Source organism: Actinophytocola oryzae (assembly GCF_004364325.1).
GTDB classification, from domain to species: Bacteria; Actinomycetota; Actinomycetes; order Mycobacteriales; family Pseudonocardiaceae; genus Actinophytocola; species Actinophytocola oryzae.
This window is the reverse complement of record NZ_SOCP01000008.1, coordinates 346,029-402,335: the sequence shown is the minus strand read 5'-3', so window position 1 is coordinate 402,335 and position 56,307 is coordinate 346,029. Positions and strand designations below refer to the sequence as shown.

The following is a 56,307-nucleotide window of genomic DNA, read 5'->3' as shown; positions in this document are numbered from 1 at the left end:
GTGCACACCATCCTTTGTGGACGGATGCGCCACGGGAGAGGCGTGTCAGTAGGAGTTGGCCACACGTACCTGTTGTGGCGCCTGCGCTTGCGAGGAGGAGTGAGGTGTTCATGGGTCAAGGATCGGGTGGGGAGACCGGGAGGGGCAAGGCGGAGGGCGAGCGAATGGGACTCTCGTACGGGAAAGTCAGGGAAGGGCACGTGTCAGGATGTCCGTGACCACCGTGGTCGCGTCGCCGTAGTCCTGCACGTGGCGCCATTCCTTCTTGGACAGTTCGCGTTTCACCGCCGCGTAACGGTTCCGGTCCGCCTCGTTGGTGCGCAGCCGGTCACGAAGTCCCAGCATGCAGTGCTCGTACCAGTCCGGCTCACGTCAACCAGACTGGAGCGGCAGCGGCAGGAGTCCACCCGTGTTCGTCCGCAGCGCCTCACGCATGGCCTCACGTGGGGGTTCGCGGCCGGTGAACTGTGCGACCTGGCCGAATGCCTGGTGCAGCAACATGTCCAGGCCTGTCGCCAGCACCCCGCCTCGGTCGGCCACCGACGCCGCCAGTGGGGTCGGCCACGGGTGGTAGATCACGTCCAGCACGCACGGGGCCAGTGACAGCGCGGGTACCAGCTCCTGGACGGCCGCGGGCGGGGTCGTGTTCACCAGCACCGACGTCGAGGACGCCAGCCCCGTGAAGTCCGCAGACGCCCACGCCAGGACCTCGACCGCCAGCCCGACCGCCGAGGCGCACGCCACCGCCTCCGACGCCCTCGTCATGTCACGCACGACCACCGTGGCCGAGGACACGCCCAGCGCCGCCAGCCCGGCCAGCGCCGCACACGCCGTGCCACCAGCGCCCAACACGACGCCCTCCGGGCCGGGGACGTACCCGACGGCCCGCAGCGCACCGGTCACGCCGTCGACGTCCGTGCAGTCCGCCGCCCAGCCGTCCGCAGTCCTGACCAGCGTGTTCGCCGCGCCGACCGCCCTGGCGCGAGGGGTGGTCGTCGTCGCCACCTCCAGGGCCGCGCGTTTGCCGGGCATCGTCACCGACAGGCCGACCCACGACTCGTCGAGGTTCGCCACCAGCGCCGGAAGCTCGGCCTCCGACGCCTCCAACCGCGTGTACGTCCAGTTCAGGCCCAGGGCCTCGTAGGCGGCCGTGTGCAGTACCGGGGACAGCGAGTGTGCCACCGGCTTGCCCACTACGGCAGCGTGGCGAGGCTCAGTAGGCACCGTTCTCCTGGGCCCTCGCCCTGTTCGCCAGGTGCTCTTCGTGCGTGGTCGCGAAGCAGGACGTGCCGTTCTTCTCGCACTTCACGAAGTACAGCCACGTACCGGGCTCCGGAGCGGCGGCCGCCTTCAGTGCCTCCCCGCTCGGGGACCCGATCGGCGTCGGCGGCAGGCCCGTGTTGTCATAGGTGTTGTACGGTCCGACCTTCTCGCGGTCCGACTCGTTCGTGGTGATCTCGGGACGGTCGAGCACGTAGTTGATCGTCGAGTCGTACTCGAGCCGCATGCCTTCGTGCAGGCGGTTGTAGGTCACCCTGGAGACCTTGCCGAAGTCGTTCGTGATCGCTTCCTTCTCCACCAGGGAAGCCATCACGAGAACCTCGTAGGGGGTGTAGCCGGTGTCGTCGGCGATAGTCGGCATGTTCCACGCCTGGAGCTGCTCCGCCGACTCGGTTAACAACTGCTTCCACAAATCCTCGGGGGGCGAGCCGGGCTTCACGTCGTAGACGCCCGGCACGATCAGGCCCTCCAGCCGCCGCTGCGGCTCGGCCTTGGCCGCACTCGGGACCGCCCACTCCGGCACGCCCAGCTTGGCCAGGTCCGCGGTGTTGGCGACCTCGGCCAGCTGCTCGGGGGCCACGCACGTGCTCTTGCCGTTGATCTCGGCACACGACGCCTTGGCGAGCTTCGCGATGATGCCGTCGACCACCCCGTTCCCCTGGGCGATGTTCTGCAGCTGCGCACCACCCCGGACCTCCAGCTGCCCGACCCGCGCCTTGGGGTCGACGATCTGGTCGACCGCCTTCGCGCCGGAGGACTTCTTCTTCATCACGTAGTAGCCCGGCTGCACGCCGCGCACCTTGGCGTTGGACTCGGAGGCCGTGATGAACGCCCTGGTGCTCGCCACCACGCCCGCGTCGGTCAGGGTGGTCGCGATGTCGCCGGTCGACTCGCCGCCCTTGACCTGGATGACGACGTCCTCGGTGCCCTGACCGGTGTAGTCGTCGTAGTCGCCGATGCCGGTGAGCTGCTTGTAGCCGTAGTACCCGCCACCCGCGATCAGGGCGAGCACCACGACCATGCCCAGCCACAGGCCGACGCGGCGCTTCTTCTTGCGGGGCGGCGGTGCGTGTCGCTTGGCCTCGGTTCGCCGCACGGGACGCACACGTTCGGTGCGGGCCTCGTCGGCGAACAGGTCGAGGTCGTCGTCGTGATAGGTCATGACTGCGGTGCCTCCGGTGGGGTCAGGTGTTCCCGCGTCTCCCGCAGACCCTGCCGCGCGTCCAGCCAGGCCTGCAGGATCTCGACGGCGGCGGCCTGGTCGACCACCGTCCGTCGTTTCTCCCCCCGCATACCGCGTTCCATGAGCATTCTGTTGGCGGCGACCGTCGTGAACCGCTCGTCCGACAGCCGTACCGGAACCGGGCGCACGCGCCGCGCCAGCTTCCGTGCGTAGGACGAGGCGATGGACGCGGCCTTGCCGTGCTGTCCCGACAACGTCCTCGGTAAACCAACCACCACTTCGACCACCTCGTACTCGGTGACGAGCTCGGTCAGCCGATCGAGGTCGCTGTCCCAGCTTTCGTCGCGGGACAGCGTAACCAAAGGCGTCGCGAGGAAGGGAGCCGGATCACTCACTGCGACCCCAACCCGTACGGATCCAACATCAACGCCCAGCCTGCGGCCGGGCCCCGGATCACCGGTGCCCGGCCTGTCAGGCTCTCTCATGTGGCCGCCTGGTCGATGGCCTTGCGCAGCGCGATCACCGCGTTCGGCACGCCCGCCGCGTCGCTTCCCCCACCCTGCGCGAGGTCGGGCTTGCCGCCGCCACGACCGCCGATCGCCTGCGCGAACGCGGGCACGAGCTTGCCTGCCGCGAGACCAGCATCACGTGCCGCCGAGGTGGTCGCCACCACGAAGCTGACCTTCGGACCGTCCGCGGAGAACAACGCGACGACACCGGGGCGGGTGCCGAGCCGGTTGCGCACCTCGGCCGCGAGCTGACGCAGGTCGTTGCCGCCGATGCCGTCCGGCGTCGCCAGCGCGACCAGCGCGGTGCCACGCACGTCCTCCGCCTGGTCGGCGAGGGTGCCCGCCGAGGACAGCAGCTGCGCGCCACGCAGGCGCTCCAGCTCCTTCTCCGCCGTGCGCAGCCGCTCGACGGTCTGGCCGATGCGCTCCGGCAGCTCCTCGGGACGCACCTTGAACTGCTCGGCGAGCTGGCCGACCAGCACGTGCTCACGCGCGAGGAAGCGGAAGGCGTCAAGACCGACCAGCGCCTCGACGCGGCGCACGCCCGCGCCGATCGACGCCTCGGACAGCAGCTTCACGACGCCGATCTCGCCGGAGCGGTGCACGTGGGTGCCACCGCACAGCTCCTTGGAGTAGTCGCCGATGGTGATGACGCGGACCTTGTCGCCGTACTTCTCGCCGAAGAAGGCGATCGCACCCTGCTTGCGCGCCTCGTCGAGCGTGGTGACCTCGGCACGCACGTCGTAGTCGTTGAGCAGGACGTCGTTGACCTCGTCCTCCACGTCCGCGAGGACGCTCGGCGGCACCGCGCCGCCGGGTGAGGTGAAGTCGAACCGGAGCCTGCCCGGCGCGTTGAGCGAACCCGCCTGCGCCGCCTGCGTGCCCAGCGCGCGCCGAACACCCGCGTGGACCAGGTGAGTTGCCGAATGAGACCGAGAGACCGCGCGGCGACGCGACGGGTCGACCTCCGCGTGGACCTCGGAGTCGAGCAACAGCTCGCCGGAGACGACCTTGCCCCGGTGCACGTTCAGGCCCGCGACCGGCGACTGCACGTCGTGGACCTCGACCACGACACCGTCACCGATGATCTTGCCGCTGTCCGCGAGCTGCCCGCCGCCCTCCGCGTAGAACGGGGTGCGGTCGAGGACGACCTCGACCTCCTCGCCCTGGCCCGCCGACATCGCCGGCCTGCCGCCCGCGATCAGGCCGACGACGCGCGACTCGGTCGTCAGGTCCTGGTAGCCGAGGAAGTCCGTCTTGCCGTGGTTGTCCAGGATCGACCGGTACGCGCCGCCGTCGGCGTGCCCGACCTTGCGCGACGCCGCGTCCTGCTTCGAGCGCTGGCGCTGCTCGGTCATGAGGCGGCGGAAGCCCTCCTCGTCGACCTTCAGGCCCTGCTCGGACGCCATCTCCAGCGTCAGGTCGATCGGGAAGCCGTAGGTGTCGTGCAGCTGGAACGCCTGGTCGCCGGGCAGGACGGAGCTGCCGGACTGCTTGGTCTCCGCCGCCGCGAGGTCGAAGATCTTCGAGCCGCTCGACAGCGTCTGGAGGAACGTGTCCTCCTCCTGACGCACCACACCGTCAATACGGTCGAACTGTTCGACCAGTTCAGGGTAGGCGGGACCCATCGTGTCCCGGACGACCTTCGCGAACTCGCCGAGCACCGGCTCGTTGACGCCGAGCAACCGGACGGACCGGACGATCCGGCGCAGCAGGCGGCGCAGCACGTAGCCCCGCGCCTCGTTGCCGGGAGTGACGCCGTCACCGATCAGCATGACGCCCGACCGCGCGTGGTCCGCGATGACGCGGAACCGAACGTCGTCGACCGGGTCGGCGCCGTAGCGGTGGCCCGACATCTCCTCCGCCTTGGTGATCACCGGGCGGACCAGGTCGGTCTCGTAGACGTTCTCGACATCCTGGAGCAGGAACGCGACGCGCTCGATGCCCATGCCGGTGTCGATGTTCTTCGCCGGCAGCACCCCGATCGGCGGGTGGTCCTCCTTGGGGGACAGCTCACCGCGCTCGTCCTGCATGAAGACGAGGTTCCAGATCTCGAGGTAGCGGTCCTCGTCGGCCTCGGGGCCGCCCTCACGGCCGAAGGACGGGCCCCGGTCGAAGTAGATCTCCGAGCAGGGGCCGCCAGGGCCGGGCACGCCCATGTCCCAGTAGTTGTCCTTGCCGCCGCGCCGCTGGATGCGCTCGTCGGGCAGGCCCGCGACCTTGCGCCACAGCTCGATCGCCTCGTCGTCGGTCTTGTAGACCGTCACCCAGATGCGCTCCGGGTCGAAGCCGTAGCCGCCCTCGGACTGGCTCGACGTGACCAGCTTCCAGGCGTGCTCGATCGCACCTTCCTTGAAGTAGTCGCCGAAGGAGAAGTTGCCCGCCATCTGGAAGAACGTGTTGTGACGGGTGGTCTTGCCGACCTCGTCGATGTCGCCGGTGCGCACGCACTTCTGCACGCTGGTCGCGCGCGGGTACGGCGGCGGCTCCTCACCGAGGAAGAACGGCTTGAACTGCACCATTCCCGCGTTGACGAACAGCAGGTTCGGGTCGTCGAGGATCAGTGAGGCACTGGGCACCGGCGTGTGCCCGTTGCTGGTGAAGTGGTCGGTGAATCGCTTGGAGATCTCGTGTGTCTGCACGGTCGGGTCCTTGGTGTCGAGAAGGTGCGAGGGTCCGGCACGGCGGACAGGGCGGCGCCACGGACGCTGCTCAGCTGCCCGCCCTGCGAGCTCGCGCGTCGGCGGGCCGGCTCGCACGCCGGCCACGGCCCTCGTCACTGGCGCCGAGGGCACGCCGCGCCACGGGGCTGACCCCGGACCGCTGCTCCACAACCTCGGACAACTCGTCTTCCCGTTCCTCCATGCCCGCGCGGACGTCGGCACCGAACGAGCCGATCGCACCCGCGAGCTCACTGATCGCGTCACCCAGGTTACCCGCGATGCCCGCGGGGGTGGCCTGATGAGCCGTCTGCCTGGCTTTCCGTGACAACGCTACGCCAGCGGCCACGCCGACCCCAAGCCAAAAAATGCGCCTCATGACTTGGCTCCGGCACGTCGGCCGCGCCGGGCGTGCTTGCCCTCGGCCTCCGCCTTGGCCTTGCGACGGGCCTTGAGCGCCTTGTTGACGCCGTAGGAGAAGGCAGCGGCCTTGACGAGCGGGCCGCCGAGCGTGGCGGTGAACACCGAGGTCAGGGCCGAGACGTTGCCGGTCACCGCCTGGGTGTTGGCCGTGATGCCGTCGACCCGCTCCAGCTGGGTGTTCACCCGCGTGAGCGTGGTGTTGGCCTCGCTGAAGATCGGGTCGGTGTTGGTGTGCGCCTTGCGGAGCGCGACGGTCGCCTCGTCGAGCGTGCGCCCGAGCTTGAGCAACGGGATCGCCAGCAGCAGCACGAGCAGCACGAACGCGCCTGCAACGATCAGGAGCGCGATCTCCCAGGGCGACACGTGCCCTCCATGGTTTTCGGGGGTTGGAATTCGCGGGTCAGATTACCGCGCACGCCACGCGGCGGCCCGTTCGGCTCAGGGCAGTTGCCCCGACGTCACCGGCTTGCCGACCGGGCCGGGTCCACGCGTCCGAACGGCGCCAAAGGGATCAACACCGTGACCACCCGGACGGCCCCTGGGGCCGCCGGAGAAGGTGTCGAGAGTGGCGACGGGTTTGGCCGGCGACGACCGGCTCGTGCTGGGCCGCGAGCAGGACCGACGTGCAGAGATAGGAGGCGTTCGCTGGCGCCCGCGACCACGGCGAGCGTGACCAGGCGGTCGGTGCTCCTCGGGTGGGTGCGTGCCTGGTCCGGATGCCGTCGTCGGTGAACCGGAATCCGAGCTTCACCTGTTGCCCCTGATCGCCCTGCGCAGCTTCGGCACCCGTTCGGACAGGGCACGCTCGGCGCCCCGCTGGGTCGGGTTGTAGTAGTCCTTGCCCACCAACTCGTCCGGCGGGTACTGCTGCTCCAGGACGCCCTCCGGGACGTCGTGGGGGTAGCGGTAGCCGGTGGCGTTGCCGAGCTTCTTGGCGCCCGCGTAGTGGCCGTCACGCAGGTGGGTGGGCACCGGGCCGATCGCGCCGGCCCGGACGTCGGCCATGGCGGCGCCGATCGCGGTGGTGACGGCGTTGGACTTGGGGGCCGTCGCGAGGTGGACCGTGGCGTGGGCGAGGTTGAGCGCGCACTCGGGCAGGCCGATCAGCTGGACGGCCTGGGCGGCGGCGGTCGCGGTCTGCAGGGCGGTCGGGTCGGCCATGCCGACGTCCTCGCTGGCGTGGATGACCAGGCGGCGGGCGATGAACCGGGGGTCCTCGCCTGCCTCGATCATGCGGGCGAGGTAGTGGAGTGACGCGTCGACGTCGGAGCCGCGGATGGACTTGATGAACGCGCTGATGACGTCGTAGTGCTGGTCGCCCTGGCGGTCGTAGCGGACCGCGGCCTTGTCTACGGTGGCCTCGACCGTCGCCAGGTCGATCGTGCCGTCGTTGGCCGCGACCGCCGAGTCGGCCGCCGCCTCGAGGGCGGTCAGTGCGCGGCGGGCGTCGCCGCCCGCGAGCCGGACGACGTGGTCCTCGGCGTCCTTCTCGAGGGTGACGGTGCCGTTCAGGCCGCGCTCGTCGGTGATGGCGCGGTTGACCAGGGCGCGGACGTCGTCGTCGGTGAGTGAACGCAGCTGCAGGACGAGTGACCTGGAGAGCAGCGGGGAGACGACCGAGAAGTACGGGTTCTCGGTGGTGGCCGCGACCAGCAGGACGATCCGGTCCTCGACGGCGCCGAGCAGGGCGTCCTGCTGGGTGCGGGAGAAGCGGTGGACCTCGTCGATGAACAGGACCGTGGACTCGCCCGAGTGGGTGAGGCGGCGGCGGGCGTCCTCGATGACCCCCCGGACCTCCTTGACGCCGGCGGACAGCGCCGAGAGCGCGACGAACCGCCTGCCGATCGCGCTGGAGACCAGCATGGCGAGAGTGGTCTTGCCGGTGCCAGGAGGTCCGTAGAGCAGCAGTGACGCAGGTGCCGCGCCTTCGACGAGCCGCCGGAGCGGGGCGCCGGGTCCGAGCAGGTGGTCCTGGCCGACCACCTCGTCGAGGGTGGCCGGACGCATGCGGACGGCGAGCGGCGCGTTCGCGCTCACCCGCTCCTTCGCGCCGGGGTGGTGCCGCTCCTTCGGGGGGCTGTCGAACAGTTCGAGGTCGAGCCCATCATCCACGGTAGTGACGCTACCCGTCGGCACCGACAGTGCTTACGATCGGTGTCGATGAGCTGGCAGACCTTTCGCACAGAGCCCTCGTACTACGAGGGGCGCGCCACCGGCCTCCTGGCCTCCGCCACGGACGGCACTGCCACTGCGGTCGCCGAGTTCACCCGTTGGGCGGTCGCCCCGTCGGCGGACGGTGCTCGGGAGGTCGTGGCTCGGAGTCATGGGTTCACGTCGTGGACAGAGCTGCTGGCCGAGGCCGGGCGAGGACCGTTCGCCGACGCGTACCGGCTCGTCGAGGCTCGGGATCTCCCCGGGCTGAGTGCCCTGCTGGACGAGCGCCCGTCGCTGGTGGACGAGGTCGGCACGAACGGCAACGACCTGCTCGGCCTCGCGGCGTCGACACACGACGAGCGGTTGGTGTCGTTGCTGGTGGCGCGTGGGGCGGACGTGCGGCGGGGGAACGTGCACGGGTGGACGGCGTTGCACCAGGCCGGGTACGCGAACCTGCCTGCCATGGCGCGGGTGCTGGTCGAGGCGGGTGCGCCCGTCGACGTGTCGGCGCGCGGTGATGGTGGGACTCCCCTGGCGGCGGCGTTGTTCTGGGGCAACGTCGAGGTGGCTCGGGTGCTGGCTGATGTCGAGGTGACGCCCCGGAACCTGCGGACAGCGGCGGGTCTGGACGATGTGGTGTTGCTGGAGTCGTTGTGGGGGCGGCCTTCCGCTGGGGCGCATCGTGGGTTTTACCGGCCGCACAGTGGGTTTCCGTCGTGGCAGCCGGGGTCGTCGGTGGCCGAGGTCCGGGACGAGGCGGTGAGCTGGGCGGCCCGGTCGGATGCGGTGGAGGCGTTGTCGTGGCTCGCCGCGCGGGGTGCGGAGTTGGACGCGAACGTGTATCAGGGGACTGCGTTGGTGTGGGCGGCGGCGCGGGGGCGGGTTCGTGCGGTGCGGAGGTTGCTGGAGTTGGGGGCCGGTGTCGACGTGCGGGGGACGTTCGGTGGGCCGGGACACGGGGTGGGGACGACTGCGCTGCACCACGCGGCGGAGGGCGGGCACGTCGAGGTGATCGAGGTGTTGCTGGCTGCCGGCGCCAATCCCACGGTCACGGATGACCTGTACGGCTCGACACCGGCTGGTTGGGCGGAGCACAGCGGCCAGGCGGCGGCACAGGAACTGCTCGACGACCACGCCTGACGACGGCACCGTGCCTGCATTCCAGCTTGGGCAACGATGTGTCCTTCCCGATCACTGGAGCACCCACACCGACCTGCTGACGACCGGAGATCCCTGGATACTCGCACGGCGTCGACGGCTCCCATGGATCTTGTTTCCGATGGATGAACCGCCGATGGCGTCACGAGTTGTCGGCGCACGGTTCTCCGATACCAACCTCGGTAAATGCTGTCGTCCGGCCCAATGGGCCGTCGCGGCCATCGCAAATACGGCGTGAGTAATCTGTACCGGTCGAAGGAGGGTTTGTGGAGACCGTTGTACGTACTCCGTTGGAGATTTTCAGCTTGCCACAGCATTTGGTGGTTCCGCTGTTCCAGCGTCCATACGTGTGGAACGAGGAAGACCAGTGGGTGCCGTTGTGGCAAGACGTGCGCCGCATGGCCGAGTTGCGTCTCGACAATCTCACCAGTATGGCTACCCACTTCCTGGGTGCGGTGGTACTCCAAGCGCAGGACAACCAAACCGGCACCTTTCAGCCCCGGTTTGTCATCGACGGCCAGCAACGGTTGACGACCCTGCAACTTCTGATGGACGCGACCGCTGCGGTACTGGAGGCGCGAGGCCAGGACAATCTCGCCCGTCGACTGGAAGAGCTGACACACAATCCTGCCCACTACGTCCAAGTCGACGACGAAATGCTGAAACTGCGGCACACCAACCGCGACCGCGCCAGCTACGACGAGGTCATGCGGGCCGACCCGCCGATCGACTATGCGGGACTCAAGCACGCCGACAGCCTGCTCGCTCGAGGCCACCGCTTCTTCGGTGTACAGGTCGAGCGGTGGCTGGGTGACGACAGTCCGCCAGAGTTCGCGACGCGCGCGGAGGTGCTCACGACCGTCATCACGCGCGCGCTGCAGTTGGTGGTCATCGATCTTCGGGCTGAGGAGAATTCCCAGGAGATCTTCGAGACGCTCAACGCTCGAGGCACGGCGCTGACCGCCGCGGACCTGATCAAGAATTTCGTGTTCCAGAGACTCGCTGTCGAGGGTGTCGACGTCCGCCAGGCGTATGTGGAGGACTGGCCGTTCGACTCCACTTTCTGGGAGAAGGAGATCAGTGTTGGCCGGTACTTCGTCAGCCGGAGCTCGCTGTTCCTCAACCAGTGGCTCGTGTCACGGAGCGGCGAGGAGATCAGCCCCAAGCAGACGTTCACCCGGTTCAAGCACTTCGTCGAGCACGACGCCGGTGTCCCTATGGCCGAGCTGCTGCCGATCATCAAACAGCAGGCGGCTTCCTATCAACGGTGGACCGAGCGAGCCGCCGATACTCATGCCGACCTGAGCCGAGTGGAACTGTCGGTCTACCGCCTCCAGGCGATCGATCTCGAGCTGCTCAAGCCGATCTTGCTCTGGCTCCATGAACCAGGCACAAAGTGTGATCCCAAGGTCATCGACCGGGTGGTCGGCGCAACCGAAAGTTGGATTATTCGGCGAGCTCTTCTGCGCCTGACGACCTCCGACCTCGGCCGCATCGTCGCCGACCTCATCAATACCCATCGGGCTACGCCACAAGATGAACTGGCCACACGGATCGAGACCTATCTGTCCCGACTGGACGCGGCCAGTACGTACTGGCCGGGTGACGTGGAAGTCGAGAAGGCCCTCAAGGTGGAGGCGGCGTACAAGCGTTACAAACGCGGTCGTCTTCGAATCTTCCTCGAAGCAGCGGAAGACCATCTCAGAGGTTACACCGGACCTACACCCCTGGCGGGCGGACGGATCGCTCGAGTCGGCTACCCCATCGAGCACCTGATGCCGCAGAAGTGGGAGACCCACTGGCCTGTAGCTGACCTCGCCGCCGAGATCGAGCGCGGAGAACACATCCATCGCCTCGGCAATCTGACCCTGCTCACCCGCTCGCTCAACTCCTCCGTATCCAACGGTCCCTGGGCCGGCAGCGGGGGAAAACGCGCCAAGCTTCGCGAGCATGACGTCTTCCTCATGAACCGGCGAATTGACGACATCTCCAGTGAAGGCTGGACGAGACGCTGATTGACCAGCGCACCACCACTCTGGTCAACGCGCTGCTCGCGACCTGGCCGGTTCCGGACGGTCATGTCGGCCAAGTCAAAGACGCCACAAGCGAATCCGCCATTACCGTCCCGCTCAAACAACTCATCGCCGCCGGTCTCCTCGCCCCAGGCACGGTCCTCAGAAGCCGCCCAGGCAATTGGGCTGACCGCGAAGCCACTGTCCTCGAGAACGGCGACCTCGCCCTCGATGGTCGGGTCTTCAACTCGCCATCGGCGGCAGGGCATCACGTCCGCAAGGGCGCGACGAATGGCTGGTACTTCTGGTCTCTCCCCGACGGCAGGCGTCTCACCGACCTTCGTAAGGCCTACCATGGCAGTCGCTAACGGTCGTGGCCCCGAGCACCATGTCCGGGTACTCACCCAGCGCTGCTGCTCTTCGCAGAGGGTCTGTTGTGAATGCCGAGGAGAACTTTCGTACCGAGAAACTGTGATGAAATGCCAGCCGGCCTTCTTCTCCTTCACGCCCGCGAGTTGGCCGATGCCTGCACGACATCCGCGCATCGCGGATCAGTCCTGGGTGGTCGTAAGCATTGATACCCGCTTCGCGGCCCGTCTCACCCTATTCGCAGACGGGATGATCAGGGCTGGCTTGAACGTTCTGACTGGCCCAATGCCACGACGTTGACCTGCGTAGATGGGCCGTTGTGTCCGCTGGTACACGTGCGGTGGATAGTTCGTCCGATTCGCCGGTTTGGGGCGATCGGTGTGTCGGTTGTGTCAGCCTTCCAGGAGGAAGGGGGTCAGTTCTGGGCGTTTGGCTGTGCGGCCGGTGCCGGATGACACGCCTCGGAGGCGGCGGCCGAGCCAGGGGCCCAGGAAACCGCTCAGCCAGCGGAGTTCTGCGCGGATGACCTCTATGCGGGCCTGCGGTGGGAGGGCTGGGAAGGGGTGGGTCCACGAGTCGTCGGCGCCGGGGAGGGCCAGGGCGTGGGCCATCGAGTCGGCGATGCGTTGGTGGCCGATCGGGCTGGCGTGGAGGCGGTCCGGGGACCAGATTCGGGCGTCGGTGACTACCTCTACCTCGAAGGCTTCCACCACGCGGACGCCGTGGCGGGCTGCTGTTTCGCGGATTCGGGCGTTCAGTGCCAGTACGCGGGGCAGCAGTGGGCGGGCCAGTGGGGCGATCTTCGCGACGTTGGGGAACGTGACCGTGCCCACCGTCGCGCCCGCCTTCGTCAGGGATGCGAACATCGCTTCTATGTGGCCGCTCACCGCGTTCAGGTCGAACCTCGGGCGCAGGACGTCGTTCAGGCCCGCCACCACCGTTGCCAGGTCGGGGCGTAGGTCCAGTGCAGGAGCCAGTTGCTCGGCGTGGATCTCGCCCGCCAGCTTGCCTCGGACGGCCAGGTTGGCGTAGCGCAGCCCCGGGTTCAGGTCGGCCAGACGCGCGGCCAGTCGGTCGGCGAAGCCGCGGTGTCCCGTCAGGTCGTCGCCGTCGCCGACGCCCTCCGTCTGGCTGTCGCCGATCGCGACGTAGCGCTCGTACGTTTGGTCTGGCATCGGTCCTCCTCTGGTGTCCCGGTGGTCATCGTAGCTCTGGGGTTTACCCTCGCTGACGTGCAGCGAACGGTCCGCCTTCCCGTCGACACCAAGCTCGTTCTGCCGGTGCGTGCCGGTCATGTGGTGCGTGAGCACGCGCCCACGGTCGGTGTCTTCCTGATCACTACCGTGCTGGCCGGGATCGGGGTCGGTATCACCGGGTCGGTGGTGTGGGTCGTCGTTGGTTTGCTGTGTCTCGCGGGGGTGGTTCTGGAGGTTTTGCTGGTGCGGGCCCAGGCCGGGTTCGGGCCCCTGCTCGCCGCTGACAGTGACCACGTATGGGTGCGCGCGGGTGGGTTCCTGTCGCCGCAGGCGGTTCGGCTCGACTGGGCTGAGGTGACCGTCGTGACGCTTCACCTGTGGCATGGGCGGCGTAAGGCCACCGCTCGGTATCTGTCGTTCGACCTGACGGACGAGGCCGCGGCGGAACTCGTCGCCGACTCGCGGTTGGCCAGTCGTGCGCGTCGGTTGACTCGGGTGTTCGGCTCGCCGCTCGCGGTTGCCGAGCAGGGCGCACCCGTCCTTGACCGGGTCCTTCGCGAACTGCGTGACCTGGCTCCCGACGGCGTGCGCTTCACCGAGAGGTCCTGAGGCCTCCCGGATCTGGGGCGGCGCGGACCCGTCCGGTCTCCCCTGTGCGGCGGTACCAGCGGAGCTGTCTACGGGCGAGGCGACATCGCGCAGCCGCAGTTCGCGAGGCGGCCGGGTGCTGCCCTACGGCACCGCCAGCTCGAGGATCGCCACCGTGCCTGCCGTGTGTACGGCCGCCACTGTCAGCTCGGCGCTCTCCGCCAGCAGGGTCAGCTCGGTGAGGTCGCGGGCGTGTCCGCCGGGGTTCGGGGACGAGGCCGCACCGGTGGTCGTGCCGTCTGGCGTCGGGTCGGTCGGCTCGTCTGTTGCCGGGTCTGCCGCTGGGGCGGTCGTCTCGTCGGCTGTCGCGGCTGTTGCCGGGTTCGGAGCCGGGTCGGGCGTGGTGGTTCGCGGCGGGGCGGTTGCGTGGTCTGCTTGCGGGATCGTCTCGATCACGAAGAGGGCGCCGTCCTCGCCAGCGGCTTTGGCGCAGTTGCGGAGGATGGTTCTCGCGTCCTCGTCCTGCCACTGGTGCAGTACCGAGCACAGGAGGTAGCCCTCGGCGCCTGTCGGGAGCGCGCCGAAGAAGTCGCCGGCCACCACGTCGCCCCGGTTTGCCAGGCCCGCCGCGTCCAGCATCTTTCTGGCGGTCTCCGCCGTGTCCGGCAGGTCAACCACCGTGCCGCGCAGGGTCTGGTACTCGTTCAGCAGCGCAATGAGCAGCATGCCGTCTCCGCCGCCCACGTCCACCACGTGGCCCAGCGCACCCCAGTCGTAGGCCGCCACGACTGATGAAGTTGTGGGTCGGGCGCTCGACAACTCCTTGTCTGCCATGGTGTCTCCCTTCATCGTCCTCACAACCTACGGGTGGTGGGCACGGGCCGCAGAACGCGCTGCGCTCGTGGCGAACGCGCTGGCGGACCAGGGGAACGCCTGACGATGCTGATGTGGTGATCGACCGTGTCGCTGTTCTCTCCGATGTGCACGGTGTGCTGCCCGCGCTCACCGCGGTGCTCGCCGAGCCGGATGTCCTGGCCGCCGAGCTGATCGTGCTCACCGGGGACATCGCGGCAGGGCCGCAGCCCGTGCGGACGCTTGACCTCCTCCTTTCGCTTGGTGACCGGGTCTTCTGGGTTGGCGGCAACTGTGAGCGTGAGCTCGTCGCCGCCGCTCGTGGTGAGCCGGTGGCCGAGCCGATCTCGGCCTGGGCCGGGACCGCGTTGCGGTCTGACCACGTCGAGTTGCTCGACCGGTTGCCGAAGTCGGTGACGCTGGACGTCCGCGGGCTCGGCGAGGTGCTCTTCTGCCACGCCACCCCGCGCGATGACGAGGAGTTCGTCCTCGTCGACAGTCCGCTCGAGCGATGGGCCGAGGTGCTCGACGGTGCGCCGGACACCGTCGTGTGCGGGCACACCCACATGCCCTTCCTCCGGCTCGCCGACCGGCGGACGATCGTGAACCCGGGCAGCGTCGGGATGCCCTACGGCACGACCGGCGCGCACTGGGCTCTGCTCGGTGGCGCGGACGGGCCCGCGATCCAGCTTCGCCGCACACTGTTCGACCGCGCGTCTGCCGCCGACGCGATCGAGGCCGAGTGCGACTACCCGGACATCGCGGAGTGGACGCGGTACATCCTCCGCGAACCCGTGTCCGACGCCGAGGCCCTCGCCGTGTTCAGCCCGAGGTCACGGCCTGCCGGCGGGGCCCTCGGGTAAGAAGTCCGCCAGGTAGGCGTCCACGGCCGGGGACTGCGGTTGTAAGCCGTGCCGCACCCATGCCGACCGCTCGTGCACCAGGGCCGGTAGCTCCCACACACAGCCGATGAGTGGCTCGGTGAGGGGCGTGAAGACTGGTTCGCCGGTCTGGGGTGCGTTGGCCGCGCGGCAATGGAGGATCTCGCCGTACACCCACGCGTACAAGTTGAGCCAGATCGCGTCCAGTCCCCTGTGCAGCACGGAGAACGCCACTCGTGGTGTCCAGTCCGTCGCCGCGGCGGAGGGCAGCAGCTTCGGCAGGTGTGCCTGCGCGGCCTCGACGACGGCACCGTCCAGCACGGTCCTGGTGACCGTCACCAGGTACTGCTTGACGCGCCAGTCCCCCACCGGCACGACGCCGCCCGGCCGCATGTATCGCTCGGAGAATCCCATGGGCGATACGGTAGGCGGGGGCACCGACAATTGTGGATAACTGCAGGTCAGCGCCGGAATGCGGGGTACAGGGCGAGCACCGGGTCGTCGTCGAACCAGCGGACGCGCAGGCGGTCGCCCACCGCGGCGGCGTGCTCCGCCACCGCCTCGGCGCCTGCCAGGAGCGCGTCGTTGGCCAGGCGGCGCCACCGGTCGGTCAGCACGTGGGTCTCCGGCGGTGTGTCCGACAGCAGTGACGAGTGCGTCTGCGCCGCCTCCGGCCTGCTGAAGAACTGCCAGGTGGTCAGCCACACCCAGAACAGCTGCGCGTCCAGCAGTGCCGGCAGCAGCACGCCGTCGTCGTCCAGGTCCGGCCACACGTCCCTGACCTCGGCCCGCCAGCCGGCGAGCATCGCGTCGGTCATGCCGTTGGGCAGGCCGAACGGGCACCAGCACGACGGGAACGGCACCCGCAGGTACGCCGCGTCGAAGATCGCGTTGCGGACACAGCCGCCCTCGAGGTCGAGGAACCGCACGCCGCGGTTGGTGATCAGGTTGTTGTCCGGGCACGAGTCGGACGGGCTGAACGCCCGGTGGTGGCCGGTCTCGAGAAGCTTCCTGCTCCGCTCCGCGCACTCCAGCACCGCCGCGGACGTGAGGACGCCCAGCTCGGTCTCCAGCAGAGCGGGCAGGTCGGTCATCGCCTTGGCGCCGTCGATCGCCAGCGGGTCCTTGAAGTCGGGCACGGTGAGCCTGCGCTGCAGCGCGTCGAAGTCGGCCTCCCTGCCCGCTGTGGTGGCGTGCAGCCTGCCCAGCGACCGCGAGTACGACAGCAAGGCCCGCTCCGCGGCTCGCGCGTCGCCGCCGAGCAGCTTGTCCGCCAGCGTGGGGGCGTGTCCGAGGTCCTCCAGCACGACCAGGCGGCTGCCGGGATCGTGCGCGAACAGCTCCGGGCACATGCGGTCCTCGGAGGCGAGTGCAGTGAACAGCTGGTAGCTGGCGGCCTCGCGGGCGAAACTGTCGCAGTGCTCGTCGAGTGGCTGGAGGTACCGCTTCAGCACCAGGGTCCTCGGCAGCGAGAACGGGCTGGCGGCGACCCTGACACGCACCACGCACGACCGCGCGGAGCCGCCGAGGTCCTCGGCTTCGTTGAGCCTGATCCTGGCACCGAACCTGCGCCCGAGCACTGCCTCCGCCGCGACCACGGTTGCGAGTACCTCGGGATCCGCGTCACCACCGAGTGTCGGTGGGTCGGCGGCGGTTTCCACACTCATCTCCTCAGACCCTACTCCCGCTCTTACCACCGACCGTAGTCATGTCCATCGATCAAGTAGCCACACATTTCGGGACAAGTAACGAGAACAGGTTCGTGTCGGGACCGTTTCGATGCGTTTTCAGCCTTCGGGCAGGGGACGCCCCGCGTCCTCGGTCGTCCACGTTACGCGACGGATGAGCAACACGGCCGCCGCCGCGACCACGATCCCGACCAGGTTGACCACGAGCTGCCCGATCGACCCGACCACGCGGCTCCAGTCCCCGAGGATGGCCGCGACGCTCGCATAGCCCGCGGCGGGCACGGTGGTGACCGAGATGAACACGCCGACCAGGGCCGCGGACTTCGCCGAGGTCATCGACAACATGCCTGCCGCACCCGCGAGCAACGCCACGATCAGTGACCATGGCCCGACCTCGTAGACGAAGTCGACCTGGTGGCCGCCACCCGCGATCACACTGGCGTCGAACAGCCCGGCCGCGTTGCCGAGCGCGGTGCCACCCGCGGTGATCAGCATGGCGAGGGGGAACCCGATCGCGAGCGCGACCGCGGCCCTGCGTGCGAGGTCCCAGCGGCGCCGGACCAGCCCGACGGCGATCGCGGCGAGCGGGCCGAACTCCGGGCCGACGACCATCGCGCCCACGATCGTGACCGGCGAGTCCGTGATGACGCCGACGGCCGCGAGCAGGCACGCGATCGCCAGGAACGCCAGGAAGGTGCCGTTGAGCCGCGACTCGTCACCGGTGCGGGCGAGCAGCTCCTCCCACACCACGGCGTCGGCGCCGTCACCCGGTGCCCGCACCTCGGCCTCGTCCGCCGCGTCGGAGAGCGCGGTGTCGATCTGCTCCAGCGTGATCCCGCCGGAGTGGTCGATGCCGAGCCCGCAGAGCGCGGCGACGACCTCGTCGGTGGCCTCGCGGGCGATGTCGGCCTCGATCAGGTCGCCCTCGGGTACCAGCGCGACACCCCGCAGGAGCACCACGTGTGCGGCGCCGGGGTGCTCACGCAGTGCCCGGAGCGCCGCCTCTGTGTGTTCCGGCGGGCAGATCGCCCTCAGGTGCAGCACCGTGTTGGCTTGCCTTCCTCCGGTCGGCGGTTCGCGGCCTTGTACCCGGCGTCTTCCCTCCTGCGCGCGGAGGCCCCGGGCTCGTTCCTCGCAGGGCCTCCGTGCTCGTCAGTCCAGACGCCGGCGGCCGTTCACGCCTTGGGTTGTGGCTTCGCGTCGACACCCGCCTCCCGGCGCTGCTCGGGCGTGATCGGCGCGGGTGCGCTGGTCAGCGGGTCGAAGCCGCCGCCGGTCTTCGGGAACGCGATGACGTCCCGCAGGGAGGCCTCGCCCGCCAGGAGCATGACGATGCGGTCCCAGCCGAACGCGATGCCGCCGTGCGGGGGCGGGCCGAACTTGAACGCCTCGAGCAGGAAGCCGAACTTCTCCTCGGCGTCCTGCTCGGAGATGCCCATGACCTCGAAGACACGCTTCTGCACGTCGACCTGGTGGATACGAATGGAGCCGCCGCCGATCTCGTTGCCGTTGCAAACGAGGTCGTAGGCGTAGGCCAGCGCCTCGCCCGGGTTCTCCTCGAACCGGTCGATCCAGTCCGGGTTCGGCGAGGTGAAGGCGTGGTGCACGGCCGTCCAGCGGCCCGCGCCGACGGCGACGTCACCGGCGCTGCGGGCGGCCTCGGCCTCCTCGAACAGGGGCGCGTCGACGACCCACACGAACGACCAGGCCGACTCGTCGATCAGGCCGAGCCTGCGGCCGATCTCCACGCGGGCCGCGCCGAGCAGACCACGTGCCTCGCCAGGGTTGTTCGCGGCGAAGAAGACGCAGTCGCCCGGGTTCGCGCCGGTGGCCTTCGCCAGGCCCTCGCGCTCGGCCTCGGACAGGTTCTTGGCGACCGGGCCGCCGAGCGTGCCGTCCGCGCCGACGAGGACGTACGCGAGACCCTTCGCGCCACGCTGCTTGGCCCATTCCTGCCACGCGTCGAGCTGGCGGCGGGGCTGGTCCGCGCCGCCCGGCATGACGACCGCGCCGACGTAGGGGGCCTTGAACACGCGGAAGGGCGTGTCCTTGAAGTAGTCGGTCAGCTCGGTCAGCTCGAGGCCGAACCGCAGGTCGGGCTTGTCCGTGCCGTAGCGGGCCATCGCGTCGACGTAGGTCATCCTCGGGATGGGGAGCGGGATCTCGTGGCCGATCAGGCCGCTCCAGAGCGCGGCGACGACCCGCTCGCCGAGCGCGATCACGTCGTCCTGCTCGACGAAGCTCATCTCGATGTCGAGCTGGGTGAACTCGGGCTGGCGGTCGGCGCGGAAGTCCTCGTCCCGGTAGCAGCGGGCGATCTGGTAGTACCGCTCGAGGCCGCCGACCATCAGGAGCTGCTTGAACAGCTGCGGCGACTGCGGCAGCGCGTACCAGGAGCCGGGCTGCAGGCGCGCGGGCACGAGGAAGTCGCGGGCGCCCTCCGGCGTGGAGCGGGTCAGCGTCGGCGTCTCGACCTCGACGAAGTTCTCCTGGTGGAGGATGTCGCGCGCGATGCGGTTGGCCTCGCTGCGCATGCGCATGGCGCGGGCGGGACCCGAGCGGCGCAGGTCGAGGTAGCGGTGGTGCAGGCGGACGTCCTCGCCGACGGTCAGGTGCTCGTCGAGCTGGAACGGCAGCGGCGCGGCCTCGCTCAGCACGTCGAGGTCGGTGACCAGCACCTCGACCTCGCCGGTCGCGATGTCGGGGTTCTCGTTGCCCTCGGGGCGCCTGGCGACCTCGCCGGTGACCTTGACGCAGTACTCGGCGCGCAGCCCGTGGGCGCGCTCGGCCATCTCGCCCTCGCGGAACACGACCTGCACGACGCCCGACGCGTCACGGAGATCGACGAAGATGACCCCACCGTGATCCCGCCTGCGGGCCACCCAGCCGCTCAGCGTGACAGTCTCTCCGGCTAGTGCGGCGCGAAGCGTCCCGGCCTCGTGCGTGCGGATCACGATGTGCTCTTCCTGTAGACGGATGTTGGTGAAGAGGCTAGCCAACGGCCGCACCGTTCCGTCCAGCAGGTTTACGGCGCTACGATATCCCTGCGCACCGATACGTCACGAGGACGAGGCCTCGCTCCGGCTGTCGGATTTAACGTCATGGCTACCTAGGCAGGACGTTACGTCGTAGGGTGTTGGTTACCTGATGGTAGGTAAAGCACGGCTGGGGAGAACGCGAGGAGACCACGATGGGTGGCGGCGCGACGCGCGAACCAGTTCGGGAGCTGCATCGAGCCGGCGACGTGCGACGCACGCTGCCACACCCCGTCGACAACCTCGCCGCGGACGCGTTTCCCACCGCGCTGCGCACGGCGATCCAGGCCAGCGGCCTGAGCCTGGACCGGATCCAGTACCGGTTACGGGCACGGGGCGTCTCGGTCAGCGTCACCGCACTGAGCTACTGGCAGTCCGGCAGGCGAAGGCCCGAACGAGCGGAGTCCCTTGCCGCCCTTGGTCATCTGGAGTCGGTGCTCGGGGTCGCCCCGGGGTCGCTGATCGCGTTACTCGGGCCGCCCCGCCCCCGTGGCCGGGTGCAGCGCGAGTCGTCGCGGGTGCCGATCCCGTCGCTGTTCCCGGCGAGCGAGCCGGTGTCGAAGCTGCTCAAGCAGATCGACTTCACCACCGAGACGGCACTGACGAAGCTCTCGCAGCACGACCGCATGGACATCGCGACCGACCGCGGTGAGCGGCGGATCGCCGTGCGGCAGGTGCTGCGCGCCGAGCGGGACGGCATGGACCGGACAGTCATGGTCTACGACCTCGAGCGGCCGGGCAGGCCGTTCCCCGAGGTCGACTCGCAGCAGTCATGCAAGATCGGCCGGGTCGCCAGGGACGAGGACGCGGGCATCATCGTCGCGGAGATCATCCTCGACACGCCGCTGGTCCGCGGGGAGACCGCGATCGTCGACTACGCACTCAACTTCCCCGGGCCGCCCTACTCGCGTGGCGACGACAGCTACTGCCGCCGCTTCACCACGCCGGTGCGTGAGTTCGTGCTGGAGCTGCAGTTCGACCCGGACGCGCTGCCCGCGTACTGCGAGCTGTACACGGTCAACCCGGAGGAGCAGACCACGACGCGGCGCAAGGTCGAGGTCACACCCAACGGGCAGGCCCACGCCGTGGCACTCGACTTCGGCCCTGGCACGTTCTGCGTGCGGTGGGACTGGCCACGCGAACGCGCCTGAACCCCGCCGCAGCCTGCTAATCTTCTCGGCGTGACTGCCGGGTCGGCCTTTGGCCGCGCACGGAGAGGCCTCCCGGCCACTTCGTGAACCTCAGGCGGGCCAGAGGCCCGCCGAACACCTCCTTCGTATCCCGATTCGCCCTACGGGACAGCGGAAGGAGGTGTTTGTGTGTCCCAACCCCTGGTGTCCAGCGACATGTGGCAGGCGTTCGTCGCCGACATCCGTGAGCGGTCCTTCGAAGCCACCATCACGCAGTTGGTGCCCTTCGGCGCGCTCGTGACCGTCGGCCCCGGCATCCCCGGCCTGCTGCCGGCCTCGGCGATGCTCGTCGAGCCGGAGGTCGGCGCGACCATCGCCGTGCGCGTCGTCCAGATCGACGAGCAGCAGCGACGCGTGAGCCTCGCGGCGACATGACCCGCCCCGAGGTGGTGCACGGCGGCGTGACCTGACGGTGCGCGAGGGCAGGCGCCGGCCCTCGCGCACCGTTCGTCAGAGCAGGGTGAGCTGCTCCTGCTGTACGGGTTGGTCCTGCCGGGTGCCCTCGGTCAGGCTGCCTTCCGGCCAGCCCGGTTCCGCGGGGTCGGCGGCGCGGTCCGCCTTCCGGTCGAGGCCGTGCCTGCGTAAGAGCGGGCCGACGCGGGCGCCGAGCCATCGTCGGTACCGCGCGTCCGCGTTGCTGCCCCTGGCGTAGATCCGCTGGTAGGCAGGCACCAGGTTCGGGTGCTCACGCGCGAGCCAGGCCATGAACCACTCCCGCGCGCCGGGGCGCAGGTGCAGCGGCAGCACTGTCACGCCGGACGCACCCGTGTCCGTGATCGCCGCGAGCAGCGCGTCGAGCTGCTCGACCGAGTCGGTGAGGTGCGGCAGGACCGGCGCCACGAACACCCCGCACGGCAGGCCGGCCTCGACCGCCCTGCGAACCAGCTCCAACCGGGCCTGCGGGCTCGCCGTGCCGGGTTCCAGGTTGCGCTGCAGCTCCCGGTCCACCAGTGCGATCGACACGCCGATCCCCACCGGCACATCCCTGCTGACCTCGGACAGCAGCGGCAGGTCCCGCGACAGGACGGTGCCCTTCGTGAGGATACTGAACGGCGTCCCGCTGTCGGCGAGCGCGCGGATGATGCCGGGCATGAGCCGGTAGCGGCCCTCGGCCCGCTGGTAGGGGTCGGTGTTGGTGCCCATCGCGACGGGTTGGCGGTCCCAGCGTGGCGCCCGTAACTGGCCGGCCAGCACCTCGGGCGCGTTGACCTTGACCACGATCTGCGAGTCGAAGTCGTTGCCCGCGTCCATGTCGAGGTACTCGTGGGTGCGGCGGGCGAAACAGTTGTGGCTGACCACGCCGTTGGCGATGAAGTCGCCGGTGCCGGTGGTGATGTCGTACAGCGTGAGGTCCAGGTCGAGCGGCTCGACCATGGAGACGGACAGCCGCATGCCGGACCGCAGCATCACGCCGGACAGCTCGCCGGTGCCCGTGTGCGCCGGGTCGGTGGTGTGCAGGAACCGGAGGTGCTCGCCGAGGCTGCCCGCGACCCGCATCCGGTAGAGCCCGCTGCGGTTGCCCACGTCCTCCAGCACGTACTCGAAACCCAGTCGGCGCAGGGCTTCCGCGACGACTGGCACCGCGGTCCGGCCGGTGCGGCCGATGCGCAACCTGCTCTGCGCGAAGTCCCCGTCGACGTCGTACACACCGGCCAGGAACCCCTTGTGCCACTCCTCGCTCGGCACATGCGGGTACTCGATCGGCAGGCTGATCGACTCGTCGCCGGTGAGGTACTCCCTCGCCCTGGCGAGGACCTGGGGATCGACCGGCTCGCCGTGCCCCGCGGCGATACCGGCCAGGTAGCCGCACCGGTAGTCGACGCCGCCCTTGGGCGCTGTCGCGAACCCGCCGGTGCCCACCAGCCGGTCGCCGGGTTCGAGGATCTGCCGCTCGTCCGCGCAGGCGCCGCCCGCGACGTGCCGCCAGCCCCGGTCGGTGAGGAAGCGGTGGTCGCCGCTGGCGATGAGCTGTGTGCCGTCCCGCAACGTCAGGCGGAAGGCCGGTTTGACCGTGGTCCAGTGCGCCAGCACCGTGGTGGTGACGTACCGGCGGCGGCTCTCGACCCGCTCGGTGCCGTAGATGCGGTCCCCCACCGCCAGTGCGGAGATCGGTTTCGTGCGCCCGTCGGCCATGAGGACCGGCGTGTCGCCCGCGAGGCAGTACCGGCAGCCGTGACTACAGCCCCGGTACGGGTTGACCGTCCACTCGAACGGCATCCGCGACTGCCCGGGGACCCGGTTCAGCACGGACTTGGCCCGCACCTCGTGGAACACCGTGCCGGCGAACTCCGGGGTGCGGACACTGCGCATCAACCCGGGTAGACCGGGCAACGCCTGTTGGCCTTCACGGTCGGTTTGCTGCTCGACTCGCTGGCTGTCCCATCGCACGCGGTACAGTCGAACACGTGTTCGATCTTTTGTCAATCTGACCTGATTAAGCCTGTGGACAGGGCCGCTACCAGGAACAACGCGACGGAGACGAGCCCTGCGACGTGCATGCCCGAGACGAACGATCCGGTGTTCGACGCGTCGCCCGCGAGCGCGCCGAAGGCCGCGATCCCGACCGCGCCGCCCGCCTGTCGTGCGGTGTTGTTGACCGCCGACGCCAGGCCCGAGCGTTCCTCGACCGCGCCGACCGCGGCGGCTACCACCGACGGGGTCAGCAGGCCGAGGCCGGTGCCCCAGAGCAGCAGGGTGGGCAGGAGCGCCCAGTAGGACGAGTCCGTGCCGATCGCGGTCAGTAGGGCGAAGCCCGCGGCGGCCAGCGCGAGACCTGCGGCCACGGGCCGGCGGGGGCCGATCCGGCCGGTGAGGCGGCCGATGGCCGGGGCGAGGAGCGGGAGGGGGAGGAACAGCGGGAGGAGCGACAGTCCGGCGGCGAGGGCCGAGAGGTGCCGGACGGTCTGCAGGTACTGCGTGACCAGGAAGAGGAGGCCCAGGGTGCACAGGTTCATCGTGCCCGCCACGGCGTTGGCCACCGAGAACGTGGGTTTGCGGAACAGTCTCGGCGGGAGCATGGGATCGGTGGTCGCGCGTTCTGCGGCGACGAACGCGGCAAGGAGCGCGGCCGACACGGCCAGCAGCCACCAGGCCTGCTCGATGACCGCGAAGGTGACGGTGGTGAGGAGGGCCGTGGCCAGGACGGCGCCGAGCCAGTCGGCGCGCCGGGCGCCGGTGTGTTCGCGGTTGGTGGCGACGCGTGCCGTGACGATCGCGGCGACCAGCACGATCGGGACGTTGAGGAAGAAGACCGTGCGCCATCCGACTGCGACGAGTAGTCCACCGAGCAGTGGGCCTGCCGGCAGTGCCGCGCTGCCGACGCTTGCCCAGACGCCGATGGCTCGGGCTCGTGCGGCGCGGTCGGGGAACGCGTCGGTGATGATCGCGAGGGTGCCCGGGAGGAGCAGTGCGGCACCGGCACCCTGTGCGAAGCGGGCGCCGACGAGCCAGCCGACGCCGGGGACGAGGCCGCACGCGAGTGAGGCCAGGCCGAATACAGCTAGTCCGGTGATTACCACCCGTTTGTGGCCGTGGACGTCACCGACCGTGCCGCCGACGAGGAGGAGCCCCGCGAGGGCGAGCGCGTAGCCGTCGACCACCCACTGGAGTCCGGTCGGGTCTGCGTCGAGCGACGTGCCGATGGCGGGCAGCGCCACGTTGACCACGGTGACGTCCAGCAGGACGAGGAAGTAGCCGACGCACATCACGACGAGCAACGGCGAACGGAGCATGATCGTCATTGTCGTGTCGGCACATGTCGCTCGCCGCCGCAGCGTCAGCGCAGGGCCGTGCGCCAGACGTCGAGGTGGCGCTCGACGTAGTCGGCCGCGGGGCCCCAGTGGTCGGCGTGACCCTCCGCGTACAGGCGGGTCCAGGGCTCTTCCTTCGACGTGCGGAGGAGGTCGTACATGCCTCTCGTGTGAGCTCCGATATGTTCCGGTAGTTCGGCACGCTGGTGGTCGTCGAGGCCGTAGCCGTCGGCGAGGGCTCTTAGTCTTGGGGCGTCCGTGTGGGGGTCGCTCGTTCGGGTCATGGAGACGAAGCTCTGTGCCGCGTAGGCGAGGTCCCACAGGCGGGAGCCGGGGCCGGCGCCGTCCCAGTCGATGAAGACCCAGCGGTTGTGTGCGCGGACCAGGTTCCACGGTGCGAGGTCGTGGTGGCAGACCAGGTCCTCGCGGTCGGGTGGGATGACGACGTGCCAGCGGGCGTCTGGTGGTGGGCTGAAGTCCTGGAGGGCGTCGTGGAGGTCGCGGATGAGGCGGCCGACGCGGTGCAGTTCGTGGTTGGTCTCGGGGAGGTCGCCGACTGTGCCGGGGATGTATTCGAGGACCTGGCGTCCCTGGTCGTCGCGGCCGAGGTGTCGGGGGGCACCTGGGAAGCCGTCGAGGTGGTTCAGGAGGGCTTCTACTGCCGGGGTCGCCGGGGTGACGGGTTTGCGGACGGTGTCGCCGACCCTGACGACGGCGGCCGCGACGTTCCCACCTGTGAGGACGTGTTCCATACCCGGGATTGTCGGTGGTCCGGGCTAGCCTTTTCTCATGTCCGAGAACCAGGGTCTTCGCGAGCGGATCGCCGCGATCGTCGCCGAGCTGCCGGAGGCGACGTGTCGTGGTGACCGTGACCTGACCCTGGCCGTGCGGAAGAAGACGTTCGGTTACTTCCTCGACGACCACCATGGGGACGGGGTGGTGGGGGTGGCGTTCAAGGCAGGGCCGGGAGAACAGGAGGCGCTGGTTCGCTCGGATCCGTCGCGGTTCTATGTGCCTGCGTACCTCGGGGCGCGGGGGTGGGCGGCGCTGCGGTTGGACGTGGGGCGGGTGAAGTGGGGTGAGGTTCGGGAGTTGCTGACGGACGCTTATCGGTTGCAGGCGCCGCGTGGGTTGGTGGCGCGGTTGGACGGGTGAGGGGCGTCTGGGTGGGGATCGGATGCGGGCCGCCTGGCCTCGGGGGACGGGCCGCAGGTGGGCCGACGGGTGGAGCGAGTCGGCCTTCGGGTCGGTCGAGCCAGCCTGCGTGAGCTATCAGGGTGGGCAGCTGGGTGGCGAGGGGCGGGTCGCCGGGCGCGAGGCGCTTCGACTGGCCTTGGGTCGGTGGAACTCTCCGGCAAGGCCGATCGAAGGCCAGGCCGCCGACTGGCACGGCTGGGCGCGAGTCGAGTGACCTTGGGTTCGGTTCAGGGCCGCCAGCCTGGGCGATCGGGGCGGTGAGTCGCGCACAGCAGCGCGGGGGCTCAAGTCACGTGACCTCGGGGCTCAGTCAGGGCCGCCAGCCTCGACGATCGGGCGGTGAGTCGCACACTGCGCGGGGCTCAAGTCATGTGACCTCGATGCTCCCCTTGCGCCGACGCCAGGCTGGGTGACTCGCACCCGTTCGCGTTGGCCACGGTCAAGGCCGCCTGCGTGTGCGATCGAGGCGATGCGCTATCCGGCGCCAGCATGGCCGGAAGTGAGGCCGTTGGGTGGCGCTGCGTGAGTGGGTGCGAGTCAGTCGGTCTCAGGCCCGCCTGCCTGACTGCCTGAGGCGGGCCGCCGCGTGGCATGGCACCCACAGGCGCGAGTCACCGGCCCCGCGGTCGGCCCAAGCCCGCTGGCACGGGCGATCGACGGCAAGGCCAGTGACTGGCACGACGCGAGCGGAGCCTGAGTCACTCGGCCTTGGGTTCGGTTGTGTCCGTGGCGTCCGACGGGGGTTCCGGTGCGGTGGTGTAGAAAGCTTTCGCCTGGTCTGCTGCCGCCCTGGCCTTGGACTCCTCGTGCCCGGAGGCCACGTCCGCCCGGTACCAGGCCTCCGCGCATCCCGACACGAACTCCACGCCCTCCGGGGACAGTGGCCACGCCGCCGCTTCCGCCGGGATCAGGTCCGGCTCGTCAGGAGCCAGGTGCGTCGCCAGGCTCCGCATGGTGAGGTCCCAGCCGAGGCCCACGGCACCTGGGCCGAACTGGTCCCACAGGTCGTCGGACACATGGGCGATGTGTTCCAGCTCCAGGCGCGTCCTGCTCTGCGCCTCGGGTACCACCCGGACCTCGAGCCAGCTGGCCTGGTCACCCATCTCCCACGTCACGAAGAAGCTCTTGGGCGCATCACAGCGCTCGACCGTGCCACCCGCGTTGCCCTCCAGCTGGTACCGGCCCCCCAGCCTGAGCTCACCCGTCACGGGCAGGAACCACCTCGCCAGGCGTTCCGGGCTCGTGCACGCGTCCCACACGTCCTCCGGGTCCGCGGCGTAGGTCTGCGTCACCTTCACCACGCGTGCCTCTCCCGGGCCGAACACTCGGGTGCCCACCTCGCGGCTCACGGCGTTGACCTGTTGGACGACATCGATCATCGACGGACTCTCCTGGTTTCATCGGGTTCTGGAGCAGCAATATATCGAGTGTTACTTATATAAGTCAACGCTGAAGAGAGGCTGGGATGGATCCCGTCGAGATCCTTGGTTTCGTCTCGGGAGCCCTGTGCGTGTGGCTCGTCGCACGTCAGAACGTCTGGAACTGGCCCATCGGGATCGCCAACAACATCACGTTCTTGATCCTCTTCTGGGCGGCCGGGATCTACGCCGATGCCGGCCTGCAGGTCGTCTACCTCGTGCTGGCCGTCTACGGGTGGTGGGCCTGGCTGCGGGGCGGCCACCAGCACTCGACCCTCGGCGTCAGTCGGACCGCTACTGGCCAGTGGGTCGTCCTCGGGGTGGTCGGCGTGGCGGCCACCGCCGTGCTCACGTTCCTGCTCGACTCGGTGACCGACTCGACCGTGCCGCTGCCCGACGCCGCGACCACCGTCCTGTCCCTGCTCGCCACCTGGGGTCAGGCACGCAAGAAGCTCGAGTCGTGGTGGCTCTGGATCGCGGCCGACGTCATCTACGTGCCGCTCTACGCCTACAAGGACCTCTGGCTCACGGCCGTCCTCTACGTCGGCTTCCTCGCCCTGTGCGTCTACGGGCTACGCAGCTGGCTGACCAGCCTCCGCCTGACTGAACTAGTGCCGTGTCCAGGTGGGGAGGGTCGTTTATCCGTGGATCCAGGTGGTCGCTGGCAAGGCGCCGGGAAGCCGCTCGTACCGGGTTGTACTCGGGCTTTCCGGCAACGCCGCCAGCGGCCGCCTGGGCCGCGGAGAAACGTGCCCTCCTCGCCTGGACGCGGCACTAGACCACGACACCCCGGGCGGCGGCCGGTAGGTCGGCGTCGTCGGCGGTCGGCCACGCCAGCGGGTCCGGGCCCAGTGCCGTCAGCTGTGGCACCTGCTCCCGGCACCACGGCGACACGGCCAGCTCGCCACCCGTCACCAGGCTGACGAACAGCGGCCACGACATCCAGCCCACCTCGTCCACCTCCTCCGGGGACGCCGAGGGCACGGCATCGGTCACCGCGCGGAAGACCGGGCACAGCTCGTTCTCGACGACGCCGTTGGGCATCTCGGCCCGGTAGCGGAATCTCGGCAGCAGCAGGTCGACCTCGGGCGCAGGCAGGCCCAGCTCGTCGGCGAGCCTGCGGGTCACCGCCCCGGTGAACGGCTCCGACGGCGCGGGGTGGCCACAGCAGGTGTTCGTCACCACGCCTGGCCAGGTCTTCTTCGCGCGGGCCCGTCTCGTGACCAGCAGCTCGCCCCGCGGGTTGAACACGTAGCACGAGAACGCGAGGTGGAGTGGCGTGTTCTCGTGGTGCACGGTCGCCTTGTCGGAAACGCCGATGCCCCGCCCCTGTTCGTCCAGCAGGACGACCTGTTCCGTCACCCCCCGATCGTAGCCCGAGGTCAGACCACGAACTCTGTTCCATCCGGGGGTAGTTCCACGCCCGCCTCCCGCACCGACGCGTACTCGGGGGACCTCGGGTCCAGCGCCGGGTTCGTGTTGTTCAGGTGCGTGTAGCCCCACAGGATGCCGCTGTGCTTCCCGATCCGCGCCAGACTTCCGTCCGGGCCGTCGATCGGGACGTGGCCCATCGCCTTCTGCGCCGCCGTGGTCGTGCCCGTGCCCGCCATCTCGGCCGGCGAGAAGAACGTGCCGTCCAGGAGCACGACCTTCGCGCCTGCCAAGAAGTCGTCGAAGCCGTCCGGCCATTCGCGCAGGCACGGCGCGTACACCAGCGCTCCCCCGGTCGCCGGGTCGGCGATCCGGTACGCCACCACCCACGGACCCGGTGCCGTCGAGCCGCGGGCGTACTTCGGCTGCTTGTCGCTCACCGCGAACGACGTCACCGCGAGGCCGGGGATCTCGACCGTGCTCGACCAGTCCCACGCGCCGTACCTGGCGACCGTGTCGCGGATCGGGAAGTTCTCCGACAAGGCCGAGATGACCGCGGGTGGCGCGAACACCTGGAGGCCCGCGCCCTCGCGCAGAAGCATCAGGCCCAGCGTGTGGTCCAGTTCGGCGTCGGTCAGCAGGGCACCGCGCAGGGGCGTGTCACGCGGGCCGGGGCCGGGCGCCAGCGACGGGGTCGCGAGGACCTGGGCTCGGATGTCCGGCGACGCGTTGACCAGGTACCACCCGACGCCGTCGGCGCTCACCGCCAGGCAGTCCTGTGTTCGCGGCGGTATCGCTCCGGCACGGCACTCGGCGCACAGCCGGCACGCGCAGTTCCACTGCGGGAACCCGCCGCCGGCCGCCGTCCCCAGCAGCAGGGCCCTCACCGGACCACCGCCGGTCCGCGCATCACGAACTCCGGTGTCTGCGACGGTGGCTCCAGCAACAGGTCGACCACCTGCCGGTCCGGCGAGCGCGAGCACACCGGGTCGGTCGCGGACGCGTCGCCGAGCAGCTGGAACGCCTGGCAGCGGCAGCCGCCGAAGTCAACCGCCCTGCGATCGCACGTGCGGCACGGCTCGGACATCCACTCCTCGCCCCGGTAGGCGTTGAACGACTCCGAGTCGTACCAGATCTCCCGCAGCGGCCGAGAAAGCACGTTCTCGATCCGCAGCGTCTCGATCACCGACGCCGCCGGGCAAGGCAGCACGTCGCCGTTCGGCGCCACCGTCAGCTGGCGCGAACCCCAGCCGTACATGCACGGCTTCGGGTACGGCTCGTAGTAGTCCGCCACCACGTAGACGATCTCCATCGTGCCGCGCAGGCGTTCGGACGCGGCACGCACGACCGGCTCGGCCTCGGCGAGCTGTTCCGGGGTCGGCATCAGCGCCTCGCGGTTGCGCAGCGCCCAGCCGTAGTACTGGGTGTTCGCCAGCTCCAGCCGGTCGGCACCCATCCGCTCCGCCAACGCGATGAGCGCGCCGACGTCGTGGTTCGCCTTGTGCAGCACCACGTTCACGGTCAGCGGCAGGTCCCGGTCCTTGACGAGTGCCGCGGCGGTGAGCTTGTGCGAGTGCGCGCGCGTGCCCGCGATCCTGTCGGCACGCACGGCGTCCGGGCCCTGCACCGACAGCTGCACGTGCGCGAGGCCGCGGTCCACCAGGTCGTCCATACGCTCGGCCGTCAGTCCGAGGCCGCTGGTCACCAGGTTGACGTAGCAGCCGAGGTCCGAGGCACGCGTCACCAGCGCGGGCAGGTCCCGGCGGGCGAGTGGCTCGCCACCCGACAGGTGCACCTGCAGCACGCCAATGTCACGGCCCTGGTCGAGCACGTCGAGCCACTGGTCGGTGGTCAGCTCGTCGCGGCGCCCGACCAGCTCGACCGGGTTGGAGCAGTACGGGCAGTGCAGCGGGCAGCGGTGCGTCAGCTCGGCCAGCATGCCGAGCGGCGGCGCGACGTTCACGTCCATTCGACGACCCTCCTGCTTTCCAGGCGTGCCAGCACGTCCGTCACGTCCTGCGGCCGGACTCCCCGGTACCTGCGACCGAGCGCCTCGGCTATCTCGTCCACTGTGGACCTCCCGTCGCACAGTGCGAGCACGGCGGCGGCCGTCGCGTTCGGCACCAGCACACCCTCCGGGAAGAGGAGGACGTGCGTGTCCCGCGTCTTGTCGAAGGTGAGCCGGACTCCCTTGCGGAGCCTAGGTTTGCCGGTCACGGCAGGCCAGGTCGATCGCGTCCAGCATGGACCAGAGGACGTCGCACTTGAACGAGAGGGCCGCGATCGCGGCGTCCTGCTGCTCCCGGGTGATGCTGTGGCGCACCACGATGTCCAGTGTGGACTTCCCCTCGCCGGACACCGCGTCGATGCGGTTCGTGAAGTACGCGAGGTCGGCGCGGGAGATCCAGTCGTACTTCGCCAGCATGTCCGCGACCCGGCGCTGCATGAGGTGTCCGGAGAACATCTCCGTCAGTCCGGACGCGATCGCCTCCAGCCACGGCCTGGTACGGGCGAAGGTCACGTACGCGTCGACCGCGAACCGCACGCCGGGCACGACCTGCGTCTCGGCAAGCACTTCCGCACGCCTGAGACCGACGGCCTCGCACAGGCGCAGCCAGCGTTCCCTGCCGCTCTCGGTGTCGTCGCCGGAAGTTCCGTCGTGGTAGACGATCCGGTCGAGCCAGGCACGCCGGATCTCCGGATCGGGGCAGTTGCTGATGATCGCCGCGTCCTTCCGCGGCAGCACGCACTGGTAGTACCAGCGGTTCGCGGCCCAGGTCCGCAGCTCGTCGCGGGTCAGCTCGCCCGCGTGCATGCGCTGGTGGAACGGATGTGTGCCCCAGTAGCGGTGGGACAGGCCGCGAAGCTCGGTGACGAACTCGTCGGGGGTGCGAATCATGGCATACCTCCGATGTGCTGCCGGCGCGACTCCGGCGCGGGGCCGCGCCGGCAGGTTCGCGGTCAGTCCTCCATACGCATGGCGTAGGCGGTGACCTCCATCGGTGTCTCGTACTCGACGAAGTCCGGAGTGGTCCAGACCTCCAGGTCGATGGCGTCCATGTGACCTCCCTCAGTGTGCGTCATAATCCGACGTCCACCAGCGTAACCGGAATGCGGCCGCTGCCAAGAGCGCCAGGCAAGCGTTTTCCGCTGATTCGCCTGCCACCCTCCGGTCCGTTCGGGGACATGGGGGACGATGCCGACATGTTCAACCACGCCCTCGTGCTCGGGAAGTTCTACCCGCCCCACGCCGGTCACCACCGGCTGGTCAGGGCCGCGGCGGCACGGTCGCACCGGACGACGGTCGCGGTCCTCGGCGCCACCGTCGAGTCGGTTCCGCTGGCCGACCGGGTGCGGTGGCTCGCCGACGAGCACGCCGTCGACAGGGGTGTCGCGATCATCGGCGATGTCGACGACCACCCGATCGACTTCCACGACGACACGGCCTGGGACCTGCACGTCGGCGTGGTGCGGTCGGTGCTGGCCCGGCGTGCCATCGCCGACGGCGACCCGCGCGGGGCGCCCGTCGACGCCGTGTTCTCCAGTGAGGCCTACGGCGCCGAGCTGGCGAGCAGGCTGGGGGCCAAGCACGTCGCGGTCGACCCGGACCGGACCGTGGTCGCGGTGTCCGGCACGGCGGTGCGCGCGGACATGCCCGCGCACTGGGGGTACCTCGCGCCCGCCACCCGCGCCGGGCTGTGCGCGCGGGTGGTCGTGGTCGGCGCCGAGTCGACCGGGACGACGACGCTGAGCCGTGCGCTCGCCGCGCACTACGGCACGGAGTGGGTCGCCGAGGAGGGCAGGCGTCACACCGAGGACAAGCTGGCCGCCGCGACGGCGTTCGCGGGCGGCACTCCCCCGCCGCTCGACGACCTCGTCTGGACCGTCGGGGACTTCGTCGACGTCGCCCGGGCGCAGGCTCGCCGGGAGGACTTCGCCGCGCGGCGGGGTGGACCGCTGCTCGTGTGCGACAGCGACGCGTGGGCGGCGACCGTGTGGTGCGAGCGGTACCTCGGCGCGGCCCACCCGGACGTCGCGACCGATCGCAGGCCCGCGCTGTACCTGCTGACCGACCACGCGGGGGTGCCGTTCGAGCAGGACGGCTGGCGCGACGGCGAACACCGGCGGGAGTGGATGACCGGCCGGTTCGAGGAGCTGCTCGCCGCGCGCGGTGTGCCGTGGGTGAAGGTCTCCGGCACGGCGGAGGGACGACTGTCCCAGGCGGTCACCGTGTGTGACGATCTACTGGCACGTCACTTCCGGTTCAGTGACCCGTTGACGGCCTGAGACACTGCGCGGGTGTACGACGGCGAGACCGAACGGATCCCCCGGGTGACCGACCGGGACGAACCGGACGAGCACGACGAGCACGACGAGCACGACGTGGTCGTCGGGCACGGCCACGGTCACGGGCACACACCGGCACCGCCCGCGTCGCGCCGGGTGCGGACGGTCATCGGGATCCTGCTGGTCCCGTTCGCGCTGGCAGCCGTGGTCGGCGTGGTGCTGCTGTACCCGTTCGGCGCCAAACCGGAGGTGCGTGCCGGTGCCGGGACGCCGGTGGACGGCGTGGTCACGGCCGCGAGCACCGGGGCGTGCAACGGCGACGCGGCGGCGGGTGACGCGGCCAAGTGCCTGCTGGTCACCGTGCGTATGACCGACGGCGCGGCGCCGAACCAGGAGATCCGGACGGTCGTGCCGCTGGAGCCGTCCACGCCGCGGTTCGCCGTGAACGACAAGGTCGTGCTCGCCTACGGCGGCGGTGACCCGGCGGACGGGACCTCCTACCAGCTGGTGGACTTCCAGCGGGACATCCCGCTCGTGCTGCTGGCCGGTTTGTTCGCGCTGGCGGTGCTGGTGCTGGGCCGGTGGCAGGGTGTGAAGGCGCTCGTCGCGCTGGTGATCAGCTTCGTGGTGCTGGTGTTCTTCGTGCTGCCCGCGATCCTCGCCGGCGAGAGCCCGCTGCTGGTCGGGGTGGTCGGCGCGGGCGTGATCATGTTCGTGGTGCTGTACCTGACGCACGGGCTGTCCGCGCGGACGTCGACGGCCGTGCTCGGGACGATGATCAGCCTGACGCTGATCGGGGTGCTCGGCGCGCTGTGGGCGGCGTTCGGGAAGCTGACGGGCTTGGACGACGAGACGGCGACGCTGGTCGGGCTGCTCGACAAGCCGATCGACACGCGGGGGTTGTTGCTCGCCGGGGTGGTCATCGGTGCGCTGGGTGTGCTGGACGACGTGACGGTCACCCAGACGAGCGCGGTGTGGGAGCTGCGGGCGGCGAACCCGTCGCTGACGCGGCGGCAGCTGTACGCGGCGGGGTTGCGGATCGGCCGGGACCACGTGGCGTCCGCGGTCAACACGCTGGTGATGGCGTATGCGGGTGCCGCGTTGCCGTTGTTGCTCTACACGTCCATCTCCGGGGTGGGGATCGGGAACATCTTGACGTCGCAGTCGATCGCGCAGGAGATCGTGCGGACGCTGGTGGGCAGTATCGGGATCGTGGCGGCGGTGCCGTTGACCACCGTGCTGGCCGCGGCCGTCGCGGCGCAGGAGAAGCCGGCGTCGGAGCAGCGGGGTCGGTCGAGGAAGTCCGCGGATGAGGAGCGGCGGCCGCGTGACCGGGAGAAGGTGGGGGCGCGGGACGTGGAGGGCCGGGAACGGACCGGCGGCCGGGAGCGGTCTGGGTCGCGGGAGCGGGCGGACGGGCGGGAGAGGTCGGGCGGGTCGGAGCGGCGGAGAGCGGACGGCCGGGAGGCGGGTGGCCGGGAAAGGGCGGATTCGCGGGAACGGGCGAGTTCGCGGGGACGAGTCTCTCCGCGAGAGCGGGCGGATGCGCGGGAGGGCGCGGAGCCCCGGGTGCGACCCGCGGCACGTGGCCGGGCCGATACCCCGCACGGCGTGGACCGAGCTGCCTTACGGGATGGAACGGACTCCAGGGATCGAGCACGGGAACGGGCGACGTCGCGGGATGGCCGGGACGGGACGGATTCTCGTGAGCGGGCGGGTACTCGTGCCCCGCGAGAGGGAGTGGAGCGGCGGGCAGGACTTGGAGGGGGAAACGGGGCCAGGCCAGCCGCCGACTGGGATCCTGACGAGGACCTCGACGACTTCCCGCTCCGGCGGGCGCGGCCGGAGTCGGAGAGCCGGGACTCGCGACGGCTCGACTGACCGGATCCGGCCCAGGCCGCCTACCCGGGATGGGCAACGCGACTTGCCAACCCGACGCCGCCCTGGGCTCGACATCCACCTCGGGTGGCGCCCGGGAGCCGGACCGGATCGACCGAGTAGGTCAGCTCGGTGAAGGCAACTTCGCTGACTCGGCAAACTCGAGAAGACCTGCCCAGAGCAACCACCCGAACAAGACACCTCGCAGCCCACAGACAAACGAGTCCCCAGACCGTCCACTCGACGACGCGACGGTCCGAGAGCCGGGGGTAGTCAGTCCAGGCTGGCCACGAAGCGCGTGATGGCTTCCGGCTTCAGGCGTTGGGCGAGCTTGCCGGACGGGGCCAGCGTCGCGAGTCGGTACAGCGGGCGGTCGGCCGCCGCGTCGCCCTTGGCTTCCGCTCTCAGCTGGGCGACCAGCAGTTGGGAGAACACCAGCCCCGCGGTGTTCTCACTGCTCGCGAGTGCGTCGGCGAGGCGGCGTAGGACCAGGATGCCCAGCTCACGCCCACCAGCACCCGAGTAGATCGCCACTGCCAGGTTGATCGACTTGCGGCCGCGGGTCAGTAGCAGTCCCACGGTCCTGGTGCCTCTGATGTCGGTCACCATCAGCTCGATCTTGTCCACCGTGCGGAGGTCGACCTGTTTGCTGCCCAGTGCCTTCGCGACGACCGTCGTGCCGACCAGCCACAGCCGCCGTGTGCCGGCCACCAGGGACACGAACGTCAGCAGGATGATCACGACGCCTGCCGTGATCAGGGCCGGGGTCTGGCCTGCGAACAACGCCACGATCCCGCCGACCGCGGCACCCAGCACGATCGCACCGCCGAGAGCGACACAGCCGCGCCGCCTCGCGCTGGCCAGCTCCGTCAGGTTGAGCGGGAGCCGCTCCTCCTCCGCCACGTCACATGCCCCTGGACGGGCCTGGTGCGGTCTCGTCCAGATCCTGCAGGAACGGGTTCGACGCGCGCTCGCGGCCGATCGTGGTGCTGTTGCCGTGGCCGGGCAGCACGACGGTCTCGTCGGGGAGCGGGAGGATCTTGTCGCGCAGTGTCCTCGACATCGTGCGCATGTCGCCGCCCGGCAGGTCCGTGCGGCCTATCGAGCCCGCGAACAGCGTGTCGCCCGCGAACATCACGCGGCCGCCCTCCTCCAGCGTGGTGTGGAAGACGACGGAGCCACGTGTGTGCCCTGGAGTGTGGTCGACGGTCATGGACAGACCCGCCAGGTCGAGCGACGCGCCGTCGACCAGCTCGCGGACCTCGGCGGGCTCCCGCATCTCCAGGCGCCCCCCGAAGAACGACAGGCCCTGCTGGCTGATCCCCTTCATGGGGTCGCTCAGCATCTCCCGGTCGTCGGGGTGGATCCACGCGGCGATGTCGTTGCCGTCGCAGATCGGGGTGACCGAGAAGACGTGGTCGAAGTGGCCGTGCGTCAGCAGCGCCGCGACCGGTGAGAGCCGGTACTTGCGCAACGCCTCGGTGATCGGCTCGACCGCGTCCTGGCCGGGGTCGACGATCACGCACGGCTCGCCCTCACCCGCGGCGACGAGATAACAGTTGGCCTGGAAGGCACCGGTGGGAAACCCGACAACGAGCACGTGGCGAACCTACCGTGTCGACCGGCTCGCGCCGCTGCCGCTACACCGAACGCAGACGACGGAAACGCGACCAGGTGGTCGTTCGACGACCGCCTCGGCCGGCCGACGCGCTGTTGCCGGTCACGTCCATGTTCGCCACGCAGATGCGGTCGCGGCCGTGCCGCTTGGCCGCACGCAGCGAGACGTCCGCGTCCAGCATCAGGTCCTCGAGGTCCAGCTCGACCAGGTCGCCGAGGCCGTACGTCGCGACCCCGATGGAGGCTGTCTGGCCCTCGATCGTCGCCGACAGCTCGCGGGTGACCTTGGCCGTCACCGACATGCCCGTGATGCCCGCGCGGATCCGCTCCGCGACGGCGAGTGCCTCGTCCAGCTCGGAGGACGGCAGCAGCACCAGGAACTCGTCACCCGCGGAACCGCCGTAGCGGCAGGCGAGGTCGCCGTCGCGGGTCGTGTCCCTGATGACGTCCGCGACCGCACGCAGCACCGCGTCCCCGGCGAGGTGCCCGTAGCTGTCGTTGACATCCTTGAAGCGGTCGAGGTCGATCATGATCAGCGCGATCGGCTCGCCGCGACCCCTCGCCGCGGCGACGACGTCGGCCGCGGCCTCGTCCCAGTGCCAGCGCTCGATCAACCCGGTCGGCGGGTCGGTCATCAGCTGACCGCACGACTCGCAGCGACGGCGCGCCGCGGGCACCGAACGCAGCGGACGATCCCCCGAGGTCCGCGGCGCCACGATCTCCGGCTGGTGCTCGTGATGGTCGGCGTGCGCCGGGTGGTCTCCCTGCCCGGCTCCCACCTTCGCGGTGTGCATCTGCTCTCCCCTGTCAGTTCCACCTGTGGATGAGGTGTCCGACCGGGGTCCCCTGGTTGACGCATCGTCAACACTCTTCACCGGCCGTATACAGCCCACTATGGGGAGTCACGGCGGCCACGAACAGTGTTGACGTGTTGACGGTTTGAGGAAACACCGAATGGGCGAGTCACGGTTCGCGGTTGGTGATCACACGCCGTGAGAATTACGTCCACTTTGTCCGTGGAGGGTGGTACTCGGTGAACCGGTCGAGTGCCTCCGCCAGATCGGTGGTCACAATCAGCATCTCGCGAAAAGTCTCGACAAGGAAGCCCTCCGCGGACATGTTCTCGAAAAACCGCAGCATGGGCTGGTAGTAGCCACCCACGTCGAGCAGTCCGATCGGCTTGGTGTGCAGCCCGAGCTGCGCCCAGGTCCACACCTCGAAGAACTCCTCGAGCGTGCCCGCGCCGCCGGGGAGCACGAGGTAGGCGTCGGCGAGCGCGGACATCTCGGCCTTGCGTTCGTGCAGGTTGGCGACCACCTTCAGGCTCGTGAGCCCGGTGTGGGCCACCTCTCGGTCGACGAGGCTCTGCGGGATGACCCCGTGGACGACGCCGCCCGCGCCGAGCACGGCGTCCGCCAGCACGCCCATCGTGCCTGCCCTGGCGCCGCCGTAGACCAGCTCGATGCCGCGTCCCGCCAGCGTCACGCCCACCTCGCGGGCGGCGTCCTGGTAGGACGGACTCTTACCTGGTGATGATCCGCAGAAAACACACACGCGCATATAGCGACCCTATCGCCGCCCCGGTCTTCTGCCCCCGGGCTTTCTTTGGGACCGGGTTGTCTGGTTGAGTGCCACAGCGTGCGCATCATTCTCGACACCGATCCGGGGGTTGACGACGCCCTCGCGATCATGTACCTCGCGGCCCAGGAGGACGCGGAGATCGTCGCTGTGGGTAGCGTGCACGGCAACGTGCCCTCCCCGTTAGCGGCACAGAACGCGTTACGCGTGCTCGAGTTGTTAGGCATCGAGGCGCCGGTCGCGATCGGTGCGGCCAGGCCGCTCGCGCAACCGCTGCAGACGGCCGAGTTCGTGCACGGTGCGGACGGGCTCGGTGGTAGGGCGGGGGCCCCACCGCTGGGTACGCCGGTGTCCGAGTCCGCCGCTGAGCAGCTGGTTCGGCTCGCGCGTGCACAGCCGGGTGAGCTGACGCTGCTCGCGCTCGGGCCGCTGACCAACATCGCGCTCGCCGTGCTGCTGGAACCGGACTTACCCAAGCTGCTCCGCTCGGTCGTGATCATGGGCGGCGCGGTGTCGGTGCCGGGGAACATCACCCCGTACGCGGACGCCAACTTCTTCCACGACCCCGAGGCCGCGGACCTGGTGCTCGGCGCGGGGTTCGGCGACATCACGCTCGTCGGACTCGACGCGACGGAACAGACCCGTGCGGGCGAGGAATGGCTCACCGCGGTCAGCGGCCTGCCCGGCCCGCGTGCCGAGTTCGCCACCGGCCTGCTCGACCACTACGCGGGTTTCTACACGCAGATGTTCGGCACACGGGGTTGCACGCTGCACGACCCTCTAGCCGCCGCGATCATGCTCGACACGAAGCTGGCCACCTTCCGGGACATGCCACTCGCGGTCGAGCTCACCGGCACCCACACGCGCGGCCAGGTCGTCTCCGACCAGAGGGTCATCGCCAGCGACGCGTACATCGCCAGCGGCCACAGCTCGGGACGCCTCCCGGTAAAGGTGGCGGAAACCGTTGACGTGCCCCGTTTCCTGGAGCAGATGTACCAGGCACTGACGTAGGTGCTCGCCGAGTCGACCCCGCTCACCGGCGAGCGGGGGCGGGCGATGCCTACCCCGCCAACAACTCCTTCAGGTCGGCCGCGCGCGGGTCGCCCAGTTCGTCGAAGATGGCGACCGCCGCGCGAAAACAGACCGTCGCCTCCTCCTGTTCGCCGATTCCGCTCAGCAGCAGGCCTTTCTTGTGCAGCGTGTCTCCCTCGCCCCAGCGGTCGCCGACCTCGCGGTTGAGCTCCAGCGCGCGCTGGAAGTAGTCCAGCGCCTCGGGCGCGCGCTTCAGCTCCGAGTAGGTGTTGCCCAGCTTGACGAGCGTGTAGCCCTCGCCGTACCGGTCCTCGAGGTCCAGGAACAGCGCGAGCGCCTCGTCGAGCACCGGCACGGCCTTGTCGAAATCGCGCAACGCCCGGTAGGCGTCGCCGAGGTTGGCCAGTGCGATGCCCTCGCCGTGGCGGTCGCCGATCTCCCGGAAGATCTCCAGCGCGTGCGCGAAGTGCTGTGCGGCGACGTCGAACTGCGACTGGTCGAAGCCGACGAAACCGACGCCGGTCAGCGTCCAGCCCTGCCCGACGCGGTCGCCGATCTCCATCCGGATCGCGAGCGCCTTCTCGAAGGCCTGCTTGGCTTCCTCGACCCGGCGCAGCTCGCGGTAGGCGATGGCGAGGTTGTTGAGCACCCACGACTCGCCGTACGGGTCCTTCGCATGCCGGCCACCCTCGACACCGACCTCGTGCGAGGCGACCCAGAGGCTCCAGCGTTTGCGCAGATGGAGGTAGTTGAACGAGCCCGCAGGCAGCTTCCAGCACGCGACGTGCTCACCGGCCTCGCTGGCGATCCGCGTGGCCATCACGATGTTGGACATCTCGATCTCGCACCACTCGAGCGCGGAGTCGTAGTCGAAGTCCGCGATGTCGATGGCGAACTCGGACTTCTCCAGCACCGGGTCGTGCCGCTGCGGCGCCAGTGCGTGGTTCGCCGCGTAGACGTTGTGCAGGTACCAGTCCACGACCCTGCGCAGCGCGAGCGCGCGCTCCGACTCGGGCTCCTCCTCGTTCGCCTGTTCCGCCGCGTAGACCCGTAACAGGTCGTGCATGCGGTAGCGGTCGTTGCCGAGCCCTTCGAGCAGGTGCACGGCCGTGAGGCGGTCCAGGATCCGACGGGCCTGGGTCATCGGCTGGTCCGCGAGCGCGGCCGCGGCCCCGGTGCGCAGGTGCGAGCCGGTGTGCAGGCCGATGAGCCGGAACATCCTCGCCGCGTCGGCGGACAGGTCACGGTAGGACCACGAGAAGACCGTCTTCACCGCGATGGAGTCGTCCGTGGACAGGCCGTCGAGCCGTTCGTTCTCGGTGGCCAGCTCCTCCACCAGGAGGCTCACGGAGTGGTGCGGATGGGTGGCGACGCGTTCGGCCGCGATGCGCAACGCGAGTGGCAGGTGGCCGCATCTGTCCGCGAGCGCGCGGATGGCCTCCGGCTCGGCCGCCGCGCGGTCGGCGCCGATCACCTTGCGCAGCAGGGTGATCGACTCCTCCTCGGCCATCGGGCCGAGCGTGACCCTGCTGTCGCCACGCAGCTCGATACCCGTGATGCGCTTTCGGCTGGTCACCACGACGCCGCAGCCCGACGAGGCGGGCACCAGCGGCGCGAGGTCGTGCGACGCGGCCGCGTTGTCCAGCACCACGAGCACGCGCCGGTCGGCGAGCACCGAGCGGTACAGCTTCGCGCGTGCGTCCACGCCTGCCGGTATCACGTCGATCTGCACGCCCAGCGCGGTCAGGAACTCCTCGAGGACCTCGTCGACGATCCTCGGCCTGCCGTCGGGCGAGTAGCCCCGCAGATCCACGTACAGCTGGCCGTCGGAGTAGTGCTCGACGACCGCGTGCGCGACACGCAGCGCCAGCGCGGTCTTGCCAGCACCGGGTGGCCCGTCGATCGCGATCGTCTGGGGCACACCGGGAGCGGCGTGGCTCGCGAGGATCTGGGTCAGCTCGAAGAGTTCGGTCTCGCGGCCGACGAACGTGGCCGCCGCGGCGGGCAGCTGCGCGAGCCGCACCGGGCCGCCGGTCGCCGCGGCGAGCGCGATGAGCTGTCCCTCCGCCTCGAGGACCTGGTCGCACTTGCGGGCCAGCTCGGCAGACGGCGGTGCGCCGTGCTTGATCTTCGAGAGCCAGCTCGGGGTGTAGCCGATGAGGTCGGAGAGACGGCGCCATGACAGGCCGCGTTTGCGAAGGAGACGCTCCAACTCCTCGGCGAACGGCGAAGTCCCGTCGTCTCGCCTGTCTTGCATAGAGCCCACCTTGTCAGTGTCAGTCACCGTCACTAACCGGCCACCCCCAGTATCCAGCTTCTCACTCCTACCCCCTCGCGGTCACACCCCTACGGGAGGTTTGTCACGCGTTGCTGTGTTTTTCTGCAGACCACCACACGGGTCTTACCCGGCTTACCCATAGACTGCCCGCCTGGTTGAACGTCTCAGGTCTGGAGGGTGCCCGGTGCCGAGCAACGAGCAGCGCCGGCAGGCGGCCAAGCGCAAGCTGGAGCGCCAGCTGGCTCGCCGCGTGGAACGCGCGAAACGGCGCCGTAACTGGGGAGTGGGCATCACAGTCATCGTGGTGATCGCCGCGGTGGGGCTCGTGTACTGGCTCGTGAACCTCGGTCCCGGCGACAGCGAGGCGTCCACCGGCCCTGACGAGTCGACGACGGCGAACACCACCAAGGGTGCCTGCGCCTACACGGAGAACCCGCAGGAGAAGCCGCCGAAGGACCCCGGCCTGCCCGACGATCCGCAGGAAACGCCCAAAGACGGTGTCACCAAGGTGACACTCAAGACGAACCAGGGCGACATCCCGCTCACGCTCGACCGTTCGGCCGCGCCGTGCACCGTGCAGAGCATGATGCACCTGGTCGAGAAGAAGTACTTCGACGGCACCACCTGCCACCGCCTCACGGCGTCCGAGGGTCTGAAGGTGCTGCAGTGCGGCGACCCGCTCGGCACCGGCGCAGGCGGGCCCGGCTACTCGATCCCGGACGAGCTCCAGGCCGCACAGGAGCTCCCGCAGGGTCCGGCAGGCGGTGACGGCTCGCCGACCGTGACCTACCCGCGTGGTGCGGTCGCGATGGCCAACGCAGGCCCGAGCACCGGCGGCAGCCAGTTCTTCCTGGTGTACGGCAACTCCACGCTGCCACCGAACTACACGCTCTTCGGCACGGTCGGCGACGCGGGCCTCGCGACGCTCGACAAGATCGCGGCGGGCGGCATCACAGCCGGCCAGAACGGTCCGGAGGACGGCGCACCGGTGAACCCGGTCCAGATCACCTCGGCGGTGGAGCAGTGAGGAACATCCGTGTCGTGACCGTGGTCGCGGCCGTCGCGTTGACGCTTGCCGGTTGTGTGGCCAAGGAGGCCCCGTCGGACCAGCGGGGTGGCAGCGACTTCACGGCGTCGGAGACGGAGACGGAGGCGGACGCGCCGAGCGGGGAAGCCGCCTCCACCGAGGGCGACTGCGGGTTCCGCGCCGACGAGTCCGGGCAGCCGCCGATCGTGGGCCTGCCCCCGGACGAGGGCCCTGTCGACGCGAAGACGCTGACGCTCACCACCTCCGCGGGTCCGATCGCGATCCAGCTGGACTCCGAGCGGGCGCCGTGCACGGTGCAGAGCATGGTGTTCCTCGCCGGTGAGCACTACTTCGACAACACCGTCTGCCACCGGCTCACCGCGGCCGAGAGCCTGAAGGTGCTGCAGTGCGGCGACCCGGAGGGTACGGGCGCCGGTGGCCCCGGCTACGTCGTGCCGGACGAGCTGCCGACGGACCTGCCTCCCGGGCAGCCCGGCCCGGACGGTCAGGAGAGCGTGATCTACCAGCGCGGGACCGTGGCGATGGCCAACGCGGGACCGGACACCACCGGGAGCCAGTTCTTCCTGGTGTACGGCGACTCCACGCTGCCGCCCAGCTACACCGTCATGGGCACGGTCGACGAGGCCGGGCTGGCGACGCTCGACGCGATCGCGGCGGCAGGCATCACGCCCGGTGAGAACGGCCCCGAGGACGGCGCGCCGAAGACGCCGGTGACGATCACGCAGGCTGTCGCCGCCTGATGACGCCTGGTGTGGCCGCGGTTCTCACCCCGGCCACACCTGCTGAGGACCCCGGCACCGCGACCCGTGCTGGTGATGTCGCAGGTCAGCGGCCCTTTTCGCGAAATTGTCGGTGGGCGGTGGCATAGTCGCGCCCATGACCGAATACGTCGAACGGCGCAGTGCGCACGAGGTCCTCGCGTGCACGTGGTCACGGACGCTGTCTGCCGGCGCGCCCGCGATCCACGTGGTGCCGGACGCGTGTGCGGACGTGATGTGGCACCGGGAATCCGGGCTGTTGTACGTGGCAGGGCCGGACACGTACGCGCATCCGACGTCGATACCGTCGGGTGTCCTGGTCGGTGCCCGGTTCCGGCCGGGGCGGGCGCCTGCCGGGCTCGGGGTGCCTGCTTCGGCTGTGCGGGACGAGCGCGTGGACCTGTCGCGACTGTGGCCTGGTTGGCGGGTGCGGCGGTTGTCGGAGGAACTCGCGGCCGCACCGTCGGTGCTCGCGGCCGAGCAGGTGCTGGCCTCCGCGGTCGCGGCCATCGGTGCGGAGTGGGATCCGGCGGCGCCACGGCTGCTGGAGCTGGTGGCACGTGGTGAACGGGTCGCGGCGGTCGCCGACGCGCTCGGGTGGAGCGAGCGGCAGCTCCACCGGCGGTCGCTGGCGGCGTTCGGGTACGGGCCGAAGGTGCTGCAGCGGGTGGTGCGGTTCGACCGGGCGGTTCGGGCGGCCCGGCGCGGGACGGGGCTCGCGTCGGTGGCCCACACGGTCGGGTACGCCGATCAGGCGCACCTGGCGCGTGAGGTCAGGGCTTTGGCGGGGGTGCCCATGACGGCGCTGTTATGAGAACCAGGTCGTGCTGCCACCGATGATCAGTATGGCGGCGAGGATGCCGATGCCGACCCAGCCGAGCACGATACCGGCTATCGCCATCCCGTCGCCCTGCTGGCCGGTGCGCTTGATCTGGTCCCGTGCCACGTAGCCGAAGACGAGCGCGAGGATGCTGCCGATCCAGTAGACCCAGACGATGCCGAGCACCATCGCGGCGATGGCCATGCCGTTCGTGGACGGGCCTCGTAGGTACTGCGGCGGGTACGGGTAGTGCTGCTGGTACGGGTGCTGGTAGGGCCCTGGCTGCTGGTATGGGCCGGGGTGCTGGTACTGCTGTGCCTCCGGCATCGCCGGGTAGAAGGGCTGCGTGCCGTACGGCAGACCTTCGGTGCCGGGTTGGGCACTGAACAGCTGGCCCTCAGTGCCGGATTGGGCACTGAACGGCTGGGCTGGGCTGAAGGGGTAGGGCAGATCGGTGGGCGGCTGGGCCGTCGCGTAGGGACCGGCTTCCGGGTAGGGCCGCGTGCCGGGCTCGGGCTGCGCGAAGGGCTGAGCCTGGGTGGCGAACGGCTGTGAGTCAGGACCGGCTTGGCCGGTGGAAGGAGGCGATTCGACAAAGGGAGGTGCTTCGACGAAAGGTGGCGCTTCGGCGGTGGTTAGCGGCGTCAAGGCCGACTCCACAGAGGGCTGCGGCACAGATGACGGCTCCGCAGCGGGCCGCGGCGCGGAGGGAGTCTTCGCGGCTGGCCGGTCTGCGGCGGAGGGCTGCGCGCCGGGCTGCCCGGCCGGCGGCCGGTCCGCGGCTGATCGCTGGTCCGCGGTGAACGGCTGTCCGGCGGTGAACGGCTGGTCCGCCGTGGGCAGAGGTTCTGCCGTAGGGACCTGGTCCGACGCGGGCAACTGGTCCGCCGTGGCCAGTTGGTCCGACGCGGGCAATTGGTCCGACGCGGGCAACGGTTCTGCCGTGGGCGGCGCGTTGTACGGCATGCCCGGGATCGGGGGCTCCACGTACGGCTGGCTCGCCATGGTCGGGTCGGTGTACGGCTGGGCCGGTAGCTCGGTTCCGTCCTCGCCTGGTGGTTCCGGTGTGGTCATGGCGTGCTCCCTCCCCCGGTCGGTTCGCGGTCGCTGGACGTCACGTGTACGTCCACCTCACCCGCGAGTCGGTGGGGAGGGCCGCGGTGTTTCGGGTCAGGACGCGGATGTCACACGGTAGACGTCGTAGACGCCCTCCACGCTTCGCACCACCTTCAGCACGTGGCCCAGGTGTTTCGGGTCGCCCATCTCGAAGCTGAAGCGGCTCACGGCGACGCGGTCGCGTGAGGTGGTGACCGACGCCGAGAGGATGTTGACCTTCTCGTCGGCCAGGACCTTGGTGACGTCGGACAGCAGGCGGTGCCGGTCCAGTGCCTCGACCTGGATGGCCACCAGGAACACCGACGACTCGGACGGTGCCCACTCGACGTCGACCAGCCGCTCGGGTGAGGCGAGCAGTTCCTTGGCGTTGGTGCAGTCGGTGCGGTGCACGCTGACCCCACCACCCCGGGTGACGAAGCCGAGGATGTCGTCGCCCGGTACCGGGGTGCAGCAGCGCGCCAGCTTCATCCACACGTCCGAGGCGTCCTTGACGATGACGCCCGCGTCGCCTGCCGGCCTGCGGCTCCGGGTGACCGTGGACGGGGTGGCGCGCTCGGCCAGTTCGTCCTCGGCGTGGTCCACCCCGCCCAGCAGGGCCACCAGCCGCTGCACGACGTGCCTCGCCGACGTGTGGCTCTCGCCTACCGCCGCGTACAGGGCGCTCACCTCGGAGTAGCGCAGCTCGCGGGCGACGGCGGCCATGGCCTCCGCCGACACCAGGCGCTGCATGGGCAGCCCGACCCTGCGCACCTCCTTGGTGATCGCGTCCTTGCCCGCCTCGATCGCCTCTTCCTTGCGCTCCTTGGCGAACCACTGCTTGATCTTGGCGCGGGCACGCGGGGACGCGGCGAACACGAGCCAGTCGCGGGACGGCCCCGCACCCTCGGCCTTGGAGGTGAAGATCTCGACGACGTCGCCGTTCTCGAGCTTGCGCTCCAGCGCGACGAGCCTGCCGTTGACGCGGGCACCGATGCAGCGGTGCCCCACCTCGGTGTGCACGGCGTAGGCGAAGTCGACCGGCGTGGAACCGGTCGGCAGCGTCTGCACGTCGCCCTTGGGCGTGAACACGAAGATCTCGCGGGCCGCGAGGTCGTAGCGCAGTGCGTCGAGGAACTCGCCGGGGTCCGCGGCCTCCCGCTGCCAGTCGAGGAGCTGGCGCATCCACGCCATCTCGTCGACCTCGACGGCCTGTCCGTCGTGGGTGCCCTTGGTCTCCTTGTACCGCCAGTGCGCCGCGATGCCGTACTCGGCGGTGCGGTGCATCTCGTGTGTGCGGATCTGCACTTCCAGCGGCTTGCCGTCCGGCCCGATGACCGTGGTGTGCAGCGACTGGTACACGCCGAACCTCGGCTGGGCGACGTAGTCCTTGAACCGGCCGGGCATCGGCTGCCAGAGCGCGTGCACCACACCCATGGCCGCATAGCAGTCACGCACGTCGTCGACCAGGATGCGGACGCCGACGAGGTCGTGGATGTCGTCGAAGTCGCGGCCGCGCACGATCATCTTCTGGTTGATCGAGTAGTAGTGCTTGGGGCGGCCCTCGACCTTGGCGTTGATCCGTGACTGCTCGAGGTGGGAGGTCAGCTCGCCGGTGACCTTCTGCAGGTACGTGTCACGCGAGGGCGCGCGGGTGGCGACCAGGCGGACGATCTCGTCGTACTTCTTGGGCTGCAGGATCGCGAACGCGAGGTCCTCCAGCTCCCACTTGACCGTCGCCATGCCGAGCCGGTGGGCGAGCGGGGCCAGTACCTCGAGGGTCTCGCGGGCCTTCTTCGCCTGCTTCTCGGGCGGCAGGAAGCGCATGGTGCGCATGTTGTGCAGCCGGTCGGCGAGCTTGATGACCAGCACGCGCGGGTCACGCGCCATGGCGATGACCATCTTGCGGATGGTCTCGGCTTCGGCGGCGCTGCCGAGCTGGACCTTGTCCAGTTTCGTAACGCCGTCGACCAGCCGCGCGACCTCCTCGCCGAAGTCCTCCTGCAGGTCCGACAGCGCGTAGTCGGTGTCCTCGACCGTGTCGTGCAGGAGGGCGGCGACCAGCGTGATGGTGTCCATGCCCAGCTCACCGAGGATGGTGGCGACGGCGAGGGGATGGGTGATGTAGGGATCACCGGACTTGCGGCGCTGGTCGCGGTGCGCTTCCTCGGCAACGTCGTAGGCGTGCTGCAGCAGCGTCAGGTCGGCCTTGGGATGCAGCTCGCGGTGCACGGCGGCGAGGGGCTCGAGCACCTGCTTGACCGGGGCGGACCGCTGGGCGGTGATGCGCCTGGCCAGGCGCGCGCGTACCCGCCGTGTCGCCGAGGGCACTCGCACGGCTGGTGGGGGCGCGCTGTCCGCCGACGCTCCGGTCTCCACGTTCTGGCTCAAAAAGCAGCTCCTTTGAGACTGAGAATAACCGCGATCGGTCGGGAGATCGGTCGTCGGGTGATGTTACGCTGTAGTTGAAACTTCAACTGCGGGAGCTCGTATGTCGATGCCCGTGCTGTACCTCAGCCACGGAGCCCCTCCCCTCGCCGACGACCCGGTGTGGACACAACAGCTCGCCAGCTGGTCGGCGGCCATCCCGAAGCCCACTGCCGTGCTCATCGTGTCGGCTCACTGGGAGAACGCGCCACTCACGGTCGGCGCGACGACCACGGTCCCGCTCGTCTACGACTTCTGGGGCTTTCCGGAGCACTACTACGACGTGACCTACCCGGCCCCTGGCGCCCCCGGCCTGGCTGCCTCGGTCCGTGCCCTGCTCGGCACCGTCCACGACGAACCGGCCCGCGGCCTCGACCACGGCGCGTACGTCCCGCTGAAGGAGATGTACCCGGACGCGGACGTACCAGTCCTGCAGATGTCGATGCCGTCCCTGGACCCGGCCGAGCTGTTCGAGGTGGGCAGGCGCCTCGCCCCGCTGCGCGACGAGGGTGTACTGATCATCGGCAGCGGCTTCTTCACCCACAACCTGTCCCGCGTGGTGATGGCCGACCCGAACGTGAAGGCGCCGTCCTGGTCGGCGGAGTTCGACCACTGGGGCGCCGAGGCCCTGACCTCCCGCGACTTCGACGCCCTGCTGGACTTCGAGCACAAGTCCCCCGCGGCGAAGCTCGCCCACCCGCGCACGGAGCACTTCGCCCCGCTGTTCGTGTCGATGGGCGCGAGCCTCGGCACGACCGCCACCCCGACCTCGGTCATCGACGGCTACTGGTACGGCCTCGCGAAACGCTCAGTGCAGTTTGATTGAGGAGTCGATGACGGGCGGTAGGGCGAACCGGGCGCCGGCGAAGGACACAGTGCCCTCGAACGTGGCGGCATCCGGCTGACCGTCCCGTTCACCGCCGAACAACGCCTCGCTGTCGAAGGCAGCGTCGTCGAACGCGGCCGGCCCGACGAACGTCGCCCCGCGAAATCGTGCCTCGACCGCGAAGTGGCTCGCGCGGAAGTTCACCGACGACCCGAACTGGGCACCGCCGAAGATGGCGGGTCCGTCGAAGCGGGTGGCGTCGAACGAGGCCCAGCCAACGAACCTGGCCCCGCCGAACTCTCCGCGGCCCAGGCGGGCGAACGTCAGGTCGAAGCGCTGGAGGACCGCGCCGGTGAGATGCAGGTCGATATCCGGCCAGAACCTCTCCTGCGGATGCTCGGGATCGTTTCCCGGCCTGAGGTGCGTGGCGAGGATGCGCTGCGCGGTCACGCGGACCTCGATCTCCTGCTCGGAAGGCGCCTCCGAGGGCATCCGGAGGTAGGCGCAGAGCAGGTTCACGATGGTCTGCCGCAGAGGCGGGGTGTTCTGGGCCAGGCGTTCCAGGGAGTAGAGGCCGGCGAGCCGAACCGCTGCCTTCTCGGAGCCGAGCTGGTCTGCGGCCTTCGAGTAGAGATCGGTGATGCGGCGTTCGGTGGCGTCGTGGCGGACGTCGGCGGCCGACCGCTCGGTGAGGCGGTGGGCCTGCTCGGTCGACCACTGCCTGCGGCCCGCCAGCACCAGAGCCACCGCACCGCCTGTGCCGGCGCCCACCGCCAGGCCAGTCTTGATCAGCTCGATCTGGTCGCCCGCCGTCGCGGCATCGACCAGTGTCAGCAGCAGGACCACCGACAGCGCCGAGCCGAGGACGACCGGCACGAGGATCAGTGCCGCCAGCCACCACCACCGGCCGCGCCGGTCCTGCCCGCCTGCCCGTAACGGGATCACGGCTCAGATGGTCTGGAGGGTGTGGAGCTTGCGGCCGGCCAGGCGGTCCCGGCCGCCGAGCGCGCCCAGCTCCAGCACGACCGACACCACCGAGACCGTGGCGCCCGCGCGTTCGACCAGCTGGCAGGTGGCGTCCACCGTGCCACCGGTCGCCAGCACGTCGTCGACCACCGCCACCTGGGCTCCCGCCGGCAGCACGTCGGCCGGCAGCTCCAGGGTGGCCTTGCCGTACTCCAGTGCGTAGTCGACCCGGTCCGCGACCGCCGGGAGCTTGCCCGGCTTGCGGATCGGGATCAGGGACAGGCCTGTGGTCACCGCCAGCGCGGCACCCAGCAGGAAGCCCCTCGCCTCGACCGCCGCTATCACGGTCACGTCCGCGGGCAACTGGGCGGCCATCTCGTCGATGACCGCCCTGAACGCCGGCGCGGACGCGAACAACGGGTTCAGGTCCCGGAACAACACCCCGGCTGAGGGGAAGTCCGGGACCGTGCGAACCAGCGCCAGAGCGTCGTCCAGCGACGTCACCGGCGGCGTTTGCCTGACGGACGCCCCGGGTGCTTGCCCGTGGGACGTGCCCGGCGCTGTGCCTCCACTGCCTTCTGGTTGCGGGTCGGCACGCTGCTGGCGGCAGCCATCGCGCGCTCCTGACGCAGCTCGGCGTCCAGCGACTCGTCGTCCGTCATCGGCAGGTCGTCGTCCTCCACGGCGGCCACGGCGGGGGCCGTGGACGCGTCGCGCTCGGCGGACTTGCGTGCGAGGTTCTCGCGACGGGCCTTCACGCGGGCGGCCTGCTGCTTGAACTTCGGCTCACGCATCTTCAGGTCCACCAGCACCGGCGTGGCCAGCGCGATCGACGACAGCGCGCCGGCGATGATGCCGGTCAGCTGCACGAGCGCCAGGTCCTGCAGGGTGCCGACACCCAGCAGGCCGACGCCGACGACCAGCAGGCCCAGTACCGGCAGCACGGCGATCAGCGAGGTGTTGATCGAACGCATCAGCGTCTGGTTCAGCGCGAGGTTCGCGGCCTCGGCGTACGTACGACGCGTCAGGCCGAGCAGGCCCCGGGTGTTCTCCTTGATCTTGTCGAACACCACCACCGTGTCGTACAGCGAGAAACCGAGGATCGTCAACAGACCGATGACGGTCGCCGGGGTCACCTCGAAGCCGACGAGCGAGTACACGCCCGCCGTCACCACGATGTCGTGGATCAGGGCGACGAGCGCCGCGACCGCCATCCATTTCTCGAAGTACAACGCCAGGAAGATCGTCACGAGCACGAGGAACACGGCCAGCGCGATCAACGCCTGCTGTGAGATCTCCCCGCCCCACGACGCGCTCACCGCGCTGTCGCTGATGGCCCGGTCACTCGGCTGTCCCGCGGCGTTCAGCGGCTGGAAGCGGTCGAACAGCGCCGCCTTCAGCTTCACCACCTGGGCGTTGTCCAGCGGCTCCGACCGGATCTGGATGGTCGCCGCGTCGCCGGTGCCCACCGTCTGCGTCGCGGCGGGGTCGAAGCCGAGGGTGTCGCTGAAGACGTCCTCGATCTGCGTCATGCTGATCTGGCCGCTCTCACCCTGCGCGGGCAGCGAGATCCGGGTGCCGCCGGTGAAGTCGATCCCGAGGTTGAAGCCCCGGATGAAGAACGACGAGACACAGACGAGGATCAGGACCGCGAAGAAGAGATACCAGCGCTTGCGCTTGCCGACCACGTCGAACGCGCCGGTGCCGGTGTAGAGCCGGTGGAAGACGCCGTCCTTCTTCTTGGCAGCGGGCGCCTTCGTGTCGCTCACGGTCTCGTTGGCAGCCACGTCACACCTCCTTCGCCACGGTACGGGTGGTCGCCCGACGCTCGGTCGCCTGGCGCTGTACCGCGCCGAGACCCGACATGCTCGGCCTGGACAGGAACTTCGACCGCGAGGCCAGCACCACGAGCGGGTGCGTCACGAAGAACACCACGATCAGGTCCAGCACCGTCGACATGCCCAGGGTGAAGGCGAAGCCTCGGACCGTACCGACCGCGAGCACGTACAGCACGCCCGCGGCCAGGAACATGACCGCGTCGGCCGACAGGATCGTCCGCCTGGCACGCACCCACGCCCGTGGCACCGCCGACCGGAACGTCCTGCCCTCGCGTATCTCGTCTTTCAGACGTTCGAAGAAGATCACGAACGAGTCGGCCGTGATACCGATGGCCACGATGAAGCCCGCGACACCCGCGAGGTCCAGCGAGAACCCGATCCACCTGCCGAGCAGCACCAGCACCGCGAACACGATGACCGCGGACAGCGCCAGCGACAGCATCGTCAGGAAGCCGAGCATCCGGTAGTAGACCAGGCAGTACACGAACACCAGCAGCAGGCCGAGCGCGCCGGCGATCAGACCGGCCTTGAGCGACGCGAGGCCCAGCGTCGCGGACACCGTCTCCGCCTCCGAGGAGTCGAACGACAGCGGCAGCGAGCCGTACTTCAGCACGTCGGAGAGGTCCTTGGCCTCCTGCGAGGAGAACCCGCCCTGGCTGCCGCCGGTGATCTGCGTCTGACCGGTGATGGCGCCCTGGATCTGTGGCGCGGACACCACCTGGGTGTCGAGCACGAACGCGGCCGACTCCTGGATGTGCGCCGCGGTGTAGTCGGCCCAGATCTTGCCGCCGTCGCTGTTGAAGTCCAGCGTCACGACGTAGCCGACACCCTGCGGGTCCGGCGCGGAGCCCGCGTCGGAGATGTCGGTGCCGTCGAGGAAGGTCGGGCCGAGGACGTACTTGGCCGTGCCCGTCTGGTCACACGCGACCAGCGGCTTGTTGCGGTCGTCGTTGCCGACCAGCGGGTCCGGCTGCGAGCAGTCGAGCGCGGCCATCGCGGCCTGCTGGGACTGCTGGGCGGCCTGCTGCGCGTTCTGGTCGGTCGCGGCCTCGGCGCTGGGCACGAGGTACTGGTTCTGCCTGCAGGCACGACCCAGCTTGATCAGGTTCGAGGTGGTGATCTTGCTTTCCCGCCCCGCCTTCACGTCGCCGGAGTGCACCTCGACGTCGGTCTGGTACTGGGCGCAGGCCGCCAGCGGGTTGTCGAGCGTCTCCTGGGACGGGTCGGCCCCCTCCGACGGCGGTGCCGCGGAGTCGCTCGCAGGCGGCGCGGACGGGTCCGTCGACGGCGGCGCCGGGTCCGTGGTGCCCGGCTGCCCCGCGACCGCGGGCGCGGGCCTGCCCTGCGGGTTGGTGCCGGTGTTCTCGCCGGCGGACGGCGGTGCCGACGGGTCGGTCGAGGGGGTCGAACCGTCCGACGGCGGGGTGGACCCGTCCGACGGCGGGGTCGACGGCTCGGTCGACTGGTCGGTCGGCGGCGGCTGCTGCGCGGCCTCCGGCTGCCCGACCACCGCGCGGAAGCGGAGCTGGGCGGTCTGACCGAGGTTCTTGGCCTGGTCACCCTCCTCGCCCGGCACGGTGATGATGATGTTGCTGCCGTCCAGCACTACCTCGGTACCGGTCACACCGATGCCGTTCACGCGGTTCTCGATGATCTGCCGGGCCTGGTCGAGGGCCTCCTTCGACGGCGCGTCGCCGTTGAGGGTGCGTGCGGTCAGCGTGACCCGCGTGCCGCCCTGGAGGTCGATGCCGAGCTTCGGGGTCGGCTTGTGATCACCTGTCCCGAACATCAGGCCGTACAGCAGAACCACGATGAACAGGAAGAACGCGAGGTAGCGCCCTGGGCGGATCTGCCCGGCGGATGAGGCCACGGTCGGTCGATCTCCTCGGAACTAACAGGGGTGGGCGCGCGTGTTCTGGTCACGGAACTGCGCCCGCACCCGTAACACGTGTGGGTGAGGGCGCAGCGTACCTGGCGCGACGTGAGGCCGGTGTCACACGGTCACGTCACGCTCACGCACGGAGCTACTTCTGCTTGCCGGACCCGAGCTCGGCATCGTCCTTCTTGACGACGGGCTCGTTGGTCTCGGCGTCGACAACGGTCGCAGGCACGTCGTCGGCGGCCACGAGGTCGTCGTCCTCGATGTCCTCGTCGAGCTCCTCGACCGGTCCGACCTTCTCGCGCACCGCCGCACGCAGCCACTCGGTCTCGACACCGGGGGCGATCTCGAGCGTCACGGTCGTGGCGTCGTCGGAGTCGGTGATCGTGCCGTAGAGGCCGGAGGTGGTCATCACCCGGTCGCCGACATCCAGCGAGTTCTGGAGCTTTGCCTGCTGCTCCTGTGCCCTGCGCTGCCGCCGGGTCATGAAGTACATCATGACGCCCAGCAGCCCGAACATCAGGAGCAGGGGAATGAGGTCCATGTTCTTCCGTCCGTGAGTACCTAGTCCGCAGTGTGTGCGGCATCACTGTCGATGTCGCTGCCGAACAGCGTAGGTGCCATCAGACCGGGAGCGTTAACCGGGGGCATAAGCCCCAAATGGGACCATGCCGACGCGGTGGCCACTCGGCCCCGAGGCGTCCTCGCGAGCATCCCGGCCCGCACCAGGTAGGGCTCGCACACCTCCTCCACCGTACTTGCTTCCTCGCCGACCGCGACAGCCAGCGTCGAGACGCCGACCGGACCACCGCCGAACGAGCGCACCAGCGCGCCGAGCACGGCCCGGTCGAGACGGTCGAGCCCCAGCTCGTCGACGTCGTAGACCTCGAGCGCCGCACGCGCCACGTCCCTGGTCACGACGCCGTCGGCGCGGACTTCCGCGAAGTCGCGGACGCGGCGCAGCAGCCGGTTCGCGATGCGGGGCGTGCCCCTGGAGCGGCCCGCGATCTCCGTTGCGCCGTCGGCACGCAGGTCGACGCCGAGGATCGTGGCCGACCTGCGCACCACCCGGTCCAGCTCCTCGGTCGAGTAGAACTCCATGTGCGCGGTGAACCCGAACCGGTCACGCAGCGGCCCGGTCAGCGTTCCCGACCTGGTCGTGGCGCCGACCAGCGTGAACGGCGCGATCTCGAGGGGGATGCTCGTGGCGCCGGGGCCCTTGCCGACCACGACGTCGACGCGGAAGTCCTCCATCGCGAGGTACAGCATCTCCTCGGCGGGGCGCGCGATCCGGTGGATCTCGTCGATGAACAGCACGTCGCCCTCGACGAGGTTGGACAGCATCGCGGCGAGGTCGCCCGCCCGCTCCAGCGCCGGACCGGAGGTGAGGCGCAGCGCGCTGCCCATCTCGGCGGCGATGATCATGGCAAGGCTGGTCTTGCCGAGGCCGGGCGGGCCGGCCAGCAGCACGTGGTCCGGCGGCGTCCCGCGTTGCGCGGCGCCCTGGAGGACCAGTTCGAGCTGCTCTCGGACCCGCTCCTGCCCGATGAACTCGGTGAGCCGCTTCGGGCGCAGCGTCGCCTCGTCGTCGCCGGGCAGCACCTCCGGGGTGGCCACCGAGTCGCCGTCCATGTCCGGGTCCGTCACGGTCTCATCGTGCACGACCGGCTACCGCTTGCGGCCGAGGGTCGCGAGCGCCCTGCGCAGCACCGTCGGCGTGTCGGAGGTGCCGTTCTCGGCGAGGACGCCGTCGACGGCCTGCTCGGCCTGCTTGGCGGGGAAGCCGAGACCGGTCAGCGCCTCCACGACGCTGCCGCGCACCGCCCCGTTGCCGGTCGCGACGGACTCCGCGGTCACGGCGGCGAGCGACCCGACCTTGTCGCGCAGCTCGATGATCAGGCGTTCCGCGCCCTTGCGGCCGATGCCGGGGACCTGGGTGAGGACGGCGATGTTGCCCTCGCCGAGCGCGGCGCGGAGCTGGTTCGGGTCGAGGACGGCGAGTGTCGCCATGGCGATGCGCGGGCCGATGCCGGAGACGGTCAGCAGCAGGTTGAACAGCTCGCGGGCATGCGGCTCGGCGAAGCCGAACAGCGTCAGGGAGTCCTCGCGGACGACGAGGGTGGTCTCGAGGGCCGCCTCGTGGCCGGTGCGCAGCGTGGCGAGCGTGGCCGGGGTGGCGGTGACCATCAGGCCGACGCCGCCGACCTCGATGACCACGTGGTCAAGGCCGACCGAGAGCACCGTGCCGCGTACGCGCGAGATCATTTGGCTGTCTTTCCCTTGGAGGCGGCGGCGAGGCGAGCCTTGTGGTTACGGGCCAGCTCGGCGGCCTTGGCCTCGGCCTCCGCGAGCCGGTCGCGCATCGGGGAGCGCCAGACGTGGCAGATGGCGATCGCCAGGGCGTCGGCGGCGTCGGCGGGCTTCGGCGGCTCGGCGAGCCCGAGCAGTTTGGTCACCATACCGGTGACCTGAGCCTTGTCGGCACGGCCCGAGCCGGTGACGGCCGCCTTCACCTCGGAGGGGGTGTGGAACATGACCCGGAGGCCTCGACGGGCGGCCATGAGCGCCACCACACCGCCCGCCTGTGCGGTGCCCATGGCGGTGCGGACGTTGTACTGGCTGAACACCCGCTCGACCGCGACGACGTCGGGCTTGTGGCGGTCGAGCCAGCTCTCGACGGCGTCGGCCACGGCGAGGAGCCGGATGGAGAGGTCGGCGTCGACCGGGGTGCGGACCACACCGACCTCGACGCAGGTCAACTTCCGACCGACCGACCCGTCCACGACGGCTATGCCACACCTGGTGAGGCCGGGGTCCACCCCCAGCACGCGCATGGTCCTGCTTCCCGAGAACATCAGTTCGAAGCCTATCGCGCACCATCACGCACCATCACGCACCGACACGGTGTTGGTTTGGCTCGCTGTGTCTAATTGGCTCGCTCCGCTCGCTCGCGAGTGGGGCCTGTTCTTGCTGCTCAGTCGCGGTGTTGCGTGGAAGCCCTGTCTGCTCGGTTGGTGTCGGGCGGTGTTCGGGACGGCTCGTGATGTTTGTGGTTGTGCCGACTGTTCG

The 56,307-nt window shown here is 69.8% G+C and carries 54 protein-coding genes and 1 pseudogene; 16 read left to right on the top strand and 39 right to left on the bottom strand.

Annotated elements, in window-relative coordinates; translation table 11 throughout:
* Positions 1-186: 186 nt before the first annotated feature.
* From CLV71_RS23470 to CLV71_RS23435, 8 genes are all read right to left on the bottom strand, one after another.
* Positions 187-345: a GrpB family protein gene (locus tag CLV71_RS23470; protein ID WP_133904978.1), complete on the bottom strand. Its 159-nt coding sequence runs from the start codon at positions 343-345 to the stop codon at positions 187-189.
* Positions 346-372: 27 nt separating this feature from the next.
* A complete protein-coding gene (locus CLV71_RS23465) occupies positions 373-1,224 on the bottom strand; it encodes a shikimate dehydrogenase (RefSeq protein WP_133904977.1) in 852 nt (283 codons plus the stop codon).
* Positions 1,214-2,443, bottom strand: coding sequence for an endolytic transglycosylase MltG (gene mltG / locus CLV71_RS23460; protein ID WP_133904976.1), 1,230 nt, complete (start codon positions 2,441-2,443; stop codon positions 1,214-1,216). The genes CLV71_RS23465 and mltG overlap by 11 nt, the downstream gene beginning before the upstream one ends.
* A complete protein-coding gene (gene ruvX, locus CLV71_RS23455) occupies positions 2,440-2,949 on the bottom strand; it encodes a Holliday junction resolvase RuvX (RefSeq protein WP_133904975.1) in 510 nt (169 codons plus the stop codon). The genes mltG and ruvX overlap by 4 nt, the downstream gene beginning before the upstream one ends.
* Positions 2,946-5,615: an alanine--tRNA ligase gene (alaS, locus tag CLV71_RS23450; RefSeq protein ID WP_133904974.1), complete on the bottom strand. Its 2,670-nt coding sequence runs from the start codon at positions 5,613-5,615 to the stop codon at positions 2,946-2,948. Before alaS ends, ruvX begins: the two co-directional genes overlap by 4 nt.
* 70 nt (positions 5,616-5,685) lie before the next feature.
* Complete coding sequence (locus tag CLV71_RS23445) at positions 5,686-6,012, bottom strand: hypothetical protein (RefSeq protein WP_133904973.1); 327 nt, start codon at positions 6,010-6,012, stop codon at positions 5,686-5,688.
* Positions 6,009-6,419 (bottom strand): DUF948 domain-containing protein, encoded by a 411-nt coding sequence (locus CLV71_RS23440; protein WP_133904972.1) that lies wholly within the window; start codon positions 6,417-6,419, stop codon positions 6,009-6,011. Before CLV71_RS23440 ends, CLV71_RS23445 begins: the two co-directional genes overlap by 4 nt.
* Before the next feature lie 384 nt (positions 6,420-6,803).
* The gene (locus CLV71_RS23435; RefSeq protein WP_424923901.1) at positions 6,804-8,144 is read right to left on the bottom strand and encodes a replication-associated recombination protein A; all 1,341 of its coding nucleotides are present in this window, start codon (positions 8,142-8,144) and stop codon (positions 6,804-6,806) included.
* Between the two features lie 72 nt (positions 8,145-8,216).
* On the opposite strand from CLV71_RS23435, the gene CLV71_RS23430 reads away from it, so the two are divergent.
* From CLV71_RS23430 to CLV71_RS50690, 3 genes are all read left to right on the top strand, one after another.
* Complete coding sequence (locus CLV71_RS23430; RefSeq protein ID WP_133904970.1) at positions 8,217-9,350, top strand: ankyrin repeat domain-containing protein; 1,134 nt, start codon at positions 8,217-8,219, stop codon at positions 9,348-9,350.
* 284 nt (positions 9,351-9,634) lie between these two features.
* A complete protein-coding gene (locus CLV71_RS23425; RefSeq protein WP_208297705.1) occupies positions 9,635-11,383 on the top strand; it encodes a DUF262 domain-containing protein in 1,749 nt (582 codons plus the stop codon).
* Positions 11,368-11,748, top strand: coding sequence for a restriction system modified-DNA reader domain-containing protein (locus CLV71_RS50690; protein ID WP_208297718.1), 381 nt, complete (start codon positions 11,368-11,370; stop codon positions 11,746-11,748). Before CLV71_RS23425 ends, CLV71_RS50690 begins: the two co-directional genes overlap by 16 nt.
* A 393-nt stretch (positions 11,749-12,141) precedes the next feature.
* On the opposite strand, the gene CLV71_RS23420 is transcribed toward CLV71_RS50690, so the two are convergent.
* Positions 12,142-12,924 (bottom strand): SGNH/GDSL hydrolase family protein, encoded by a 783-nt coding sequence (locus CLV71_RS23420; protein WP_133904969.1) that lies wholly within the window; start codon positions 12,922-12,924, stop codon positions 12,142-12,144.
* A 57-nt stretch (positions 12,925-12,981) separates the two neighbouring features.
* Here CLV71_RS23420 and CLV71_RS23415 point away from each other — a divergent pair, with 57 nt between their 5' ends.
* Positions 12,982-13,554, top strand: coding sequence for a hypothetical protein (locus CLV71_RS23415; protein ID WP_133904968.1), 573 nt, complete (start codon positions 12,982-12,984; stop codon positions 13,552-13,554).
* 123 nt (positions 13,555-13,677) lie between these two features.
* On the opposite strand, the gene CLV71_RS23410 is transcribed toward CLV71_RS23415, so the two are convergent.
* Positions 13,678-14,367, bottom strand: a complete 690-nt coding sequence (locus CLV71_RS23410) for a methyltransferase (protein WP_243866653.1) — start codon at positions 14,365-14,367, stop codon at positions 13,678-13,680.
* Between the two features lie 116 nt (positions 14,368-14,483).
* Between CLV71_RS23410 and CLV71_RS23405 the strand changes: the two genes are divergently transcribed.
* Complete coding sequence (locus tag CLV71_RS23405) at positions 14,484-15,248, top strand: metallophosphoesterase family protein (RefSeq protein ID WP_133904966.1); 765 nt, start codon at positions 14,484-14,486, stop codon at positions 15,246-15,248.
* Here CLV71_RS23405 and CLV71_RS23400 read toward each other — a convergent pair.
* The 4 genes from CLV71_RS23400 to aspS form a co-directional block, all read right to left on the bottom strand.
* Positions 15,219-15,680, bottom strand: a complete 462-nt coding sequence (locus CLV71_RS23400; RefSeq protein ID WP_133904965.1) for a hypothetical protein — start codon at positions 15,678-15,680, stop codon at positions 15,219-15,221. The two genes, CLV71_RS23405 and CLV71_RS23400, sit on opposite strands and share 30 nt — an antisense overlap.
* A 47-nt stretch (positions 15,681-15,727) precedes the next feature.
* Positions 15,728-16,933, bottom strand: a complete 1,206-nt coding sequence (locus CLV71_RS23395) for a hypothetical protein (RefSeq protein WP_133904964.1) — start codon at positions 16,931-16,933, stop codon at positions 15,728-15,730.
* 120 nt (positions 16,934-17,053) lie between these two features.
* Complete coding sequence (locus tag CLV71_RS23390) at positions 17,054-17,998, bottom strand: DUF389 domain-containing protein (RefSeq protein ID WP_133904963.1); 945 nt, start codon at positions 17,996-17,998, stop codon at positions 17,054-17,056.
* Between the two features lie 131 nt (positions 17,999-18,129).
* Positions 18,130-19,908, bottom strand: a complete 1,779-nt coding sequence (aspS, locus tag CLV71_RS23385; protein WP_133905062.1) for an aspartate--tRNA ligase — start codon at positions 19,906-19,908, stop codon at positions 18,130-18,132.
* Between the two features lie 236 nt (positions 19,909-20,144).
* On the opposite strand from aspS, the gene CLV71_RS23380 reads away from it, so the two are divergent.
* Both CLV71_RS23380 and CLV71_RS23375 read left to right on the top strand, forming a co-directional pair.
* Positions 20,145-21,140 (top strand): hypothetical protein, encoded by a 996-nt coding sequence (locus CLV71_RS23380; RefSeq protein WP_243866652.1) that lies wholly within the window; start codon positions 20,145-20,147, stop codon positions 21,138-21,140.
* 168 nt (positions 21,141-21,308) lie between these two features.
* Positions 21,309-21,554, top strand: a complete 246-nt coding sequence (locus CLV71_RS23375; RefSeq protein WP_133904962.1) for a S1 RNA-binding domain-containing protein — start codon at positions 21,309-21,311, stop codon at positions 21,552-21,554.
* A 75-nt stretch (positions 21,555-21,629) separates the two neighbouring features.
* On the opposite strand, the gene CLV71_RS23370 is transcribed toward CLV71_RS23375, so the two are convergent.
* From CLV71_RS23370 to CLV71_RS23360, 3 genes are read right to left on the bottom strand one after another with little or no spacing between them, the layout of a single operon-like run.
* Positions 21,630-23,567 (bottom strand): intein-containing Rv2578c family radical SAM protein, encoded by a 1,938-nt coding sequence (locus CLV71_RS23370; protein ID WP_208297702.1) that lies wholly within the window; start codon positions 23,565-23,567, stop codon positions 21,630-21,632.
* 32 nt (positions 23,568-23,599) lie between these two features.
* Positions 23,600-24,910, bottom strand: a complete 1,311-nt coding sequence (locus CLV71_RS23365) for an MFS transporter (RefSeq protein WP_243866651.1) — start codon at positions 24,908-24,910, stop codon at positions 23,600-23,602.
* 44 nt (positions 24,911-24,954) lie between these two features.
* Complete coding sequence (locus tag CLV71_RS23360; protein ID WP_133904960.1) at positions 24,955-25,680, bottom strand: phosphotransferase; 726 nt, start codon at positions 25,678-25,680, stop codon at positions 24,955-24,957.
* 37 nt (positions 25,681-25,717) lie between these two features.
* Here CLV71_RS23360 and CLV71_RS23355 point away from each other — a divergent pair, with 37 nt between their 5' ends.
* Complete coding sequence (locus CLV71_RS23355; protein ID WP_133904959.1) at positions 25,718-26,083, top strand: MmcQ/YjbR family DNA-binding protein; 366 nt, start codon at positions 25,718-25,720, stop codon at positions 26,081-26,083.
* 740 nt (positions 26,084-26,823) lie between these two features.
* Here the strand turns inward: CLV71_RS23355 and CLV71_RS23350 are convergent.
* Entirely contained in the window at positions 26,824-27,504 is a 681-nt protein-coding gene (locus tag CLV71_RS23350) for an SRPBCC family protein (protein ID WP_133904958.1), read from the bottom strand.
* An 86-nt stretch (positions 27,505-27,590) separates the two neighbouring features.
* On the opposite strand from CLV71_RS23350, the pseudogene pnuC reads away from it, so the two are divergent.
* Positions 27,591-28,079: pseudogene (gene pnuC, locus CLV71_RS23345) on the top strand (nicotinamide riboside transporter PnuC); the annotation flags it as partial.
* Positions 28,080-28,317: 238 nt separating this feature from the next.
* Here pnuC and idi read toward each other — a convergent pair.
* From idi to pqqA, 6 genes are all read right to left on the bottom strand, one after another.
* Positions 28,318-28,905 (bottom strand): isopentenyl-diphosphate Delta-isomerase, encoded by a 588-nt coding sequence (gene idi / locus CLV71_RS23340; RefSeq protein WP_243866650.1) that lies wholly within the window; start codon positions 28,903-28,905, stop codon positions 28,318-28,320.
* 20 nt (positions 28,906-28,925) lie between these two features.
* Positions 28,926-29,801, bottom strand: a complete 876-nt coding sequence (pqqB, locus tag CLV71_RS23335; protein WP_133904957.1) for a pyrroloquinoline quinone biosynthesis protein PqqB — start codon at positions 29,799-29,801, stop codon at positions 28,926-28,928.
* Positions 29,798-30,883, bottom strand: a complete 1,086-nt coding sequence (gene pqqE, locus CLV71_RS23330; RefSeq protein WP_208297700.1) for a pyrroloquinoline quinone biosynthesis protein PqqE — start codon at positions 30,881-30,883, stop codon at positions 29,798-29,800. The genes pqqB and pqqE overlap by 4 nt, the downstream gene beginning before the upstream one ends.
* The gene (gene pqqD / locus CLV71_RS23325) at positions 30,874-31,131 is read right to left on the bottom strand and encodes a pyrroloquinoline quinone biosynthesis peptide chaperone PqqD (RefSeq protein ID WP_133904956.1); all 258 of its coding nucleotides are present in this window, start codon (positions 31,129-31,131) and stop codon (positions 30,874-30,876) included. Before pqqD ends, pqqE begins: the two co-directional genes overlap by 10 nt.
* A complete protein-coding gene (gene pqqC, locus CLV71_RS23320; RefSeq protein WP_133904955.1) occupies positions 31,115-31,813 on the bottom strand; it encodes a pyrroloquinoline-quinone synthase PqqC in 699 nt (232 codons plus the stop codon). The genes pqqD and pqqC overlap by 17 nt, the downstream gene beginning before the upstream one ends.
* A gap of 62 nt (positions 31,814-31,875) precedes the next feature.
* Entirely contained in the window at positions 31,876-31,974 is a 99-nt protein-coding gene (gene pqqA / locus CLV71_RS23315; RefSeq protein ID WP_133904954.1) for a pyrroloquinoline quinone precursor peptide PqqA, read from the bottom strand.
* Positions 31,975-32,100: 126 nt separating this feature from the next.
* On the opposite strand from pqqA, the gene CLV71_RS23310 reads away from it, so the two are divergent.
* Positions 32,101-33,201: an AAA family ATPase gene (locus tag CLV71_RS23310; RefSeq protein ID WP_243866649.1), complete on the top strand. Its 1,101-nt coding sequence runs from the start codon at positions 32,101-32,103 to the stop codon at positions 33,199-33,201.
* Positions 33,202-33,213: 12 nt separating this feature from the next.
* Positions 33,214-35,082, top strand: a complete 1,869-nt coding sequence (locus CLV71_RS50450) for a YibE/F family protein (protein ID WP_341771665.1) — start codon at positions 33,214-33,216, stop codon at positions 35,080-35,082.
* Between the two features lie 270 nt (positions 35,083-35,352).
* Here CLV71_RS50450 and CLV71_RS23300 read toward each other — a convergent pair whose 3' ends face one another.
* The 4 genes from CLV71_RS23300 to CLV71_RS23285 form a co-directional block, all read right to left on the bottom strand.
* Positions 35,353-35,982, bottom strand: a complete 630-nt coding sequence (locus CLV71_RS23300; RefSeq protein ID WP_133904953.1) for a hypothetical protein — start codon at positions 35,980-35,982, stop codon at positions 35,353-35,355.
* A gap of 1 nt (position 35,983) precedes the next feature.
* Positions 35,984-36,679: an MBL fold metallo-hydrolase gene (locus tag CLV71_RS23295; protein WP_133904952.1), complete on the bottom strand. Its 696-nt coding sequence runs from the start codon at positions 36,677-36,679 to the stop codon at positions 35,984-35,986.
* Between the two features lie 40 nt (positions 36,680-36,719).
* Positions 36,720-37,490 carry a GGDEF domain-containing protein gene (locus tag CLV71_RS23290; protein ID WP_133904951.1) on the bottom strand — a complete coding sequence of 257 codons (771 nt, stop codon included), beginning with the start codon at positions 37,488-37,490 and terminating at the stop codon, positions 36,720-36,722.
* Positions 37,491-37,695: 205 nt separating this feature from the next.
* Positions 37,696-38,256 carry an LOG family protein gene (locus CLV71_RS23285; protein ID WP_133904950.1) on the bottom strand — a complete coding sequence of 187 codons (561 nt, stop codon included), beginning with the start codon at positions 38,254-38,256 and terminating at the stop codon, positions 37,696-37,698.
* 78 nt (positions 38,257-38,334) lie between these two features.
* On the opposite strand from CLV71_RS23285, the gene CLV71_RS23280 reads away from it, so the two are divergent.
* Positions 38,335-39,285, top strand: a complete 951-nt coding sequence (locus CLV71_RS23280; RefSeq protein WP_133904949.1) for a nucleoside hydrolase — start codon at positions 38,335-38,337, stop codon at positions 39,283-39,285.
* 49 nt (positions 39,286-39,334) lie between these two features.
* On the opposite strand, the gene CLV71_RS23275 is transcribed toward CLV71_RS23280, so the two are convergent.
* Positions 39,335-41,563 (bottom strand): helix-turn-helix domain-containing protein, encoded by a 2,229-nt coding sequence (locus tag CLV71_RS23275; RefSeq protein WP_133904948.1) that lies wholly within the window; start codon positions 41,561-41,563, stop codon positions 39,335-39,337.
* Between the two features lie 205 nt (positions 41,564-41,768).
* Here CLV71_RS23275 and CLV71_RS23270 point away from each other — a divergent pair, with 205 nt between their 5' ends.
* The 3 genes from CLV71_RS23270 (at position 41,769) to CLV71_RS23260 (ending at position 44,204) form a co-directional block, all read left to right on the top strand.
* Positions 41,769-42,611, top strand: coding sequence for a peptidylprolyl isomerase (locus tag CLV71_RS23270; RefSeq protein WP_133904947.1), 843 nt, complete (start codon positions 41,769-41,771; stop codon positions 42,609-42,611).
* Positions 42,608-43,372, top strand: coding sequence for a peptidylprolyl isomerase (locus tag CLV71_RS23265; protein WP_166664221.1), 765 nt, complete (start codon positions 42,608-42,610; stop codon positions 43,370-43,372). Before CLV71_RS23270 ends, CLV71_RS23265 begins: the two co-directional genes overlap by 4 nt.
* Positions 43,373-43,508: 136 nt before the next feature.
* Positions 43,509-44,204, top strand: a complete 696-nt coding sequence (locus tag CLV71_RS23260; protein ID WP_133904946.1) for a helix-turn-helix transcriptional regulator — start codon at positions 43,509-43,511, stop codon at positions 44,202-44,204.
* Here the strand turns inward: CLV71_RS23260 and CLV71_RS47870 are convergent.
* Both CLV71_RS47870 and CLV71_RS23250 read right to left on the bottom strand, forming a co-directional pair.
* The gene (locus CLV71_RS47870) at positions 44,199-45,284 is read right to left on the bottom strand and encodes a DUF4190 domain-containing protein (RefSeq protein WP_166664220.1); all 1,086 of its coding nucleotides are present in this window, start codon (positions 45,282-45,284) and stop codon (positions 44,199-44,201) included. The genes CLV71_RS23260 and CLV71_RS47870 overlap by 6 nt on opposite strands.
* A gap of 96 nt (positions 45,285-45,380) precedes the next feature.
* Positions 45,381-47,693, bottom strand: a complete 2,313-nt coding sequence (locus tag CLV71_RS23250; protein ID WP_424923900.1) for a RelA/SpoT family protein — start codon at positions 47,691-47,693, stop codon at positions 45,381-45,383.
* 100 nt (positions 47,694-47,793) lie between these two features.
* On the opposite strand from CLV71_RS23250, the gene CLV71_RS23245 reads away from it, so the two are divergent.
* Complete coding sequence (locus CLV71_RS23245) at positions 47,794-48,555, top strand: dioxygenase family protein (RefSeq protein WP_133904944.1); 762 nt, start codon at positions 47,794-47,796, stop codon at positions 48,553-48,555.
* Here the strand turns inward: CLV71_RS23245 and CLV71_RS23240 are convergent.
* The 8 genes from CLV71_RS23240 to ruvC all read right to left on the bottom strand — a co-directional run bounded on the left by CLV71_RS23240 (position 48,538) and on the right by ruvC (position 56,072).
* A complete protein-coding gene (locus tag CLV71_RS23240; RefSeq protein ID WP_133904943.1) occupies positions 48,538-49,500 on the bottom strand; it encodes a pentapeptide repeat-containing protein in 963 nt (320 codons plus the stop codon). The genes CLV71_RS23245 and CLV71_RS23240 overlap by 18 nt on opposite strands.
* 3 nt (positions 49,501-49,503) lie before the next feature.
* On the bottom strand, positions 49,504-50,025 hold the full coding sequence (locus CLV71_RS23235; RefSeq protein ID WP_133904942.1) for an adenine phosphoribosyltransferase: 522 nt from the start codon (positions 50,023-50,025) through the stop codon (positions 49,504-49,506).
* On the bottom strand, positions 50,022-51,308 hold the full coding sequence (secF, locus tag CLV71_RS23230; RefSeq protein WP_243866648.1) for a protein translocase subunit SecF: 1,287 nt from the start codon (positions 51,306-51,308) through the stop codon (positions 50,022-50,024). Before secF ends, CLV71_RS23235 begins: the two co-directional genes overlap by 4 nt.
* A 1-nt stretch (position 51,309) precedes the next feature.
* On the bottom strand, positions 51,310-53,229 hold the full coding sequence (secD, locus tag CLV71_RS23225; protein ID WP_133904941.1) for a protein translocase subunit SecD: 1,920 nt from the start codon (positions 53,227-53,229) through the stop codon (positions 51,310-51,312).
* Positions 53,230-53,383: 154 nt separating this feature from the next.
* Positions 53,384-53,782 (bottom strand): preprotein translocase subunit YajC, encoded by a 399-nt coding sequence (yajC, locus tag CLV71_RS23220; RefSeq protein WP_133904940.1) that lies wholly within the window; start codon positions 53,780-53,782, stop codon positions 53,384-53,386.
* A 20-nt stretch (positions 53,783-53,802) separates the two neighbouring features.
* Positions 53,803-54,870, bottom strand: a complete 1,068-nt coding sequence (gene ruvB / locus CLV71_RS23215; protein ID WP_133905052.1) for a Holliday junction branch migration DNA helicase RuvB — start codon at positions 54,868-54,870, stop codon at positions 53,803-53,805.
* A 36-nt stretch (positions 54,871-54,906) separates the two neighbouring features.
* Positions 54,907-55,503 (bottom strand): Holliday junction branch migration protein RuvA, encoded by a 597-nt coding sequence (gene ruvA, locus CLV71_RS23210; RefSeq protein WP_133904939.1) that lies wholly within the window; start codon positions 55,501-55,503, stop codon positions 54,907-54,909.
* Positions 55,500-56,072: a crossover junction endodeoxyribonuclease RuvC gene (ruvC, locus tag CLV71_RS23205; RefSeq protein ID WP_133905051.1), complete on the bottom strand. Its 573-nt coding sequence runs from the start codon at positions 56,070-56,072 to the stop codon at positions 55,500-55,502. Before ruvC ends, ruvA begins: the two co-directional genes overlap by 4 nt.
* Positions 56,073-56,307: the final 235 nt, after the last annotated feature.

Excerpts from the sequence above, each read along its gene's own strand:
- CLV71_RS23355 (WP_133904959.1), top strand. The coding sequence starts at position 25,718 with ATGTCCGAGAACCAGGGTCTTCGCGAGCGGATCGCCGCGATCGTCGCC.
- CLV71_RS23395 (WP_133904964.1), bottom strand. The coding sequence starts at position 16,933 with ATGAGTGTGGAAACCGCCGCCGACCCACCGACACTCGGTGGTGACGCG.
- yajC (WP_133904940.1), bottom strand. The coding sequence starts at position 53,782 with ATGGACCTCATTCCCCTGCTCCTGATGTTCGGGCTGCTGGGCGTCATG.
- CLV71_RS23380 (WP_243866652.1), top strand. The coding sequence starts at position 20,145 with ATGGGTGGCGGCGCGACGCGCGAACCAGTTCGGGAGCTGCATCGAGCC.
- pqqC (WP_133904955.1), bottom strand. The coding sequence starts at position 31,813 with ATGATTCGCACCCCCGACGAGTTCGTCACCGAGCTTCGCGGCCTGTCC.
- CLV71_RS23285 (WP_133904950.1), bottom strand. The coding sequence starts at position 38,256 with ATGCGCGTGTGTGTTTTCTGCGGATCATCACCAGGTAAGAGTCCGTCC.
- CLV71_RS23410 (WP_243866653.1), bottom strand. The coding sequence starts at position 14,367 with ATGGCAGACAAGGAGTTGTCGAGCGCCCGACCCACAACTTCATCAGTC.
- pqqE (WP_208297700.1), bottom strand. The coding sequence starts at position 30,883 with ATGGACGTGAACGTCGCGCCGCCGCTCGGCATGCTGGCCGAGCTGACG.
- CLV71_RS23245 (WP_133904944.1), top strand. The coding sequence starts at position 47,794 with ATGTCGATGCCCGTGCTGTACCTCAGCCACGGAGCCCCTCCCCTCGCC.
- ruvC (WP_133905051.1), bottom strand. The coding sequence starts at position 56,072 with ATGCGCGTGCTGGGGGTGGACCCCGGCCTCACCAGGTGTGGCATAGCC.
- CLV71_RS23290 (WP_133904951.1), bottom strand. The coding sequence starts at position 37,490 with ATGCACACCGCGAAGGTGGGAGCCGGGCAGGGAGACCACCCGGCGCAC.
- CLV71_RS23400 (WP_133904965.1), bottom strand. The coding sequence starts at position 15,680 with ATGGGATTCTCCGAGCGATACATGCGGCCGGGCGGCGTCGTGCCGGTG.
- CLV71_RS23365 (WP_243866651.1), bottom strand. The coding sequence starts at position 24,910 with ATGCTCCGTTCGCCGTTGCTCGTCGTGATGTGCGTCGGCTACTTCCTC.
- ruvB (WP_133905052.1), bottom strand. The coding sequence starts at position 54,870 with ATGGACGGCGACTCGGTGGCCACCCCGGAGGTGCTGCCCGGCGACGAC.
- CLV71_RS23445 (WP_133904973.1), bottom strand. The coding sequence starts at position 6,012 with ATGAGGCGCATTTTTTGGCTTGGGGTCGGCGTGGCCGCTGGCGTAGCG.
- CLV71_RS23260 (WP_133904946.1), top strand. The coding sequence starts at position 43,509 with ATGACCGAATACGTCGAACGGCGCAGTGCGCACGAGGTCCTCGCGTGC.
- mltG (WP_133904976.1), bottom strand. The coding sequence starts at position 2,443 with ATGACCTATCACGACGACGACCTCGACCTGTTCGCCGACGAGGCCCGC.
- CLV71_RS23360 (WP_133904960.1), bottom strand. The coding sequence starts at position 25,680 with ATGGAACACGTCCTCACAGGTGGGAACGTCGCGGCCGCCGTCGTCAGG.
- CLV71_RS23470 (WP_133904978.1), bottom strand. The coding sequence starts at position 345 with ATGCTGGGACTTCGTGACCGGCTGCGCACCAACGAGGCGGACCGGAAC.
- CLV71_RS23350 (WP_133904958.1), bottom strand. The coding sequence starts at position 27,504 with ATGATCGATGTCGTCCAACAGGTCAACGCCGTGAGCCGCGAGGTGGGC.
- ruvA (WP_133904939.1), bottom strand. The coding sequence starts at position 55,503 with ATGATCTCGCGCGTACGCGGCACGGTGCTCTCGGTCGGCCTTGACCAC.
- CLV71_RS23275 (WP_133904948.1), bottom strand. The coding sequence starts at position 41,563 with ATGCAAGACAGGCGAGACGACGGGACTTCGCCGTTCGCCGAGGAGTTG.
- CLV71_RS23430 (WP_133904970.1), top strand. The coding sequence starts at position 8,217 with ATGAGCTGGCAGACCTTTCGCACAGAGCCCTCGTACTACGAGGGGCGC.
- ruvX (WP_133904975.1), bottom strand. The coding sequence starts at position 2,949 with ATGAGAGAGCCTGACAGGCCGGGCACCGGTGATCCGGGGCCCGGCCGC.
- CLV71_RS23420 (WP_133904969.1), bottom strand. The coding sequence starts at position 12,924 with ATGCCAGACCAAACGTACGAGCGCTACGTCGCGATCGGCGACAGCCAG.
- CLV71_RS23310 (WP_243866649.1), top strand. The coding sequence starts at position 32,101 with ATGGGGGACGATGCCGACATGTTCAACCACGCCCTCGTGCTCGGGAAG.
- pqqA (WP_133904954.1), bottom strand. The coding sequence starts at position 31,974 with ATGGACGCCATCGACCTGGAGGTCTGGACCACTCCGGACTTCGTCGAG.
- CLV71_RS47870 (WP_166664220.1), bottom strand. The coding sequence starts at position 45,284 with ATGACCACACCGGAACCACCAGGCGAGGACGGAACCGAGCTACCGGCC.